General features: G+C 51.2%; 56 protein-coding genes, 1 pseudogene and 1 riboswitch (2 of these 58 cut by a window edge). Of the genes and pseudogenes, 43 read left to right on the forward strand and 14 right to left on the reverse strand.

Annotation, left to right across the window (positions count from 1 at the left end):
- On the forward strand, window positions 1–812 hold the 3' portion of the coding sequence (locus CF651_RS05795; RefSeq protein ID WP_094013910.1) for an AEC family transporter. It extends 112 nt beyond the left edge of the window; only the last 812 of its 924 coding nucleotides appear in the window; its start codon lies beyond the left edge, outside the window; its stop codon occupies window positions 810–812.
- On the opposite strand, the gene CF651_RS05800 is transcribed toward CF651_RS05795, so the two are convergent.
- On the reverse strand, window positions 802–1,185 hold the full coding sequence (locus CF651_RS05800) for a ribonuclease M5 (RefSeq protein WP_094013911.1): 384 nt from the start codon (window positions 1,183–1,185) through the stop codon (window positions 802–804). The two genes, CF651_RS05795 and CF651_RS05800, sit on opposite strands and share 11 nt — an antisense overlap.
- Window positions 1,186–1,407: 222 nt before the next feature.
- Here CF651_RS05800 and CF651_RS05805 point away from each other — a divergent pair, with 222 nt between their 5' ends.
- Window positions 1,408–2,193 (forward strand): pirin family protein, encoded by a 786-nt coding sequence (locus CF651_RS05805; RefSeq protein ID WP_094013912.1) that lies wholly within the window; start codon window positions 1,408–1,410, stop codon window positions 2,191–2,193.
- A gap of 141 nt (window positions 2,194–2,334) precedes the next feature.
- Here CF651_RS05805 and CF651_RS05810 read toward each other — a convergent pair whose 3' ends face one another.
- The gene (locus CF651_RS05810) at window positions 2,335–3,909 is read right to left on the reverse strand and encodes an S-layer homology domain-containing protein (RefSeq protein WP_094014104.1); all 1,575 of its coding nucleotides are present in this window, start codon (window positions 3,907–3,909) and stop codon (window positions 2,335–2,337) included.
- A gap of 479 nt (window positions 3,910–4,388) precedes the next feature.
- A complete protein-coding gene (locus CF651_RS05820) occupies window positions 4,389–4,490 on the reverse strand; it encodes a dihydroorotate dehydrogenase (RefSeq protein ID WP_094013914.1) in 102 nt (33 codons plus the stop codon).
- Window positions 4,491–4,563: 73 nt separating this feature from the next.
- Here CF651_RS05820 and CF651_RS33105 point away from each other — a divergent pair, with 73 nt between their 5' ends.
- The gene (locus tag CF651_RS33105; protein WP_281254446.1) at window positions 4,564–4,695 is read left to right on the forward strand and encodes a hypothetical protein; all 132 of its coding nucleotides are present in this window, start codon (window positions 4,564–4,566) and stop codon (window positions 4,693–4,695) included.
- A gap of 22 nt (window positions 4,696–4,717) precedes the next feature.
- Here the strand turns inward: CF651_RS33105 and CF651_RS05825 are convergent, their stop codons facing one another.
- The gene (locus CF651_RS05825) at window positions 4,718–5,926 is read right to left on the reverse strand and encodes an MFS transporter (RefSeq protein ID WP_094013915.1); all 1,209 of its coding nucleotides are present in this window, start codon (window positions 5,924–5,926) and stop codon (window positions 4,718–4,720) included.
- A 141-nt stretch (window positions 5,927–6,067) separates the two neighbouring features.
- Between CF651_RS05825 and CF651_RS32185 the strand changes: the two genes are divergently transcribed.
- The 14 genes from CF651_RS32185 to cysK all read left to right on the forward strand — a co-directional run bounded on the left by CF651_RS32185 (window position 6,068) and on the right by cysK (window position 21,629).
- Entirely contained in the window at window positions 6,068–6,220 is a 153-nt protein-coding gene (locus CF651_RS32185) for a hypothetical protein (protein WP_179232698.1), read from the forward strand.
- Window positions 6,221–6,339: 119 nt separating this feature from the next.
- Complete coding sequence (locus CF651_RS05830; protein WP_094013916.1) at window positions 6,340–6,762, forward strand: hypothetical protein; 423 nt, start codon at window positions 6,340–6,342, stop codon at window positions 6,760–6,762.
- Window positions 6,763–6,808: 46 nt separating this feature from the next.
- Complete coding sequence (locus CF651_RS05835; RefSeq protein WP_425436213.1) at window positions 6,809–7,966, forward strand: transglutaminase domain-containing protein; 1,158 nt, start codon at window positions 6,809–6,811, stop codon at window positions 7,964–7,966.
- Between the two features lie 158 nt (window positions 7,967–8,124).
- Window positions 8,125–8,874 (forward strand): HAD-IA family hydrolase, encoded by a 750-nt coding sequence (locus CF651_RS05840; protein ID WP_179232699.1) that lies wholly within the window; start codon window positions 8,125–8,127, stop codon window positions 8,872–8,874.
- Between the two features lie 37 nt (window positions 8,875–8,911).
- Complete coding sequence (locus CF651_RS05845) at window positions 8,912–10,966, forward strand: peptidoglycan D,D-transpeptidase FtsI family protein (protein WP_094013918.1); 2,055 nt, start codon at window positions 8,912–8,914, stop codon at window positions 10,964–10,966.
- Window positions 10,967–11,303: 337 nt separating this feature from the next.
- Complete coding sequence (locus tag CF651_RS05850) at window positions 11,304–12,254, forward strand: metal ABC transporter solute-binding protein, Zn/Mn family (protein ID WP_094013919.1); 951 nt, start codon at window positions 11,304–11,306, stop codon at window positions 12,252–12,254.
- 30 nt (window positions 12,255–12,284) lie between these two features.
- Window positions 12,285–13,046, forward strand: coding sequence for a metal ABC transporter ATP-binding protein (locus CF651_RS05855; RefSeq protein ID WP_094013920.1), 762 nt, complete (start codon window positions 12,285–12,287; stop codon window positions 13,044–13,046).
- 13 nt (window positions 13,047–13,059) lie between these two features.
- Window positions 13,060–14,031 carry a metal ABC transporter permease gene (locus tag CF651_RS05860; protein WP_094013921.1) on the forward strand — a complete coding sequence of 324 codons (972 nt, stop codon included), beginning with the start codon at window positions 13,060–13,062 and terminating at the stop codon, window positions 14,029–14,031.
- Window positions 14,028–14,918 (forward strand): metal ABC transporter permease, encoded by an 891-nt coding sequence (locus tag CF651_RS05865; RefSeq protein WP_094013922.1) that lies wholly within the window; start codon window positions 14,028–14,030, stop codon window positions 14,916–14,918. Before CF651_RS05860 ends, CF651_RS05865 begins: the two co-directional genes overlap by 4 nt.
- Before the next feature lie 539 nt (window positions 14,919–15,457).
- The gene (asnB, locus tag CF651_RS05870) at window positions 15,458–17,335 is read left to right on the forward strand and encodes an asparagine synthase (glutamine-hydrolyzing) (protein WP_094013923.1); all 1,878 of its coding nucleotides are present in this window, start codon (window positions 15,458–15,460) and stop codon (window positions 17,333–17,335) included.
- 126 nt (window positions 17,336–17,461) lie between these two features.
- A complete protein-coding gene (locus CF651_RS05875; RefSeq protein WP_094013924.1) occupies window positions 17,462–18,199 on the forward strand; it encodes a Cof-type HAD-IIB family hydrolase in 738 nt (245 codons plus the stop codon).
- Between the two features lie 27 nt (window positions 18,200–18,226).
- A complete protein-coding gene (locus CF651_RS05880) occupies window positions 18,227–18,712 on the forward strand; it encodes a DUF456 domain-containing protein (RefSeq protein ID WP_094014106.1) in 486 nt (161 codons plus the stop codon).
- A gap of 37 nt (window positions 18,713–18,749) precedes the next feature.
- A complete protein-coding gene (locus CF651_RS05885; protein ID WP_094013925.1) occupies window positions 18,750–20,414 on the forward strand; it encodes a putative polysaccharide biosynthesis protein in 1,665 nt (554 codons plus the stop codon).
- A gap of 279 nt (window positions 20,415–20,693) precedes the next feature.
- Entirely contained in the window at window positions 20,694–21,629 is a 936-nt protein-coding gene (cysK, locus tag CF651_RS05890; RefSeq protein ID WP_094013926.1) for a cysteine synthase A, read from the forward strand.
- Window positions 21,630–21,872: 243 nt separating this feature from the next.
- Here cysK and CF651_RS05895 read toward each other — a convergent pair whose 3' ends face one another.
- Window positions 21,873–23,195, reverse strand: a complete 1,323-nt coding sequence (locus CF651_RS05895) for a DUF2515 domain-containing protein (RefSeq protein WP_094013927.1) — start codon at window positions 23,193–23,195, stop codon at window positions 21,873–21,875.
- Between the two features lie 178 nt (window positions 23,196–23,373).
- Between CF651_RS05895 and CF651_RS05900 the strand changes: the two genes are divergently transcribed.
- On the forward strand, window positions 23,374–24,954 hold the full coding sequence (locus tag CF651_RS05900) for a copper amine oxidase N-terminal domain-containing protein (protein WP_094013928.1): 1,581 nt from the start codon (window positions 23,374–23,376) through the stop codon (window positions 24,952–24,954).
- 177 nt (window positions 24,955–25,131) lie between these two features.
- Here CF651_RS05900 and CF651_RS05905 read toward each other — a convergent pair whose 3' ends face one another.
- Complete coding sequence (locus tag CF651_RS05905) at window positions 25,132–25,326, reverse strand: type II toxin-antitoxin system antitoxin (RefSeq protein WP_094013929.1); 195 nt, start codon at window positions 25,324–25,326, stop codon at window positions 25,132–25,134.
- Window positions 25,327–25,351: 25 nt separating this feature from the next.
- Window positions 25,352–26,194, reverse strand: a complete 843-nt coding sequence (locus tag CF651_RS05910) for an SPFH domain-containing protein (RefSeq protein ID WP_094013930.1) — start codon at window positions 26,192–26,194, stop codon at window positions 25,352–25,354.
- Between the two features lie 231 nt (window positions 26,195–26,425).
- Here CF651_RS05910 and CF651_RS05915 point away from each other — a divergent pair, with 231 nt between their 5' ends.
- The 6 genes from CF651_RS05915 (at window position 26,426) to CF651_RS05940 (ending at window position 32,543) form a co-directional block, all read left to right on the forward strand.
- The gene (locus CF651_RS05915) at window positions 26,426–26,770 is read left to right on the forward strand and encodes a thioredoxin family protein (protein ID WP_094013931.1); all 345 of its coding nucleotides are present in this window, start codon (window positions 26,426–26,428) and stop codon (window positions 26,768–26,770) included.
- Between the two features lie 254 nt (window positions 26,771–27,024).
- Complete coding sequence (locus tag CF651_RS05920; protein ID WP_094013932.1) at window positions 27,025–27,963, forward strand: COX15/CtaA family protein; 939 nt, start codon at window positions 27,025–27,027, stop codon at window positions 27,961–27,963.
- A gap of 156 nt (window positions 27,964–28,119) precedes the next feature.
- Window positions 28,120–29,886, forward strand: coding sequence for a UbiD family decarboxylase (locus CF651_RS05925; RefSeq protein WP_094013933.1), 1,767 nt, complete (start codon window positions 28,120–28,122; stop codon window positions 29,884–29,886).
- A gap of 6 nt (window positions 29,887–29,892) precedes the next feature.
- Window positions 29,893–30,918: a DMT family transporter gene (locus tag CF651_RS05930; RefSeq protein ID WP_094013934.1), complete on the forward strand. Its 1,026-nt coding sequence runs from the start codon at window positions 29,893–29,895 to the stop codon at window positions 30,916–30,918.
- Window positions 30,919–30,921: 3 nt separating this feature from the next.
- Entirely contained in the window at window positions 30,922–31,650 is a 729-nt protein-coding gene (locus CF651_RS05935) for a Cthe_2314 family HEPN domain-containing protein (RefSeq protein WP_094013935.1), read from the forward strand.
- A gap of 89 nt (window positions 31,651–31,739) precedes the next feature.
- Window positions 31,740–32,543 (forward strand): SDR family oxidoreductase, encoded by an 804-nt coding sequence (locus CF651_RS05940; protein WP_094013936.1) that lies wholly within the window; start codon window positions 31,740–31,742, stop codon window positions 32,541–32,543.
- A gap of 101 nt (window positions 32,544–32,644) precedes the next feature.
- On the opposite strand, the gene CF651_RS05945 is transcribed toward CF651_RS05940, so the two are convergent.
- Window positions 32,645–32,890: a NifU family protein gene (locus CF651_RS05945; protein WP_094013937.1), complete on the reverse strand. Its 246-nt coding sequence runs from the start codon at window positions 32,888–32,890 to the stop codon at window positions 32,645–32,647.
- A gap of 77 nt (window positions 32,891–32,967) precedes the next feature.
- Between CF651_RS05945 and CF651_RS05950 the strand changes: the two genes are divergently transcribed.
- Entirely contained in the window at window positions 32,968–33,219 is a 252-nt protein-coding gene (locus tag CF651_RS05950; RefSeq protein WP_094013938.1) for a YuzB family protein, read from the forward strand.
- A gap of 3 nt (window positions 33,220–33,222) precedes the next feature.
- Here CF651_RS05950 and CF651_RS05955 read toward each other — a convergent pair whose 3' ends face one another.
- Window positions 33,223–34,296 carry an NAD(P)/FAD-dependent oxidoreductase gene (locus CF651_RS05955; protein WP_094014107.1) on the reverse strand — a complete coding sequence of 358 codons (1,074 nt, stop codon included), beginning with the start codon at window positions 34,294–34,296 and terminating at the stop codon, window positions 33,223–33,225.
- Window positions 34,297–34,344: 48 nt separating this feature from the next.
- Entirely contained in the window at window positions 34,345–35,445 is a 1,101-nt protein-coding gene (mqnE, locus tag CF651_RS05960; protein ID WP_094013939.1) for an aminofutalosine synthase MqnE, read from the reverse strand.
- A 624-nt stretch (window positions 35,446–36,069) separates the two neighbouring features.
- On the opposite strand from mqnE, the pseudogene erpA reads away from it, so the two are divergent.
- The 4 genes and pseudogenes from erpA to sda all read left to right on the forward strand — a co-directional run.
- A pseudogene (erpA, locus tag CF651_RS05965) lies at window positions 36,070–36,444 on the forward strand (iron-sulfur cluster insertion protein ErpA); the annotation flags it as partial.
- A gap of 1,258 nt (window positions 36,445–37,702) precedes the next feature.
- Window positions 37,703–38,206 carry a signal peptidase I gene (gene lepB, locus CF651_RS05975; protein WP_094013942.1) on the forward strand — a complete coding sequence of 168 codons (504 nt, stop codon included), beginning with the start codon at window positions 37,703–37,705 and terminating at the stop codon, window positions 38,204–38,206.
- Between the two features lie 71 nt (window positions 38,207–38,277).
- On the forward strand, window positions 38,278–40,455 hold the full coding sequence (locus tag CF651_RS05980; protein ID WP_144029022.1) for a WG repeat-containing protein: 2,178 nt from the start codon (window positions 38,278–38,280) through the stop codon (window positions 40,453–40,455).
- Between the two features lie 296 nt (window positions 40,456–40,751).
- Window positions 40,752–40,904 carry a sporulation histidine kinase inhibitor Sda gene (gene sda / locus CF651_RS05985; protein WP_094013944.1) on the forward strand — a complete coding sequence of 51 codons (153 nt, stop codon included), beginning with the start codon at window positions 40,752–40,754 and terminating at the stop codon, window positions 40,902–40,904.
- Window positions 40,905–40,996: 92 nt separating this feature from the next.
- Here sda and CF651_RS05990 read toward each other — a convergent pair whose 3' ends face one another.
- Window positions 40,997–41,986 carry an NAD(P)/FAD-dependent oxidoreductase gene (locus CF651_RS05990; protein WP_094013945.1) on the reverse strand — a complete coding sequence of 330 codons (990 nt, stop codon included), beginning with the start codon at window positions 41,984–41,986 and terminating at the stop codon, window positions 40,997–40,999.
- Window positions 41,987–42,404: 418 nt separating this feature from the next.
- Here CF651_RS05990 and CF651_RS05995 point away from each other — a divergent pair, with 418 nt between their 5' ends.
- The 6 genes from CF651_RS05995 (at window position 42,405) to CF651_RS32190 (ending at window position 46,120) form a co-directional block, all read left to right on the forward strand.
- Window positions 42,405–43,595, forward strand: coding sequence for an NAD(P)/FAD-dependent oxidoreductase (locus CF651_RS05995; protein ID WP_094014108.1), 1,191 nt, complete (start codon window positions 42,405–42,407; stop codon window positions 43,593–43,595).
- A gap of 1 nt (window position 43,596) precedes the next feature.
- Window positions 43,597–43,875, forward strand: coding sequence for a hypothetical protein (locus tag CF651_RS06000; protein WP_094013946.1), 279 nt, complete (start codon window positions 43,597–43,599; stop codon window positions 43,873–43,875).
- A 154-nt stretch (window positions 43,876–44,029) separates the two neighbouring features.
- Window positions 44,030–44,788 carry a hypothetical protein gene (locus CF651_RS06005; RefSeq protein WP_094013947.1) on the forward strand — a complete coding sequence of 253 codons (759 nt, stop codon included), beginning with the start codon at window positions 44,030–44,032 and terminating at the stop codon, window positions 44,786–44,788.
- Between the two features lie 3 nt (window positions 44,789–44,791).
- Entirely contained in the window at window positions 44,792–45,160 is a 369-nt protein-coding gene (locus CF651_RS06010) for a GntR family transcriptional regulator (RefSeq protein ID WP_094013948.1), read from the forward strand.
- A gap of 85 nt (window positions 45,161–45,245) precedes the next feature.
- Entirely contained in the window at window positions 45,246–45,965 is a 720-nt protein-coding gene (locus CF651_RS06015; protein WP_218827834.1) for an ATP-binding cassette domain-containing protein, read from the forward strand.
- Entirely contained in the window at window positions 45,962–46,120 is a 159-nt protein-coding gene (locus tag CF651_RS32190; RefSeq protein ID WP_179232700.1) for a hypothetical protein, read from the forward strand. Before CF651_RS06015 ends, CF651_RS32190 begins: the two co-directional genes overlap by 4 nt.
- A gap of 90 nt (window positions 46,121–46,210) precedes the next feature.
- Here the strand turns inward: CF651_RS32190 and hemQ are convergent, their stop codons facing one another.
- The gene (gene hemQ, locus CF651_RS06020; RefSeq protein WP_094013949.1) at window positions 46,211–46,957 is read right to left on the reverse strand and encodes a hydrogen peroxide-dependent heme synthase; all 747 of its coding nucleotides are present in this window, start codon (window positions 46,955–46,957) and stop codon (window positions 46,211–46,213) included.
- A gap of 275 nt (window positions 46,958–47,232) precedes the next feature.
- Between hemQ and CF651_RS06025 the strand changes: the two genes are divergently transcribed.
- From CF651_RS06025 to dnaI, 4 genes are all read left to right on the forward strand, one after another.
- A complete protein-coding gene (locus CF651_RS06025) occupies window positions 47,233–47,517 on the forward strand; it encodes a YuiB family protein (protein WP_179232701.1) in 285 nt (94 codons plus the stop codon).
- Between the two features lie 43 nt (window positions 47,518–47,560).
- Window positions 47,561–47,758, forward strand: a complete 198-nt coding sequence (locus tag CF651_RS06030) for a YwbE family protein (protein ID WP_094013951.1) — start codon at window positions 47,561–47,563, stop codon at window positions 47,756–47,758.
- A 162-nt stretch (window positions 47,759–47,920) separates the two neighbouring features.
- Window positions 47,921–49,426: a replication initiation and membrane attachment family protein gene (locus CF651_RS06035; RefSeq protein ID WP_094013952.1), complete on the forward strand. Its 1,506-nt coding sequence runs from the start codon at window positions 47,921–47,923 to the stop codon at window positions 49,424–49,426.
- A gap of 52 nt (window positions 49,427–49,478) precedes the next feature.
- The gene (gene dnaI, locus CF651_RS06040; RefSeq protein ID WP_094014110.1) at window positions 49,479–50,429 is read left to right on the forward strand and encodes a primosomal protein DnaI; all 951 of its coding nucleotides are present in this window, start codon (window positions 49,479–49,481) and stop codon (window positions 50,427–50,429) included.
- Between the two features lie 148 nt (window positions 50,430–50,577).
- On the opposite strand, the gene CF651_RS06045 is transcribed toward dnaI, so the two are convergent.
- Window positions 50,578–50,724 carry a YqzM family protein gene (locus CF651_RS06045; RefSeq protein WP_094013953.1) on the reverse strand — a complete coding sequence of 49 codons (147 nt, stop codon included), beginning with the start codon at window positions 50,722–50,724 and terminating at the stop codon, window positions 50,578–50,580.
- A gap of 259 nt (window positions 50,725–50,983) precedes the next feature.
- On the opposite strand from CF651_RS06045, the gene trxA reads away from it, so the two are divergent.
- Both trxA and uvrC read left to right on the forward strand, forming a co-directional pair.
- Window positions 50,984–51,301: a thioredoxin gene (gene trxA / locus CF651_RS06050; RefSeq protein ID WP_094013954.1), complete on the forward strand. Its 318-nt coding sequence runs from the start codon at window positions 50,984–50,986 to the stop codon at window positions 51,299–51,301.
- A 213-nt stretch (window positions 51,302–51,514) separates the two neighbouring features.
- On the forward strand, window positions 51,515–53,449 hold the full coding sequence (uvrC, locus tag CF651_RS06055) for an excinuclease ABC subunit UvrC (protein ID WP_245855754.1): 1,935 nt from the start codon (window positions 51,515–51,517) through the stop codon (window positions 53,447–53,449).
- 186 nt (window positions 53,450–53,635) lie between these two features.
- Here uvrC and CF651_RS06060 read toward each other — a convergent pair whose 3' ends face one another.
- On the reverse strand, window positions 53,636–55,285 hold the full coding sequence (locus tag CF651_RS06060) for a CPBP family intramembrane glutamic endopeptidase (protein WP_094013955.1): 1,650 nt from the start codon (window positions 55,283–55,285) through the stop codon (window positions 53,636–53,638).
- A gap of 237 nt (window positions 55,286–55,522) precedes the next feature.
- Window positions 55,523–55,670: riboswitch (cyclic di-AMP (ydaO/yuaA leader) on the forward strand.
- Window positions 55,671–55,735: 65 nt separating this feature from the next.
- Here CF651_RS06060 and CF651_RS06065 point away from each other — a divergent pair.
- Complete coding sequence (locus CF651_RS06065; protein ID WP_094013956.1) at window positions 55,736–57,088, forward strand: TrkH family potassium uptake protein; 1,353 nt, start codon at window positions 55,736–55,738, stop codon at window positions 57,086–57,088.
- A gap of 13 nt (window positions 57,089–57,101) precedes the next feature.
- Window positions 57,102–57,671 carry the 5' portion of a potassium channel family protein gene (locus tag CF651_RS06070; protein WP_094013957.1) on the forward strand. It continues 93 nt past the right edge of the window, so only the first 570 of its 663 coding nucleotides appear in the window; the start codon lies at window positions 57,102–57,104; the stop codon falls past the right edge of the window.

Genomic DNA, 57,671 nt, shown 5'->3' on the forward strand with positions numbered 1-57,671 from the left:
AGCTGAACTTTTATTTGTTTTCTCCGGCGCTCGTGTTCAAAATGCTGTATGAGTCCGAATTAACGATGTCATTGCTCGGACAGACGCTGATATTTTTTCTTATCTATTTTGCTGCCATGTACCTGCTGGTGGAGCTCGTGATGAAATGGCGCGGGTACCAAGGGGGCATGGTGACGGCGATGCGCAACAGCGTTATTTTCTACAATAGTGCCAATTATGCGATTCCGCTGAATCAGCTCGTTTTCGTAGGAGATGCGTTCACGCTATCGATCCAGATTATCATCATGATGATGCAAAGCCTGCTGCCGAATACATATGGCATCTATAGCGTCAATGCTCATAAGCAGGACCCGAAGCAATCGCTCAAAACCATTATGACGCTGCCGATTATCTATGTCATTCCGTTGGCTTTTCTGATGAGAGGGCTTCACATTCCGGTGCCAGAGCCGATTTATGCTCCGATTAATTATATTTCTAACGCATTTATTGCAACTGCACTTATCACTTTGGGGGTACAGCTGGGCAGTATGAAATGGCAGCTGAGATTTTCGGACGTCATGCTGTCCAATGTGCTTCGGCTCCTTATTGGTCCGGCTGTAGGCTTTGTCGTTGTTTGGTTGATGGGGATTCAAGGAGCTATGGCACAGGCACTGGTCCTATCGTGTGCCGTACCCACGTCGCTGAGCAGCGTGCTGATCGCCGTAGAGTACGACAATGAACCCGAGTTCTCGTCGCAGGTCGTGTTTTCTTCAACGATATTTAGTATTTTCACGGTGACTATCGTCATTTATTTAATGAAATTTATTTCGTAATCGAGGGCTTCGTCACCTGCATCGGTAGAGCCGGATCCTGCGGAGGGTAAATAATGTACTCTTCCAGGCCGGCTTTTTCTAATTGCTGGATGATATATTCATCAGGGGTTCCTTCGACACCGGCATAGCCTCTTCGGGTGTAAATTTGCTCCGAATCGGGAAATGTATCCCTGAGAATCCCTCTGATTTTTTTGCCGGACGCATCATTGTCGGTGAACAGGAACACTTCATCCTGGCCTGCTTTTTTCTTAAGCGATTCCAGCTTATCGGTGTTCAGGGAGCCGAATGTGCATACAATCGAAACCTCGCCCGTTAAAAGACGGCGGAGCCTGCTTTTATCATTCTTTCCTTCGACGATGATCGTGATAGCCAATGAAATTCACCTGCCTTGTCTGTGTTGGACTTTAAAGGCTTTGTAAGTAGTATATCCAGTTTTGACAAACGTTCCAAGCCTTTTCATCGCGTTCTTATTTCCTAGGAAATGCCGGTTACCGAAGCAGAAGACTTGACGACGATGCAGCGTTCCTTTAGTATGAGGTTATTAACTATATAAAAGTAAGCGAGAACTGGCAAAAGCCATAAGGAGAGAGCCGAGATGAAAATGACCGTCTACCCGCCTCAAAAGCAAGCGATCGGAGCCTTCGACGGGGGGAGCATTACAGAACAAAAACCGATTGGCTTTCCCGGCGAAGGCTCGGCCGTGAAGCGAATCGGACCGCTATTTTACTGGGCTTGGGCTCATGCGCCGGAGGAAGGCTTCATTCCGATGCATCCGCATCAGGCGTTTGAAATCATTACGTATATGGTACATGGGCAGGCGGAGCATGCCGATACTTTGGGAACGCGAAGTGTAGTGCATGCGGGCGGGGCACAGGTTATGCAGACAGGATCGGGCGTGTCGCACAGCGAGCGGTTCGTCGGACCGGATTCCGAAGGATTTCAAATTTGGTTTGAGCCTTTGATTCGGGAAGCACTGCAGCGGAAGCCGACTTACAATCAATACGAGCACGAGGCCTTCCCGACGCTCCAATCGGAGGGGATGACGGTCAAAACAATCATTGGGAAGGGTTCGCCCATTGATTTGGTGGCAGCCATGAACATGTGGGATGTGGAGCTGCTGCCCGGCTTTACATACCGGCATATGCTGCAGGCAGGCCAAAGCCTTGCTGCACTGGCTATCCGTGGTGACGGAGGAGCCTGGACGGTGTCGGAGCGGACCAAGAACACAGTAACCCCGGTCAGCTTCCATAACAAGGATTTCTCCGTGCTCGAAGCGGATGAGGAGGAGGCCGAGCTGCTGTTAACAGCGGATTCCAAGCTTCGCATCATCCTGATCGAAGTGCCGACAAACGTCGATTATCCGTTATACCAGAAACGATAAGCAGCAGGACTGTTTCCATGCAGAGCGATGCTGCTGGGATCGTTCATCTCGAATATTGAAAAAAACGGCCTGGCGCACGATGCCCAGGCCGTTCTTATTGGAGAGTGGTTGCTTGCTTAAGAGTGATACCTTACCTTGCGATTAGTTGATGAAATTTGCTTTCGTTAACAAGCGCTTCAGCATTGTAGCCGATTGGGCGCGTGTTGCTTGGCTTGCAGGTGCAATCGTGTTGTCCGTGATTCCATCTACAATGCCTGCTTCGATGGCTTCAGCCATTTCTTGCTGACCCCAGACGATTTGGTTAGCGTCTTTGAATTTGCCAAGAAGCTCAGCTTGACGATCCGAGGATACTTCCGGTTTCGCACCCGCATAATCCAGAGCGCGAACGACCATGGCAGCAAGCTCTTCACGCGTGATCGATTGATCCGGTCTGAAGGTGTTGTCTTCGTAACCATCAATGATCTTGGCTGTAACGGCAGCTCCAACCACGCCGGAGAACCAGTTGCTGGAGTCTACGTCTTTAAAGTAAGTGCCGCCTGTTACGGTGTTGAGTCCCAGCGCACGGACAACCAATGCTGCGAATTCCGCACGGGTGATGTTACGCTCCGGCTGGAAGGACGTATCCGTTACCCCATCGATAACAAGCTTGTTAGCCAGCAGCTCGATGTTGCTTTGAGCCCAGTGGCCTTGGCTGTCAGCAAAGCTTTTATCCAGCTCGATGACGGCATAAATGCTGTTGCTGTTCCGTTTAATCACGACTTCATTCGTGCTGTCTGTGTTGTTGAAGACGGACGGCACGAAGCTTAATTTTTTCGTTGCAGGATCGTATACGACTGCAGTTGCTTTGGAAGGATTAACGGATTTGGACAATGGCAGCGTACGGCTCAGGTAGTTGCTTCCCAGATCGATAGCTTGTGATTTGTTGTCCGGGCCGAGAGCTGCGAGGTTGAAATCAACTGCTTGGCTTGCTACGGTTCCGCCCAATGCGGAGGCAGCAGTTGTCAGGCCGTTGGCATCCTCATCGCTTGCAGCGCTGATGGATACTTTAATTGTTGTATTATCAACGTCTGTTCCAAGCTTGCCAGCCAAATCTTCCAGCTTCAATACATAAAGAGGTAACAAATAAGTGCCTTTGTCATTCGTGATTTTCAATGCTTTGTTTTTGTCGCTAACATAGTCAACCAATGCTTTGGCTGGAATCAATACGAGGTCTCCGCTGAGCTTCAGCTCTACGACGTCGTTGTTGGCCAAAGCATTTTTCAATGTATTGGCGTCAAGGCTTCCGTCGGAAGAAACACTGATGGTCGAACCGCTAGGAATAGCTCCGCCACCGCCGCCACCGCCACTGTGATTGTTGTTATTCGACGAGCTCGTATTGTATACCGTATGGTATACCGAGCCGGTTACTTGCTCCAGAAGCTTCAAGTAAGCATAACTGGACAATCCGGATAGCGAGAAATTATAAGTATAGACATCATTGTACACGCTGTAGGTAGCCGTAGACGCAGTGCCGATTTTATTGCCTGATGGATCATAAACATAAACTTGGGAATTTACACTATACGTATCGGAATATACGGAACCCGATACCGTGCCGTCTTTATAAACGACATTCGTAAAACCGGTGGCCGCAAAGGCAAGAACCGGCAGCAGCGCGGAGATGATCAGCATCATGATTGTTACCTGCGCCGTTTTTTTGAAGACAGCTGGCTTCATGTAAGGCTCACTCCTATCTTTTCTGTTCGAATGGTTTACTTTTTTAAGCCCCTCGTTCATTAATGGATTCACCTCCTTCATTTAGAATCTCATTCATAATGTTCGGACGACGTTCATTCCTTTACGTCCGTCATTTCCATACTTAAATTAAAAATAGGGAAATTTGTCAAAGGTGTGAACTCGCATCCTCATCCAACTAACCATTACCCGGGATTGAACCGGGCGAACCAGCTTGTCCCGAAAAACTGTAAAACAACACAAAAAGCCTCCCGGAAAGGAGGCTGCTGAAAAAGTTACGGCTGCTTGGACGGATCATTCTTCCGATCTCTGTTGTCCCCGGATTTTTTCAATTTCAGCCCGCTTATAGCGGTCAAAATCCAGGGACAAAGGCGAACGCTTACGCTTCTGCAAAACGATTCCGTCCACTCCGCCAGTTATTCAGCGGTATCCCGGAAAGGAGGCGGTATTCGCTGGGTGAACTAGATAAAACCACGGGAAACGATAACCAAAAGGATGAACAATACAAGAATGGTTCCTACGGAAGTCCAGGCACCGTGACCGACTTCATGACATGCTCCCATTGAATTCCTCTCCTTTCGCGTTGCAGTTGTTATCTGACAATATTTATAGTATGTGGAGAGGGCTCAAGGGTCTGTGCGTACACCCATCCGCGGGAAAATGGGTACATTTGTCACGGAGGGACATTGGGTCGGCATAAGCATCCGGCAAGGCCGTGCAGGCAGCACAATTCACGGGCTTGGGTCACCGGATTTTAACGCCGCATAAGCAGGAGTAGTCTGGGCCCTGGTTACGCGTGCACCTGCTTGAAGGCGCGCAGCGGGAGGATGGAAAGAGCCGACATCAGGCAGAGAAAAGCGATGAAATAAGGCGATGTATGGCTCCGCATATGCCCGGCAACAATGGGGCCTATAAAAGCGCCGACGGAAAAGGAGATGGACAGGATGGAGAATACGCGTCCATACCGGTTGGAGCTGGTGATGCTCGCAAGTAAAGTGGCGATAGAAGGGAAAATAACCCCTTTGGCCATGCCGATCAAAAAGAGCGAGACATGGATGGGCAGCGGCCATTCCACGGACATGCCGAAGAAGATGAAGGCCAAGGCCAGGCTTCCCATCGAGGTGCGGATGAAGGGGGATACCCGGTTCAGAAACAGCATGCTTAACGTAACAAGCGCGCCTAAGCTGACAAGCGAAAACAAAATGCCGGAGGTAAGAATGGAGCCGCTCGTTTCTTTCATCAGGGGAAGCTCGAAAAATAAGATGCCCTGCGAGCAAGAAATGGCCAGCGGAATACCGAAGAATAGCCATGGAATGCGCTGTGCGTGCGCATCCGCTGCGTCCTTGCTTTGATTCTCTTTTGACGTGCCGTGCTCGTGCGAGTGAAGCGATTGGTGATTGGCGGGCAAAGTCTCCTGCTCCTTCGGGAAAAGCTCGGCAGCAGCCTGAATCACCTGCCGTTCTTTGACACCGAATATGGCCAGTATTCCGGTCACAATGAGAATCCAGCCCAGAATCGTGAAGGACTGGACAAACCCGAGCTTGGCGACGAGGAAAGCACCTGCAGCAGGGCTTAGTACGGAGGCCATCGTATGAACGAAGCCGTTGCCTGCCATCAGCTTGCTCTGCTGTACGCTGTCTTTGGCCAATTTGGCGAGCAGCGACAGGCAGGCCGGTGACAAGAACGCCAACACAAAGCCGCTGATCGAGCGAATGATGAGCAGCTCCCACGGGTCGTCCACTTTTGATTGAACTAACAGCACGATACCTGCTACAATCAGGCTGAACACAATGAATCGCTTGCTGCCGTATCGGTCGACGCCGAAGCCGGCAATCAGGTTGCCCGGTAAATGGGTGATGGAGTACACGCCGAGTATGAGTCCGATGAACGAAGGGGCAGCACCTAACGAGATCGCGAACGGAGACAAGATCGGATACTGCGCATGCAGGTCGAAAAAGGCAACAAACATGAACAAGTAAAGCCAAATTGCAGTTTTCAATTCGATTTCACCTCGAGCCTTGTCTTATAATGAAAGCAGGGGCTTGCCTGAACAAAAGCCTTTATCTTTACTTTTACGTGACAAGCCCGGGGGTTAGTACCATTTTTTACAGTTGGCCAGGGGAGAGAGGCGGGGAAACATATGGAGCCGTTTGTCATAGCGGTGCTGGCGGTTATCGTCGTTAGCGTCCTGATGCGCATTCGCATGACGTACCGCAGGGCGAGAAAAGAGGACCGGACGGAGGAAATCCAGTCCAGATTGGCGGCGCTTCGCAAGAAAAGAGATGAAGAATAAGTGCCTGTTGTTGTATGATAGCAGAGAGATTGCGGGTGTATAAGCAGCGGGCTGTGATAGCGAGATAAGGCGCAGGCACCGCATGGATTCACCGGACTTTTAAAGGGGAGAGATGAGCGTTGGATTTCATCATGTCATTTTTGCAGGAACGATGGTTTGTGATTGTGGCGGCTATCGTGGTCTTATTTATCGTAATTAAAATTGTGAAAACCGTTGTGAAGTGGATTATCGTATTGGCGGTGCTGGCAGGGTTGTTCTTTTACGGGGCCAGCTACAAGGACCAGCTGATGGATATTGGAACGACCGTTACTGCGGAAGTGAAGAGCCAGGCGGTTAAAGTCGTTGCAGGCGAAATGAAAGAGGCGCAGTATAAGCAGAACGCAGACGGCTCCTTCACGGTGACGACGAAGAGCGTACGGCTGGATGGCAAGCCCGGCTCCAGTGAAGTGAAAGTTACGTTCATGAATCAGACGTTTACCATGAAGGTGGACGATGTATTGAACGGTTTGATCGAGCAGGCAAAGAAAAATACGAAAATGTAGAGGACAGCGATTTATGGCATGAAAAATGAGAAGAGGGGGTGAGGTTGTGTCGTCGCAGGTATGGAATACACTAACCGAATGGAACTGGGTAACGGTACTGTTGGCGGGAACGTTGATCTTGTCGATCCTTCAAGGCTTGCTGCGCGGTGCTTCCTCGTCCGCCACACATTTGATGCGGATGGTGGCCGAAGGGCTGGCCACCGTGCTGGGCCTGCTGTCCGCCTGGAAGCTGGCATCGTGGCTGTCCCCTCTGCTGCAGGCGTGGTTAATCCGGCAAAATCTGCAGATTCCCTCCGGGCAGCTAGTGTTTTGGCAGCAGTTTTATTATACCGCTGTAACAGGGGTGCGGGATTTCACCCTTCTGCGATACGGAATTTTATTTGTTGTCGGCTATGCGGTGATCAAGCAGCTGCTGTACCGGATTATCGATCCGTTGGTTGACGGTTTGATGGTTGGAGCGATCCGGCGCGGCGGCGAGTCCGGCGGGACGCCATCGGTGATCAGCAGCCTCGTCGGAGGCGTTATCGGCTCCTTGACGGGTGCGGGCAGAGCACTTATGCTGGTAGCGGCGCTTTTTATCGTAACCTCCTTGTTTCCTCAGACGGAAGCGGCACAGTACATCCAAGCTTCAAGCCTTTATCAAAAAGGGGCTACGGGCGTTATCCGCCCCGTTACCGGTGATTTCCTGGCAAATCAGCTGCCGGTATTTACAAGAGCGGTGGAAGAAGAATTTACGAATATTCTTCAGCGGAAATACGAGGTGCTGGACGCCAATATACCGAATGACATTGCAGCGGCGGCCAAGGAAGTGACGGCGAAAGGGAATACGGAAGAGGAAAAGGCGAAGCTGCTTTACTCATGGGTTGGAACCCGGGTGAAGTACGACTGGGATAAAGTGAACCTGTACGAGCAGCAGCGCATCTGGAAGGAACAAACGCCTGAAGATACGTTTGCTACCAAGAAGGGAGTCTGTATTGATTACTCCCGTTTGTATGCGGTCATGGCCCGTTCGGTAGGGCTGCAGGTCAAGGTGGTGACCGGACTCGGGTATGACGGACGGGGAGGGTACGGGCCCCATGCGTGGAACGAAGTGTATTTGACGGACAAAGGAGCCTGGGTGCCGCTCGATTCAACCTGGGTAGCCAGCGGGGGCAACTGGTTTAACCCGCCGAATTTTAATGAAACGCATATTCGGGAAGCGTAATAGCGCTTTACCAATGCCGGAAACAGGCAGAAAGGCCGAGATCTCGCAAGGCGCGGGATGCCGGCTTTTTTCTTTCGGTGGAAGTTATGGTAAACTACTACATGTGTGCAATTTTTCGCAACCTTTGAGCTTGGGAGAGGAAAAGGAGTAACCATTCCATGTACGAATCGATTCGGATACCAAAACCGCTTGATCAATATAAGGCCGTTTTTTTTGATGTTGGGGATACTTTAGTGACGATACCGGAATCGCGCATCATTATGCAGCAGGTGCTGGCTGCGCGTTCGCTGCACCGCGGAGAGGAGCGGGTCGGCGAGCTGTTTACGGAAGCGTTCCGATTGTTTTATTACGGCAAGCAGCTCGACCCGTTCGAGGCGTGTACGCCGGAATCGGACAGAGCTTTCTGGATGCAGCTGTACCGTTACATTCTGGACAAGCTGGGCGCCGGAGAGGAGCAGTGGACGGAGGATCAAATCCACGCATGCTGCCATGAGCTGTACGATGTATTTACCGGACCGGAGCATTACCAGCTGTTCAGCGACGTGGCGGCATGCCTGCCGCAGTTTCGGGAGAGAGGCCTTCGGCTGGGCATTATATCCAACTTTGCGCCGACCTTGTCCTCCATTCTTGAGCATAAAGGCATACTGCATTATTTTGATCCTGTCATCGTCTCCACGGAGGTAGGGCTCGAGAAGCCGGACCCGGCGATTTTCCGGCTAGCGCTGGAGCGTTCCGGTCTGTCCGCAGAAGAAGTGCTGTACGTTGGCGATCACGACCGCAATGATATCTGGGCTCCGAATCAGGCGGGCATCGATGCCGTCAAAATCAAGCGCTACGATTACCATTCCGGCGTCGGCATCCACTCGCTGCGGGAGCTGCTGGAAGAAGACAAGGGAGCCGGGAACTGATGGAATTTTGTAAAGGTTTAAAGGAGCTGTAATCATCATGAGAAAGTCACATTCGATGGATGACCCGCAGAAGCACGAGGCCAACAAGCGCCGTCACTATACTTGGCGCATTAATTTATTTTTCTTTTGCACTTTTTTTCTGTTCTCCGTGCTGATTGTACGGCTGGCCATTCTTCAATTTGTGGAAGGCAAGCAATTGAAGGCGGAGGAAGCTTTGACGACGAAGCGGGATACCCCGATTGCGCCGATTCGCGGCAACATTTTTGACCGGAACGGCTATCCGATTGCGTTCACCTCCTCGACCCAGTCGCTTTATTTCCGCATGGAAACCGATCAGAAAAAAGATGACGTCATTGCACTTGCTTATAAGCTGGAGTCTTTGTTCAAGCAGTATGGAGAATCAAATGCCAAAGCCCAGCTGACCGCGGCGGATATTATGAAGGAAATGGATGTCGGCTACGATCTTGAGAAGAAGACGACGACATCGCCCAGCTATTCGTTCGTGCCCCGGCGTCTGAAATCCGGCTTATCCAAGGGCGAAATTGCTTATATTTTGGAGAACCGGGATGAGCTGAAATGGCTTGAGATTATGGAGGAAAGCATCCGCAACTATGATACGAACAACGTTGCCGTTCAGCTAATCGGTTATATGCGTCCTTTCTCTCGCGCGCGAGAGCCTAAGAACGGGCTGGATTTCTACAAGAACAAGGACAACACCACCGGCTATTTGGATACGGAGGATGTCGGCTACGACGGGATCGAGCTGATGTACCAGGAAGAGCTCCGTGGAAAAAGCGGGATGAAGACGTACCCGGTCAACGCTTCCCAGAAAATTATCGGTAAAGTGACGATTGAACCGCCAAAGAAGGGGAACAATCTGTTCCTGACGATCAATAAGGATGTTCAGCAGGTAGCTGAGCAGGCCATTATGGACCAATTGGTCTATGCCAAGTCTTCTACGGCGAGAGCGACGCACTACGGCTATGCTCCGAATGCCAGAGCGGGCTATGCGGTCGCTATGGAAGTCGACACAGGGCGAGTCGTCGCCATGGCCAGCATGCCGGATTACGATCCGAATACGTGGAGCGGCGGGATTTCGACCGAGGATTACAACCGGATTCAGCCGTTTATTAACAACGGAACGATTACTACGGCGTATCCCGATTATCCGTCCGACGAGCTGAAGAACCATCCGACCTCCATTGTGTATGTCGGTTCGGTTATCAAACCGTTATCCGTTCTGATCGGTTTAAACGAAAATTTGTTTACCGTCAATACGACGTATAACGATACGGGAGAATTCAGTTACGGGAAGGACAACAACGCCAAGCTGACCAACTCCGACCGCGCCTCTTACGGGCTCATTAATGCTGCCGATGCGATATGGCATTCCTCGAACACGTTTATGTCGGCGATGATCGGCAACCCGCTCTACATGCGGAGCGGCTCCAAGGCGGTCGATATTTGGGAGTCTTACTTGAATAAATTCGGCCTAGGCGTTTTGACGAACAGCGGGCTGCCGAGGGAATTTGCCGGCATCAGCGAGTTCAAGACGAATACGAAGGAAACGCTGCAGTCCCGTATGGTTTATGCTTCGTGGGGGCAGAACGAGAAGTACACGACGATGCAGCTTGCGCAATATGCGACAACACTGGCGAACAAGGGCAAGAAGCTGAAGCCGCTGCTCGTCGATAAGATCGAGACGTATGACTTTAAGCCAGTGAAGCAGATGCAGCCCGAGGTGCTCGAGGAGACGACCTTCCCGCAATCCTACTGGGATACGGTGCAGCGCGGGATGCTGAAGGTTAACGTGCAGGGCTTCGACGGCTTCCCTTATACGGTAGCCCGAAAGACAGGTACGTCTACACAGTCGGTCGGCGGCAAAATGATCGATAACGCAGTCTTCATAGCCTATGCTCCGGCCGAGAAGCCGAAGCTTGCTATCGCAGTTGTCGTGCCGGAGGGCGGCTTCGGGGCTTGGAATGCAGCGCCGATTGCCCGCAAAATTTTCGATGCTTACGATCAGCAGTACGGCTTGGACGGAGTTCCGAAGGGGAATAAAGGCGAAGCCGCCGGAACACCGACTCCTTAACGTTCAGGCAGCGGCCGGGGCGACGATCGAACGTTCTGGAGCTATGCTCGAGCCTCACGTAGCCTTCGGGCGGGTGAGGGGAGCAAGAACCTTGTTGAAATTTACATGAATGGTCTGCTGCAAAAAGTACAGCCTCGCGCTGTTTTTTTGCGGCAGGCCATTTTTTTTACAATAAATGTTGCACTAAGGAAACAAATTTGTATAATATAAAAATATAGTCACAAGAGAAACAAAGGTTGCCTAGGACAAAAAAAGAGGACTAAGACAACTTTTCATCACCATAGGATAGTTCAACGACTTCAACACAAGAACAGCTTTGTAAGGAGTGGAGAGCGAAATGAAAGCAAAGCAGGTATCCTCATTCAAACGGTTTTGGCTGACGCTTATTTTTTTGACGGTGGCTGTTGTAACTGCCGCATGCGGTCAAAGCCAGCAGACTTCAGTGGCGGACGGAAAGCTGAAGGTGACGACGACGATCGGTATGATCTTCGATGTGGTGAAGCAGGTGGGAGGCGGGCATGTGGAGGTGACGGGGCTTATGAAATCCGGCGTGGACCCGCATTTGTACAAAGCCTCGCAGGGGGATGTGAAGAAGCTGGAGCAGGCGCAGATCATTTTCTACAACGGACTTCATCTGGAGGGCAAGATGGTAGAAATTTTCGAGAAAATGGCGGAGGAGAAGCCGACTGTTGCCGTGTCGAGAAACATCCCTGAAACCGAGCTTCGGGGCTGGGAGGGCGGTGAAGCTTCCCATGACCCTCACATTTGGTTCAATGTAAAGCATTGGATGTCTGCAGCGGAAGTCATCCGGGATGAGTTAAGCAAGGCCGATCCGGCTCACGCGGCCGATTACCGCAAAAATGCAGACGCCTACTTGAAGCAGCTGCAGGAGCTGGACGCTTATGCTGTGCAGCAAATCGCTTCCATCCCGGAAGCGCAGCGGGTGCTGGTCACCGCTCATGATGCATTCGGCTATTTCGGCGACCGGTACCATATCAAGGTTACGGGTCTGCAAGGGATCAGTACGGCATCGGAATACGGGTCGAAGGACGTGACGGACCTTAGGGAGTTTTTGGTCAATCAGAAAATTAAAGCGGTGTTCGTCGAGTCCAGCGTTCCGAAAAAATCAATCGAAGCGGTCATTCAGGGGGCCAAGAAGCAGGGGCACGAGGTGACGATCGGCGGGGAGCTGTTCTCCGATGCGATGGGCAAGGAAGGGACGCCGGAGGGCACTTATATCGGGATGGTCCGCCATAATGTGGATACGATCGTGAACGCATTGAAATAAATAAAATAAATATTCGGGAGGGGAACCCCAATGAGCAGGTCAACGATACCTTTGACGATTCGAAATTTAACAGTCGCCTATCAAAAAAAACCGGTGCTGCGAGACATCGGGTTTGAAATACCCGAAGGCAAGCTCATCGGCATTGTCGGTCCGAACGGCGCAGGCAAGTCGACACTGATTAAAGCAGCGCTCGGGCTCATTCCCCGTGTAACAGGGGAGGTCAGCATCTACGGCAAGCCGTATCAGGAGCAGCGCAAGCTGGTGGGGTATGTGCCGCAGCGGGAATCGGTCGATTGGGACTTCCCGACTAGCGCTCTGGATGTCGTCATGATGGGCCGCTACGGCCATCTGGGCTGGTTCAAGCGGCCTGGGGCGAAGGAGCGCAGCCTTGCGATGACCTGCCTCGACAAGGTCGGCATGGCCGACTTTGCAGGGCGCCAAATCAGCCAGCTGTCAGGCGGACAGCAGCAGCGAATATTTCTGGCGCGGGCGCTCGCGCAGGATGCGCAGCTGTACTTTATGGATGAACCGTTTGTCGGGGTGGACGCGGCAACGGAAAAGGCGATCGTGACGCTGCTTGGCGAGCTGAAACGGCAGGGCAAGACGGTACTGGTCGTGCATCACGACCTGTCGACGGTAAAGGAATATTTTGATTGGGTGATGCTGCTGAACGTCCAGCTGATGGGGATCGGACCAACGGATGAAATTTTTACAAAATCCAATTTACAGCAAACGTATGGCGGTCGATTGACGCTGCTCAGTCGTGACGACGATGCGATTATCGTGAGATAGAGAGGTGATGGAGATGGAAAGCATCAACTGGATGGAGCTGCTGATGGATCCGAACACGCAGTGGATTTTGCTGGGCAGTATATTGCTCGGACTAAGCAGCGGCGTGCTGGGCAGCTTCGCCTATTTGCGCAAGCAGAGCCTGATGGGCGATGCCTTGGCTCATGCCGCGCTGCCTGGAGTGTGTATCGCCTTTATGCTGACCGGCTCGAAATCGATCGGGTTCTTTTTGATCGGTGCTGCCGTGGCGGGGCTGATCGCAACGTTCGGCATCGGATTCGTTACGAGAAATACCCGTATCAAGCAGGACACGGCGCTGGGGATTGTCTTATCTGTCTTTTTCGGCTTAGGCATCGTCCTTCTCACACAAATTCAGCACGGTGACAGCGGCAATCAAAGCGGGCTCGATAAGTTTCTATTCGGCCAGGCCGCTTCGATGGTGCTTTCCGACGTCATGGTGATGGCCGCTGTTGCACTCGTGCTCGTGGCAGCCTGCACCGTATTGTTTAAAGAATTCAAGCTGCTCAGCTTTGACGCCGGCTTTGCCAAAGGGCTCGGGTATCCGGTAGCCTTTCTGGATCAGCTGCTCATGTTTCTGATCGTGGTTGCGGTTGTCGTCGGCATTCAGGCCGTAGGGGTCGTGCTCATGTCTGCACTGCTCATTACACCGGCCGTTTCCGCACGGTATTGGACGGAACGGCTCGGGGTGATGGTGATGCTGTCCGGACTGTTCGGGGCGATCAGCGGGTTGATCGGCACGGCAACCAGTACAGCGGCGAACAATTTGCCCACGGGTCCCTTAAGTGTATTGGCCGCCACATTGTTATTCGTGCTGTCGGTGCTGTTTGCCCCTCGCCGCGGAGTCGTAGCGAAGGTCCTGCTGCAATGGGCTGTGAAAAGATCGGTGCTGGAGGAGAAGCAGCAGGCAGGCGCCGTGCTGGGGACCTCAGCCGTGAAGGTGAAGCCGGGGAAGGAGGGGCAGGCATGAACGACTTTTGGATCTTGTTGACTGCAGCGCTGGTAGCTTGCTCCTGCAGCCTGCTCGGCTGCTTCCTGGTGCTCCGGCGGATGGCTATGATCGGCGATGCGATCAGTCATTCCGTGCTGCCGGGTATTGTGATCGCCTTTTTGCTAAGCGGCTCGCGGGACTCGTTCTTTATGATGCTGGGAGCCTCGGTAATCGGGCTCGTGACGGTTTTCTTGATTCAGCTGTTCCAGCAAAGCGGAGTGCAATCAGACGCTTCGATCGGCGTCGTCTTTACCGCCTTGTTTTCAGTCGGTGTTGTGCTTGTGAGCGTATTTACGCGGCAAGTGGATCTCGATTTGGACTGCGTGCTGTACGGGGAAATCATTCGCGTCCCCTGGGATACGATAACCTGGGCGGGAATAGACATCGGACCGAAGGCCGTCTGGTCGCTCGGACTCGTGCTTCTGTTAAGTCTTACCGTGCTGGGCTTGTTCTACAAGCAGTTTAAGCTGTGCTCGTTCGATCCTGCGATGGCGGCGGCTGTAGGCATTCCGGTTGCCTTGTTCCACTACCTGCTGATGGGGCTGGTCTCCGTCACCACGGTAGCCTCGTTCGAGAGCGTAGGGGCAATCCTGGTCGTAGGGATGCTGGTCGTTCCGGCGGCCACCGCCTATTTGCTGACAGAGCGGCTTGGGGTCATGATCGTCTACAGTATGGGGATCGGCGTGCTTAGCTCTACGGGAGGCTATTACATCTCGGTATGGCTGGATGCGTCCATCGCAGGCTGCATGATCACCGCCGCAGGCGTGCTGTTTGTCGTGGCTCTGCTGTTCTCTCCCACGCATGGCGTCGTGTGGCGCAAGCTGAAGCAGCGTCAGGACGTACTGGCGGCAGGCCAAGCGGGATAAAATAAAGAAGCGGCAACGATGCAGATGTTCTTAAGCATCGTTTCCGCTTCTTTTGGTAGATAAGTATATGTCTCACAACCTTCGTTCTACCTTGACAAACGCATGCCATCTGGAACGATAGCGAAGCCGTTTATCCTCGGGGATGGCTTCTCCGGAAGTCCGGTGAACAGGCGCCCGCTGCAAGGCCGGAGCATTCTACCTTGACCTGACGCTGATGCGGAAGGGGCTGCTCCGGCTTCACTAAAGATTACTTAGCTAAGCCGGAGTAGGAACCTGCTTATCCCGCCGTTTCCGGGCATTGAGCACCAGATTGATCAGTACAATAAGCAGAACAAGCAGCTGCGGCAGTGTAGTTTCCCAGTTCGGATATATAATATGTTTCAATAAAGGTTATTGTAGAAATAGCCGGCATAAGCTCTTCTTTTTTGAAAAAACGGATTTCTAGCGATCCATTTCCTGAACTTGCTGCGAATATGGTATACTAGACTATCGAATTATTTTTAACCGTTGCTGTTGAACGTTTGAGGAGGAGCCATTTCATGTGCGGCATTACTGGAGCAATGTATTTTGAAGATAGAGAGCCTTCCCAGGCTATGTTAAAGGCCATGACGGATGTCATCGTGCACCGCGGCCCTAACGATTTCGGATTCTGGGGGGAGAACCGCATCGGATTGGGCTTTCGCCGTCTGTCCGTTATCGATTTGAAGGAGGGTCACCAGCCGTTAGCCAACGAGGATGACACGGTATGGATCGTATTTAACGGCGAAGTATACAACTATAAATATTTGCGCCACACCTTGCAGGACAAGGGGCATCAGTTCAAAACCCATTCCGATACCGAGGTTATCGTCCATATGTACGAGGAATACGGGGAGGACTGTGTGAAGCATTTGCGCGGCATGTTCGGCTTCGTCATTTGGGACCGCCGCAAAAAGCTGCTGTTCGGCGCCAGAGATCATTTCGGGATCAAGCCGTTTTATTTCTATAAGGATGCGAAGCAGTTTTTGTTCGGCTCCGAGATCAAAAGCCTGCTGGCTGCCGAGGGGATGAGCCGGACGATTCACACGGAAAGCCTGCTGAATTATTTGACATTCCAATACGTGCCGGAGCCGAACACGATGTTCCGCGGCATACATAAGCTTCCGCCGGGCCATACGGTGAAAATTACGTTTGACGGCGAGATGACGATCCAGCGGTACTGGGATCCGATGTTTGAGCCGGAGGACCGTCCGATCGAGGAATATATCGAGCAAATCCGCGAAGGCCTGAAGGATTCGGTCGTTCACCACATGCAGAGCGATGTGGACCGCGGCTGCTTCTTGTCGAGCGGGATCGATTCTACCGCGATTGCAGCGCATATGCGCTCGATCGAGCCGATCCGGACATTCTCAGTCGGCTTCGAGGGGCCGAACAACGAGACCGAGATTGCACGCCAAACGGCGAATGCGCTCGATACGGAGCATTTTGCGAAGATTATTACGCAGCAGGACTTCTTCTCCACGCTGCCAAAGGCCGTCTGGCATCAGGATGAGCCGGTCGCGGACCCTTCGGCCATCGCGCTTTATCACGTCGCGCAGCTCGCTCGCGAGCAGGTGACGGTGGTGCTCTCCGGCGAAGGCGCGGATGAGCTGTTCGGCGGCTACCGCATTTACCGCGAGCCGCAATCGCTGCAGCCGATTGAACGGCTGCCGCAGTCGGTGAAGCAGCTGCTGCATGCGCTGGCCCGGCTGCTCCCTAACGGCGTGAAGGGCAAGAACTACCTGCTGCGCGGGACAACGCCGCTCGAGCAGCGCTTCCTCGGGAATGCCAAAATTTTCTCCGAGGAGATGAAGAGCGAGATCGTTCGCATCGACCAGGACATGCTGCGCAGCTACACCAATCCGCAGCAGATTGCGCAGCGTTTTTACGATAAGACGCGCCATCTGGATCCCGTCACGCGGATGCAATACATCGACATGAATCTATGGCTGCCGGGAGACATCCTGATGAAGGCGGATAAAATGACGATGGCTCATTCCCTTGAGCTGCGGGTGCCTTTCCTGGATGTGGAGCTGTATGAGGTCGCACGAAAAATACCGGCCAAGTACCGGATTGCCGAAGGCACGACGAAGTATATTTTCCGCAAGGCGATGGAAGGTCTGATTCCGGACTTTATCCTGAACCGTCCGAAGCTGGGCTTCCCTGTACCTTTACGGGATTGGCTCAAAGGGAACCAGGGGAAAGTCATACTGGAGCAGATCGAAGCCAGCGGTATTGAGGATTACATTAATACGCAGACCGTTCGTCAAATGATGACGAAGCATCAGAACGGCCAGGGCGACTACGCCCGCCGGATTTGGACGATCTATATGTTTGCACTGTGGCATGTTACTTATATGGAGGAGCTGCCGAAGCCCTCGCTCGCAACCGCACACTAGCTCATTAGGAACAATCGGGTGAATACGTAACGGAGGGCGGATCGCTTGCGTGAAGCAGGATCCACCCGCGCACCCATGGCAGTTATACAATGGGACGGGACGAACAGAAGGAAAAGAGGGATCCACATGGGGAATTATAAGCTGATCGCTTTGGATATGGACGGGACGTTCCTGACAGAGGACAAAGTCGTCTCCAGACAAAATCGCGAGGCTATTGAAGCGGCGGCCGCGGCAGGCGTGACGGTGATGTTTGCAACGGGCCGTGGGATTCAGAACGTGATGCCGTATGTCGAGGAGCTGGGCCTGCAATCTCCCATTGTTACGGTCAATGGCAGTGAAGTATGGTCTGCCCCGGGCAAGCTGCACGACCGTTCCATTATGGATCCGGCTCTTGTCAGCAAGCTGCATGCCATTGCCTTGGAGCATGATACCTGGTACTGGGCGTATGCGGTCGGTCAAATCTACAATAAAGAGACGTGGACGGGGCCTATCGAGGAAAAGGAATGGCTGAAATTCGGTTATTACTATGAAAATGCGGATGTGCTCCGGTTGATTCGCGAGAAGCTGGAGGGCTGGGATGCACTGGAGATTACCAATTCCCATCCTTTCAATATCGAGCTGAATCCGAAGGGGGTTCACAAGGCGAGCGGCATCCGTCAAGTATGCGGACTGCTCGGTATCGATATGTCCCAAGTCATCGCGATGGGCGACAGCCTGAACGACGTGTCCATGATCCGCGAGGCAGGACTTGGCGTAGCGATGGGCAATGCGCAGGAAGAGGTCAAGCAGCTCGCCGATGTGGTAACCGTGTCCAACGAGGAGCATGGCGTTGCCAAAATTATTGAGGCTTACGTTTTATCGTAAGTCCTTCCGGGGAGGCTTTCCATGACAATGCTGATCGCTGCATGGACCATCGTCATCGCCCTGTTTCTGGTCGGTATGGCGGGAGCGGTATACCCTGTACTGCCGGGGGCTATAGCGATATTCGCAGCCTATTTCGTCTACGGCTGGATGGTCAGCTTTGAGCCGTTCGGCGTTTGGTTCTGGCTGATTCAATCCACGATTCTGATCGTGCTTCTGGTAGCTGACTACCTGGTCAGTGCGCTTGGCGTGAAAAAGTTCGGGGGGACCCGGGCATCGGTCATCGGCAGTACGGTCGGTCTGCTGCTCGGTCCGTTCGTGATTCCGGTTGTAGGGCTGATCGCCGGCCCCTTCCTGGGTGCGGTCATTGGGGAATTGCTAGTAGGGACGGAGTTCAAACAATCGCTTAGAGCCGGTCTTGGGGCGCTTGTCGGCTTTTTCTCCGGACTTGTCGTGAAAGTTATTTTACAGCTGCTGATGATCATCCTTTTTGTCATATGGGTGCTCCGTTATTAGCTTATCGTCTATATTGGGCAGGGAGAAGGTTTAAGTTTTGGCTAAGGATTCATTGGTAAAAGGCACGTTAATCTTAACATTAGCGGCTCTCGTAGCGCGGGCTCTGGGCGTTGTGCAGCGGATTCCGCTTATTCTGCTGCTGGGCGAGCTGGGGATGGCCGCTTACGGGATTGCATTTAATCTGTACTCCATGCTTTTGGTTGTCGCCACAGCCGGGATTCCAAGCGCTCTCAGCAAAATGATATCCGAGCGGACGGCGCTCGGCCTCCATGCGGAAGCCAGCCGGGTATACCGTGCTGCGCTATGGTTTGCCGCGGCGGCGGGACTCGTCATGGCCATCTTTTTATATGCGGTGGCGCCTTATTATTCGGACCGGATTTTGAATCCGCAGGCTGTGCTGCCGATCCGGGCCTTGGCTCCGGCGCTGCTGCTTTTTCCGCTCATTGCCATCATGCGGGGCTATTTTCAGGGACGCCGGATGATGATGCCGAACGGGCTGTCGCAAATTATCGAGCAAATTTTTCGCGTCGTGACCTCTGTCGGCTTGGCTTATATGCTGCTCGGACATAGTATGGAGTGGGCTGTTGCCGGGGCGTCCTTCGGCGGGGTTATCGGCAGTATTGCCGCGGCGGCTGTCATGGTGTACTATGCAGCTCGTCTGCGCCGAAGCGATAAGGCAGAACTTCGGACGGGGGCCGGACCGGGTTCAACGAGCCGGCTGTCCTTCAAAACCATTTACGGGCAGCTGTTCAAGCTGTCTATTCCGATCGTCATTTTCTCACTGACCGTCACGCTGATTTATACGATCGATTCGTCCATCGTGACGCTGCTGCTGAAGGATCAGGTAGGGGAGACGAGCGCGAGGGAAATTCTCGGTATTCTCGTAGGGCGGGCCCAGTCGCTGGCCGGGATTCCGATTATTTTGGCCGTAGCGCTCAGCCAGTCGGTTGTGCCGATTATTTCTGCCGCTTACTCGCAAAAGGATATGAAGCAGGTATCCGAGCAGACCGGCAAGGTGCTTCAGCTTTCGATCTTGTCGGGTCTGCCTATGGTGCTGGTCATTTGTCTTGCTGCCGGTCCGATCAATGCCTTTATATTCGGCAATCCGACGGGCTCGGCAATCGTAGATACGTATTCGGCACCGATCATTATTGTGCTGACCCTAAGCGCCCTGTTCCAGATCGTCATGCAAACGTCGGGTGCCGTGCTGATGGGAATGGGAAAAATGCGTGCGCTCATGGTGCATGTGGCTGCGGGGATTGCAGTCAAGCTTGTCGGCAGCTACGCGCTTGCGCCGTTCATGGGGATTTACGGAATTATCGCGGCGACCTGTCTGTGCTTTGTCGTGATGACCGTGCTGAACCTGCAGGTGCTGCGTAAAGAAGTCGCATTCCGTGTGCTGGGAGCGCCCCGCTGGATCGGATTAACGGTGACGACGCTAATTATCGTCGTGGTCGGGATAGGACTCGACCTGTTCGTGCAACGCTTCGTTGTGCCGTTCGGAAGCTCTCGCTGGGATGCCGCACTGCAAACGGTGATCCTATGCGGAGTGACCGGTGCCGCTTATCCGGTCCTGCTGATGCTCACACGCACATTGAAAGGGTCGGATTTGCAGCAGATGCCGGGCCCGATTCAAAAGCTCATTCGTCGTGTCGCGCCGAAGCTGTTAAGCGGAGGCAGGGGAACAGGGAGCGGTGCTTAGTCAGCTCAGCGGTATCAAACCAAGGGATGAAGCAAGACTCAGACTTCAATTCGTTGAAGCCTTCTGGGTCTTTTTGCTTGCCAAGCCCGACTCTCACGCCCTTGGCCCTCACCGAACGTAAATGGCAGCTATAAGGAGGCTACTCGGCTTCGCAGGTTTTGTATAATTTCCCTGCGCTCATGTCACCCTATGGAATTGCAACGAATAGAAAATCATGATACGGTTAAATGACTGACTAAACCGATTGCTATAAAATGAATTGTATATGGAGGAAATCCCATGACCCAAATCGCCAAAAGCTTAACCGAGCTTATCGGAAACACGCCGCTGCTGGAGCTGTCTAATTATAATAAAAGTAACCAGCTCGACGCCCGGCTGATCGCCAAGCTCGAATTTTTCAATCCGACAGGAAGTGTAAAGGACCGGATCGGCTATGCGATGATTAAAGCCGCGGAAGAGCAAGGCCAGCTCCATGAAGGCTCTGTTATCATTGAGCCGACCAGCGGGAATACGGGTATTGGCCTGGCCTTTGCCGCCGCTTCGATGGGCTACCGTCTCATCATCACCTTGCCGGACACGTTCAGTATGGAGCGGCAAAAAATGATGAGAGCTCTGGGGGCCGAGCTCGTCTTAACCCCGGGCAAGGAAGGAATGGCAGGCGCCATTCGCAAGGCGGAGCAGCTTGCAGCGGAAATACCGAACTCGTTCGTTCCGCAGCAGTTCAGCAACCCGGCGAATCCGGACATTCACCGGAGAACGACAGCCGAGGAAATATGGCGGGATACGGATGGCCAGGTCGATCTATTCGTTGCAGGTGTCGGCAGCGGCGGCACGATTACTGGGGTAGGCGAGGTGCTGAAGGCGTACAACCCGTCTGTTCGCATTGTCGCTGTGGAGCCTCATGATTCCCCAGTCCTTTCCGGTGGCAGGCCGGGTGCCCATAAAATTCAGGGGATCGGGGCCGGTTTCGTCCCTGATATTTTTGACAAAGACGTCGTAGACGAGATTATGAAAGTGAAAAATGACGACGCGATTCAGACTGCACGCACCTTGGCGAGAAGCGAAGGGCTGCTGGTCGGCATCTCCTCGGGGGCGGCGGCGTATGCTGCGACGGAACTGGCCAAACGCCCGGAGAACAAGGGCAAAACAATTGTCGTGCTGCTGCCGGATACCGGCGAACGCTATTTATCGACAGGCTTGTTCCAGGAGGATTAACCTGAGCTTAAACCGGATCCGGCAAGGATTCGGACATAACGATAGCCTCTATCCGCCCGCTTTGCAGGAAGCCGGGGAGATAGAGGCTGTTTTTCGTTAGAGTGTATAGCCGAGCTGGAGCTTAACAGCTTATGCTCCCGCACCTTGGCCTATACCAGTGTATCTCATACTCACAGCTCTCCGGTCACTGCGGAACTGCTTGTCGCCTCACAGCCATGCACCTCCATAGCCGTTGACACCGGCTTACTCTATGAAATCCCCTGCAAGCACAGCGAGCTCGATTTTATTGAGCCCAAAGCAGTACTCATGCGTCATTTCGAAGGAAAAAGGAGGCTCCACGGTTGTGATCCAGCGGAGGCAATCCGCCGACCTGCACCAGTCGCCCGGCTCCGGGGCTTCAACGGGCCGATCCTTCCACGCGCCCTCCAAGCGCGGGCTGTACAATGGAGCGGCGCCGGGACGCAGGCTGCAGCCGTCCAGCCATTCCTTCAGCTGCCCCCGCGGAACCGGAGGGCCTTGGCGGACCGCTGCGAACAGGTGCGGCCAATAATCGGAACGGGAGCCGGAATGGCGGGTCCGGCCGGCGAATTGCAGCACGCCCTGCTGCACTGCCGGAATGCCGAACAGGAGGGCATACAGCTTTTTGCCGAATTCAATCCGTTCGTGCAATTGGGTGAAATCCTCCAGAATGAGCCCTGCCAGCCGCTGCTGGCCGTGGTCGTCGTCGTAAGGAAACACCACCTGGTTCAGCTGAAGCAGCGACTGGGCGTAGAAGAACAGAGTGTCCAAGACGGTTTTGCGGTACACGGGGTGCTGCACGATTCGCTCCTCAATATAGTTCTGCTCATTGACGATGAGGGCTATAGTCAGCAAAGCGCTGTCACGGCGTTCCCAGAACAGCTCCCATACCGGCTGCATAAATACCGAAATGTGCAGAGGTCTCAGCAGGTGGAACAACGGACGACGGGCCCGCAGACTTGCCTCGTACAATAGCAGCTGGGGATAAGCATCCTGGAAAATCAACGCGTTGGCCCGCTCAAGAAACGCAAACACATGCTCCTGCTGCCGGCTGTTCAGCAAGTAGGGGAGAAGCTCGCCCTTCAGATCCGTCATGCACCAGCCCCCGTTGCGCGATACCATGTGGGCGAGCAGCGCCCAGTGAAGCTCAGGCAGCCGCTGGAACAGCTCCCAATAGGCTTGGGTCCGGGTCACGTTATTCCGGTTCCGCTGCGCCGTTTCCTCGCGAATCTGCTGAACAAGCGGCCTCTCCCCCGCGGTGTAACCCGCTTTCATCTCCAGCGTTGTATCATACTCAGGTTTGTCGGTGATGCCCTGACCGCTGCCTAAGAGAGGCGGGGGGGTAAGCGCAAGAGCAGCCCTGAGTCTGGTATCCAGAAGGCTGAAATGCTCCTTGCGGATCCGGATTCCTGTCATGTGGTCCAGCTGTTGGCTTTCGTACCAAAGCGTACCGGCTTTCCCCTTCACCCATTGTCCGATCTCCTGCGGCACGTCAGTCAGTTTATGCAGTAAATCCCAAGCGTTCCAGCGCGTTTTTCCATGGGTCATCTGTCCGCCGCTCCTTTTCCGTGCAAGCTAAGTTCATCGAAAAAATTCCAAATAAAGGACTTTTGTTAAACCTTGTCGAATGAATTATATGTACAAAATGGAGACGTTTTTCCAATTTGTGCGTATATACTTAAGCGGGAATCTCTTGCGCAATTATTATGTATGGTGGAGGTAAGGCATGAAGAACAAGATGAACTACAAATGGCTTTCTATTTTTCTGGTCGTAATGCTGGTCGTTCTGGCGGGCTGTCAATCCGTAAGCGGATTGGATTTGAACAAAGTGATCCAAAACGGAGCAAGCATCAAGTCACTGCAGGGCTCCCAAACGCTGACATTGGAGGTAATTCGCAATACAGCGGTGACACCAAGTGCGGATGAGCAGCGCATGCTGGATCTGTTCTCCAATGTAAAAGTCAAGCTGACGGATATCAAGCAGCAGGATCTTACCCATCTTTCGGTTAAAGGCTCGTTTGAATATGCCAAAGGTCAAATTCCGTTTCAGGTTACGGTAAGCGATCAGGATTACACGTTCCAGATTGAAGGAGCGAAGAAACCGATTGTTTTACATAACAGCCCTGCGGGGATGGAGCAGCTGAAGGAAACGTTATCCAAGGAGCTGCAGGAAGAACTGAAGCAGCTGTATACCAAATCGGCTGAGCTGACGCCAGCTATGATTGCTTATTTGAGCGGCAACGCACCGAATCCCGCAAATATCAGCGTATCGGATGCCAAAGAATACATTCGCACCGAGGGCCTGAATATGAAAAAGGTTCATGTTGAGATCAACGGCAGCGAGCTTCTGGGCTTGTTTAAAAGCTTTGCAACCAACCTGGTGGCCGATGAAAAAGGAATGAAGGACATTCTTGGCCAGCTGTATGATGTTGTAGCGCCTCTTATGAAAGCAGCAATGAAGGAAAACAGCAAAAACGGTGACAATCCGATGGATGAAATGATCACACCTTATTTGAATAACAAGACGCTGGCGGTGGAGTTCGCTTTCACTTTCCTGAATTCGAACCTGAAAAAGATGCTGGCCGACTATGATTCCTATGTAGCTAAAGCTACTAGCAATGAAGAGCTGAAGAAGCTGCTAAGCGATCAGCAGGTGTTAAAGCTGGATATGTACGTGGATTCCAACCTGATGCCCCGCAAACAGAATATGGAACTGACGCTTACCGGTCTGGATGATAAGAGCGTGGTCCAAGGAATCAAATTGACGTCAACAAGTGAAACCTGGGATTTGAACCAGCCGGTGAAAGCCGATGTCATTGATACCAGCGCAGGTGTACTGGAGTTGGATTCGAAGTCGATGTTCAAGCCTGGCAAAATTTTGGCGGGCATCGATACGAAATCGCAATTATACCAATTAATAAAAAATGATCTTCAGTTGACCAAAAAAAATATCAGCATGATCGTAGATAATAACAGCAGCAGCTTCCAGACGTCCTCCAAGCCTTATAATTCGAATGGAACCATCATGGTTCCGGCCCGTTTTGTAGTGGAGCAGTTGGATGCAGATGTGGCCTGGGACCAAGCGACGCAGCAGGTGACGATTACCGACTGGGTAAGCGGAGCCGTTATTAAGCTGAACATCGGCAGCAAGCAGGCTTCCGTCAACGGCATGATCAAGCCGCTGGAAACCGAAGCGGAGCTCACGGACGGTTCGACCTTCGTTCCCGTTCGCTTCATTGCAGAGAGCATGGGAGCACGTGTGAGCTGGGACCAAGAGCAGCAAATGGTTACGATCACTAGAGATTAGCGTTTCCAGCTGTACCGCAGCTCATGCTCTGGTGCGACAAGAAAAAATACAAACGAAAAAAAGCCTGATTCCGCCGGATCAGGCTTTTTTCGTTTGGCTTCCGATTTAATGCGCCCCATCGCACGCCCCTTGCAGTTAATGCGATTTTAGGGAGCGAGCGTGCTTGCTTCGCAGCCCTCACGACTCCTCCTTTCCTTCTTCAGAAGAGGCAGGGGGACGGGGGCCGGGGAGTCGGCCGGAACGTAACGCCGCTTCCCGGAGCAAATATTCGATATGACCGTTCACGCTTCGGAATTCATCATTGGCCCATCGCTCCAGCAGCTCGTAAAGCTTGGGGTCGAGGCGCAGGGCAAAATTTTTCTTGGGTGCCATGCTTTAGGCGCTCTTTCGGTCCGGCCTAGTACAAACTGCCGGTGTTGATAACAGGATTAGCGGAACGATCCGATACGATGGCAACGAGCAAATTGTTGATCATGGCAGCCTTGCGCTCTTCGTCCAGCTCGACGACGCCTTCCTGCTGAAGCTGGGCGATAGCCAGCTGGACCATGCCCACCGCACCCTCGACGATCATGGAGCGCGCCGAAATAATAGCGGCGGCCTGCTGCCGCTGCAGCATGGCGCTGGCAATCTCGGTAGAGTAGGCCAGATGCGTCAGACGTGCCTCCAGCACCTCTACGCCTGCGACGGACAATCTCTCCTGCAGCTCGTTGCTCAGCTCGGTGGCGATTTCTTCCGAATTGCCGCGAAGCGAATAGCCTTTGTCTCCGAACACATCATATGGATATTTATTGGCTACATGCCGCAATGCGGTTTCGCTTTGAATTTCAACGAACTGCTCGTATTTATCGACATCGAACATGGCTTTGGCCGAATCGACGACACGGAACACGACCACGGCTGCAATTTCAATAGGATTCCCTTCGATATCGTTGACCTTCAACTTCACGCTGTTAAAGTTACGTACTTTCAGGGATACCTGCTTGCGGATCGAGAAGGGCACTGTAATCCACAGACCGCTTTCCCGCAGGGTACCGACGTAGCTTCCGAAGAAGGTGACGATCATCGCCTGATTCGGCTGTACCACGACAAGTCCGGATAACAGGATGACGGCTATGAGCAGGGCAGGCGCACCAAGAGCAAAAATTTCTTGAACCAGCATCGTAATTCCAAAGGCACCTAATGCCAGGACAACCAATAAACCGACGAAACCGTTCATGACCCATGCTTTTTGTTCTTTCATTTGCAACACTCCTCAGCTAGATGATGAATTAAATATTGATTTGATATTTTTATGATATCACTTTTTCTATTAATTGTAAAATGGGTTTTGTTGCCTTATGCAGCAGAAGTTATAAGACGGTTCGGAAAGCGGGCGTTCCTGACGTTGACATTCGCTTAACGAGCGTGCTATAAGTGGTTAAAGAGTATTTTGCAATTCCATTTATTTAGCCTAAAGGCGGTGCATATACGTATGGAACAAGTCAAAACAGAGCAAGTCTTTGAATCGCATATTGCTGATGCCAAGCCGACGATAGCCGTATTTAAAACGACCTGGTGCAAGGATTGCCATTTTATCGATCCGTTTATGCCGGAAGTGGTGGAGGCCTACAAGGATAGGCTGAACTTTATTCAGCTTGACCGGGACGAGGTGCCGGATCTGTGCGAGAAGCTTAACATCCTGGGTATCCCGAGCTTTATTGCATTCCAGAACGGGCAGGAGCTGGTCCGTTTCGTCAGCAAGCTGCGCAAAACAAGAGATGAAATCGAACAATTTCTGGATCGTGCCCTGGAAGTTTCCAGTGCCTTGAACAAGTAACACAAACGAACCGAATCGAAGTCCGTTTTGATCGGCAGCGTCCCTAAGGAATGGGAAAGCCGTCACAAAACGGGCTTTTTTCTTTCAATGGTTTGTAACAATTCCGCATGGATTTGGTTTGGGTTTATGGCTATAATGAAACAAGAACGACTCGGCTGACCGCAAGTATGCCGGAATCCCCGACACGACACGATGACAGGGAATCCGGTTGCCTGGATTCGGCTGATTCTTAGAAAAGTAGGTGATGGCATCTCATGAATCCGCAACGTTGGATGAAACGATTCTCGTTTGCCAGCATGTATGGCATGCTGCTTATTTTAGTGATGGGTGCTCTCGTTACCAAGACAGAATCGGGACGGGGCTGTGGAGACGACTGGCCGCTGTGCAACGGCAAATTTGTACCGGCTTATACGATTGAATCCATTATTGAATACAGCCATCGGTTCGTCGTCGGGGTTGTAGGGTTAATCCTGCTCGCCGCAACCATCCTGGTTTTTGTTTACAGTAAAAGAAAAGACGCCAAATGGTATGTTGGCGGGGCGATGCTCTTTACGATTTTGCAGGCAATCCTTGGAGCGATGGCGGTAGTTTGGCCTCAATCCTCAGCGGTATTGGCGCTGCACTTTGGATTTTCGTTGATGGCTTTTGCGTTTACATTGCTGCTAGCTTTAGTATTTACACGCTATGGCACCATGCTGGCCCGGGCAGGCGGCACTTTGTCGTCCGGTTTGCAAAAGGGCGTTTGGCTGATTACCATTTATTGCTATGCTGTCGTATACTTGGGCGCTTTTGTCCGCCATACGAATTCGTCTGGAGGCTGTGTAGGCTGGCCGTTATGTAACGGACAAGTTATTCCGGAGCTTACCGGGGCGACGGGAATCGTCTTCCTGCATCGGCTTGGAGCCATTGTTATGTTTATTTTGCTGCTGTGGCTGTATATTGCAATCCGGGCTCAGCGCGAGCCGAAGGACAATATGGTGCTGGCTGCCAAATGGTCGCTCATTTTCGTCATACTGCAAATATTCAGCGGGGCTTTCGTCACCTATTCGATGACATCCGATTGGTATCTGATAGCCAGTCTGCTGCATACCGTATTAATTTCTTGCTTATTCGGCATTTTGTGCTACTTGTGTGTGCTTTCCCTGCAATCCGGGAGAAGCGGAGATCATGGACAGGCTTACACGGCTGGTTAGCTGCGTAAGCCTTCTGTTCGTACAATAAAGGTATAAGCTTCTCCTGCATCGGGGCTGCTTTAACAAAAGGCATGCCGTCTTGATGGACGAAGAAGCCGGTTGTCCTTGTCATGTCAGGTGCTGCCATTTTACATAAAAAAGGGGTTAGGTGTTGAAATGATTTATCCGAATTTACGTACCTTTGTGGAAGCGCTGCGCAAAGAAAACCAGCTGGTGGAAATAACGGCTCCGGTTGATCCTAATTTGGAGCTTGCCGAAATTCACCGGCGCGCCATTGAGGAAGGCGGACCGGCACTGCTGTTCACCAATGTGAAAGGCAGCTCGTTTCCGGTAGTCACGAATTTGTTCGGGACCAGCCGCCGAGTGGACATGGCCTTTGGCCCGAGACCCGAGCTATTTATGAAACGGCTGATTCAGGCTACGGATACACTGATGCCTCCGACGCCGAAAGCGCTGTGGAACGAACGCGGGCTACTGCTGGATCTCATGAAGGTCGGCACGAAAAAAGTCCCCTCGGCCCAGGCTCCTGTCCTGCAGCAATGCCGAAAGGAAGCGCCGCTGGCAGGCCTTCCGGTATTGACGAGCTGGCAGGAGGACGGCGGGCCTTTCGTCACGCTGCCGCTAGTTTATACCGAGCATCCGGAGAACAAACATCACAACCTGGGCATGTACCGTATGCAGGTGTTTGATGACCAGACCACGGGAATGCACTGGCAAATTCATAAAGGGGGCGGCTTCCACCACTATGAGGCGGAGCAGCGCAACCAGGCACTGCCCGTCACAGTATTTTTGGGAGGACCGCCGGCGTTAATCGCTTCCGCGATCGCACCGGGACCGGAACACTTGCCGGAGCTGATGCTCACCTCGCTGATCCTCGGAGAGAAGCTGGCCGTTGCGGATAATCCGCACGGCGGTCACCGTCTCGTCGCTGAAGCCGAGTTCGCTATCTGCGGCTCGGTGCCGCCGCATGTGCGCCGCCCAGAAGGGCCGTTCGGCGACCATTACGGATACTATTCGCTCACGCACGACTTCCCGGTCTTCAACGTCGATCACGTATGGCATCGCAAGGATGCCATCTACCCGGCTACGATTGTAGGCAAGCCGCGTCAGGAAGACTATTACCTGGGCGAGTTTCTGCAGCGTCTGCTTTCCCCGGCATTCCCGATGGTGATGCCAGGTGTGAAGGAACTATGGACCTATGCCGAAACAGGCTTTCATGCGTTGGCGGCGGCTGTCGTACGCGAAAGCTACAGCCGAGAAGCATTGGGCACCGGCTTCAGCATCCTCGGTCAAGGCCAGCTGACCTTGACGAAGTTCCTGATCCTGACGGATCAAGCAGTGGAGCTGGAACGCTTCGATCAGCTGCTGGAAGCAGCGTTGGAGCGGTTTGACCCGCATCAGGATCTATTTATATTCAACAATACATCACATGACACGCTCGACTATACAGGCGACCGTTTGAATCATGGGAGCAAAGCGCTGATGCTTGGCGTAGGGGAGCCAATCCGCAGCTTGCCCGGCAGCTATGAAGGCGGCGAGCTTCCAGGCATCAGCAGCGCGGAAGTATTTTGCCGCGGCTGCCTTGTCGTCTCGGGAGCGGCTTACGAGGCGGACCCTCAGCTGGCGCAACGCCTGCTGGATCAAGCGGGGGACCGTCTGCAGCAATGGCCGCTCATTTTCCTGGTGGACGACGCGAGCATCGCGCGCAGTCACAGCTTGTTTCTGTGGACCGTGTTCACGCGCTTCAACCCGGCGGCAGATATGTATGCCCGCAGCCAGCTGAGAGGGCACCATATCTCTTATGAGCTGCCGCTCGTGATTGATGCTCGGATGAAGCCGGGCTATCCGGATGAGCTGCTGCCGCGTGAAGATATCGTCAAGCTGGTAGACAGCCGATGGAAGCAATACTTTACAGGAGCGTAATCGGACATGCTGACGGAATCAAAATCCTCCGGCGTGCTGCAGCGTGTGCTGCCGCACGCCGGCTTTGTTATTGTCTATATTTTGTGGGGCATCAATATATCCGTAATGAAGATCGGCGGTCAGCTGTGGGACCCTTTGGTATTTAATGGGCTCCGGTATTTGAGTATCATCCCGTTTCTCTGGGTGTATACTTACTTTTATTACCGTAGAAGCGGTCTGAAGCTGCAGATCGCTGGGCGCGATCTGGCTCTCATCTGCACCTTGGGGGCAGTTAGCGCAATAGGCATGGAAGCGCTGCTTCAGTATGCGCTGCAATTCTCGAACTCGGCTAACGGGGCAGTGCTCGGGAGAGGCTTTATGCCAGTCATCACGGCGGTCATCGCCGTTATTCTTAAGGATATTCGCTTAACCTGGCGGGTTATATTAGGAATTCCTATGGCTTTTCTTAGCATTATACTTATCGTAGCCGGAGGCGAGCATGGCTTTCATCTTGGAGCAGAAACGCTTCGCGGGGATGTGCTCCTATTGCTTCGAAGCTTCCTAGGGGCGTTTTATTTGATCGGGATGAATCGCCTTGTGAATAAATATCCATTGGCCCTTCTCGTCTCATTGGAGATGACTGCAGGGGCGCTTGCCCTGCTGCCCTTCCTGCTTTGGAAGGCGGATACGGCTTACTCGGCTTCAATAAGCGGGATCGGTTGGCTCTGCCTGGGCTATACCGCGCTGTTTGCAACACTTATCGGGTTCTCGATTCATAACTGGAGCTTGTCCCGATTAGGGCCTTTCAAATCATCCGTATACGGCTATTTGCTGCCTGCTACCGCGGCCGCTGCAGGGTATTGGCTGCTGCGGGAGCACTTGTCCCTGAATCAGTATATTGGAGGAGCAGGGGTGCTGGCCGCCATGTATCTGGTGCAAAAAGACCGGATGCAGCTGATGAAAGACCGTTCCTCCGCTTCCGCTAATCCGGGTACTGTGGGGAACGTGGGCGGTTCGGCCGAGGCAAAACATCAACTGAAGGGAGGGAGCTAGCCGATGCTGAGAAGCTTATTTCATGAGCCCCGTCGTGTGGATGAGGGGCATTTCCAAAAGGCGAACGCAGCCATTGACCGTTATGTGGACCTGCTTCGTTCGATTTCGTCGGAGCAGCGCAACCTGCAGGAGCGCAGATATATCATCTGGAGTGGGAGCTTTATCCGAGCATTGGACGAGCTGGAGCAAAGTCAATATGCAGCGAACCGCTACGGGAAGCTGGTATCCCACACCTATGTGGATGAACTGAATGAACAGGAACGGGACGATTATCATCGGCACCTTTATTTTTATAAAAATGCGATTATTCGTTTATTTGCGATTCTGGACAAGCTGGGTCACTTTATGAACGACCGGTTCCGGCTCAAAACCGAAGAAATCAAATCGCGCTTTTCGTACTTTACCGTGCTGCGCAACATGCACCAGCATCGTCTCTATGTTGAGTTGGAGGAGCAGCTGTTTGGGCTTAAGGGACGGTATAAGGAGCCTGTAGAACGGCTGCGGAATGAACGGAATATGGAAATTCATACGATTAACGCGGATCTGCTGGACGATTTATTGAGAACGGCGGAGGAGAGGCAGTCACATGAGGACCGCATGCGAATTGATGATATCGCGCAGCGGCTAAAGGACCTGGATCAGGCCTGCGATATGACCTATCAGGCTGCCGGATTTATTTTTCTGTACATTACGAAGCTGACGGAATCGTCCGGACGCTATGGGCACGAGTAACGAAGAAGACTGGACTTCCCGGGTTGAATCGCACCCTGGGTTCCTCTATACTGATATGTAATGGTTGAGGAAAATCAGGGGAGGCGGGCATGAACGAACAACGCAAAGTTGCACTCATTACCGGCAGCGCCAAAGGATTGGGCAAAATGACTGCGCTTCGGCTCGCCGAATCCGGTTGCGATGTCATCATTAATTATGTGAACAGCAGGCTGGAAGCCCATGAGCTCCAGCAGCGGATTCAGTCCATGGGTGTCCGTTGTCTTGCGGTTCAAGGCGATGTGGCCCGAAGGGAGGATCTGCGCAGGCTGGTAGAGCTTGCCGATCAGGAGCTGGGCGGCATCGATATATTAATTAATAACGCTGGCCCCTTCGTGAGAGAGCGCCGGTTGTTCAGCGATTACGAGCCTCAGGAGATCGACTATCTGATGCAGGGCAACCTGCTCGGTGTCATGCAGCTGGACCATATGGTAATTCCTATGATGCGCCGAAAGAGATGGGGGCGAATTATCCATTTCGGCTTCGGCCACGCTGCGGAGGCCCGCGGGTGGCCCCATCGTGCCGTCTACGCAGCAGCCAAGGTTGGTCTGGTGTCATTTACCAAGACACTCGCTGTAGAAGAGGCGCCTTACGGCATTACGGTCAATATGATTTGCCCCGGCGATATTCGCGGCGCCAATAAAGAGAGGCTGATTGCCGAAGTAGAGCATGAACAAGACGATGAGTCTCCGCGAGGGCGGCCCGGTACAGGAGAAGATGTCGCCCGAATGATTGGTTTCCTGTGCGAGGAGCGTTCCGATTTCATTACGGGCAACATTATGGATGTCTCCGGCGGCTTAGACCCGATTCGTGCGATGATCGGGGCCCGCCCTGCGCAGCAGACTGCACCGAAATAGAGCTTGATGAACCGAGGAAACTACCGACATATCGTGAAATGCAAAAAAAGACCCTTGCGGGATCATGAGCTAAGCGCTCCTTATTCCGCAGGGCCTTTTCATTAGAACACTTGAACAACCTCTTGAACGCCTTCTACTTCTTCAAGCAGAGCGCGCTCAATACCGGCTTTCAGTGTAATGGTTGAGCTCGGGCAGCTTCCGCATGCACCCATCAAACGCAATTTTACGATGCCTTCCTCGACATCGACCAGTTCAACGTCACCGCCATCGCGTTGGAGAAACGGACGAAGCTTATCCAAAACCTCCAGTACTTCATCGTACATGGTGCTTTGTGCATTTTCACTCATCGGTATCCACTCCTTTCTATATCTATTATATTACAACAAGCAGCAAATTAAAATGGTCAACAAGGTGGCTGATTAGGATGAGACCCATTATTGAATTTTGCTCCAGCAATATGCATCACGGAACGGATCAATTGATGAAACGGCTGGAAGCCAATCCGGACTACGATGTCATCGAATACGGGTGCCTCGGCAATTGCGGAGAGTGCTTTCTTCTGCCTTATGCATTAGTGAACGGCGAGATCGTTGCAGGCAGCAATGTCGAGGAACTCGAGCAGCGCATCGCCCAAAAAATAAAAGAGATCGAAGACATGCTCGACCTCTTTGAATAAGATTTAACCGAAATGATGCTTGGATTTCCAGAGCACGCCGCTTTTAACCAACCGCGGAACCATCCCCGTGATGGTACGTTTGCCCATCAGACCGAAGCCGGACTTTTTGCCGAGCGACCCCAGAACCCCTTTGAGCTTGATTTTTCCAAGCCGAGGGGTTTCGTTTTTCCATACCGCTCTCAGCACCTCTGCGACTTGCTTGCCTTGTCCCTGGGCAGCCTGGGCGCTTGGTGAGAACGGCAGGGAAGCACAGTCTCCTACCACATAGACCTCTGGGTAATCGGGCACCTGATGGTATTCATTAAGAATAACGCGGCCTTGGGTATCCTTCGGCAGCTGAAGGTTCCGTACAATCGGACTTGGCTGAATGCCGGCGGTCCAAATGGTCACATCCGTCTGGATGATTTCTTGCTGATTTTCCTGTTGATTGTACAATAGACCGCCTTCGAGACGGCATAGGCTGACGTACGATCTCATCTCAATATCGTGCTCGAGCATCCAGTCTCTTACGAACGATTGAACCGGTCCCGGGAAGGACGACAAGATGCTTGGCCCTCTGTCAATGATACGAATATTCATATCGGGCCGGCTTTCGCGAAGCTCTGCCGCCATTTCAACACCGCTCAGACCTCCGCCAATAATCGAAACTTGTCCATACGGATTAATGTCATTTACGGCTTGATACGTTTTCCGGGTTGCGGATAACGTCTGGATGCTTTGGGAATATTGCTCCGCGTTTGTAATTTGGTGGTACTTGTCCACACAGCCGAGAGAAATAACGAGCCAATCATAAGACAATGGCTCATCATTTTCGAAAAGGATCAGCTTTTGATCAAGATCGACAGCTGACACTTCACCGTATTTGAGGATCAGCCTTGGATCTACAGGGTATTGAACCCGGATATCAAGGTCCGATACCGTGCCTGAAGCTAGTGCGTAATACTCGGTCTTCAGTCCTTGATAAGGCATCCGGTCTATGAGCACAAGCACCGTATCCGACGGCAAATCTTTTTCAAGCAGTTGGTTAGCTACAGTCAATCCGCCGTAGCCCCCGCCTAAAATAACCATTTTCTTCATCATCGAAAAACCCTTTCTATATGACAGCCTAAACTCATTCTTTACATGCTAGTATACTTTGATCTCGTTGTAGAAGGTATCACGCTCAACAGGGATACGTCCTGCGCCTTTAACAAGCCATACAAGCTCGTCACGTGTCAGGCCTTCCGGTGAAAGCGCGCCTGCGGCGTGGCTTATTTTCTCCTGAACGATAGTACCGTGAACATCAGATGCACCGAAAGTCAGAGCTATCTGTGTCAGCTGCGTGCCGAGATTGATAAAGTAGGCTTTGATGTGAGGAATGTTATCAACCATCAAGCGGCTGATCGCGATGGTTTTGAGATCATCAAAGGCGGCTACACGGCGTTTGATCCCTGCGTTGACATTGGCAGGCTGTACCGCATTCGGAATAAATACCATAAATCCGTTCGTTTCATCCTGAAGCTCGCGCAGCAAAATCATATGCTGGATACGCTCTTCCAATGTTTCGATGGATCCGTACAGCATGGTTGCGTGTGTTTTCAGGCCAATGCTGTGGGCCACTTTTTGCACCTCAAGCCATTGGTCGGTCGTTGCCTTGCCGACGCCCATCTTTTGACGGTAACGCTCGGACAAAATTTCCGCGCCTCCGCCGGTTAATGTGCTGAGTCCCGCATCCACCAAAGCCTCGAGCACTTCTTTATAGCTTAACCCACTGATGCGAGAATAAAACTCAATTTCTGCGGCTGTATGCGCCTTGATCGTAACATCAGGGTAACGCTTCTTTAAAGCGCGGATCGAGTTTAAATAGTATTCGAAAGGAACATGAGGGTTATGCCCTTGGGCAATATGGAATTCACGCATTCCCGGATGATAGTGCTTGTCGATGTACTCGAACATTTCTTCAGGACTGAGCGTATAGGCGCCTTCTTCCCCTTCATCGCGGCGGAAATGGCAAAATGCGCAGTGCGCCTCACATACATTGGTGAAGTACAGGCTCATGTTATCGATAAAATAAACCTTTTTCCCATTCATCCGCAAATTGACTTCGTTCGCGAGCTGTCCGATTGTCAATAAATCATCGGATTGGTACAAAAATACGCCATCCTCAAGCGAGAGTCTTTCTCCGTTTTTTACTTTCTCAGCGATCTCGGCCATGCGTTGATCGGAATTACTAATCACGATGCTCATCCAAGCCACCTCCATAAATGATAAGTTTAATAGTGTAAAATTGCGACGGTGTACCTTTTGTGCAGTTAAATAGGATATATCAATATGAATTCAACCAAGGCTGCCAATCGTCTTTCGGGCTGAGGGCAAAAGCAAACAACGCGTAGCTGCATCTCACGGGTGTATCGTGAATACTCGCGCTGGGTGTAATTCTCGAGCTGTGAAAGCTTGCACATGGATGCCTAGAGCAAAGATGTTTTCAGATTAGTTCATATAAAGACCCCTTAGACACGAATGAACACACAATACTCCTTATTATAAACCTCCTGCTGGGGTGGAGCAATACACAGTTCGACAAAACGGTCTCGAGGCCTTGCAGAGGGCTGCTTTCTCACCGAATGCAAGCGCTCCTTCGTGCTCGCTGGTTCATGTTGGCTGGAGGTACGGATTGCTGATTTCAACGGCTCGTCACGTCGGCCAACCCGAACGGGATGATGTTACAACTTTATGAACCGGGGAAAATATAAGCGGCAGAGATAGAAGTCCTTGAGGAGTATGCTCTTTAGGAGTATACTGGGGAGAAAGAGGCAATATGTAAGCAGGGGCTTCTTTTTTTAATTTAAACCGCACCGCGAGGAGGTTAATACAATGATTCATATCAGCGAAACAGCCAGCGATAAAATAAAAGAATTGCTCGATAGCGAGGGAACACCGAATTTGTTTCTCCGTTTGGGTGTGAAAGCAGGAGGCTGCAGCGGGTTTTCCTATGGCATGGGCTTTGACGACCAGCAGCAGGACGAGGATAAAGAATTTGAAATCAACGGGTTAAAAATCGTTGTCGATGCCGACAGCTCCAAATACTTATACGGCGTCGAAATTGACTACAAAGAGTCCGGCATGGGCGGAGGCTTTACGATCAACAATCCGAACGCCATTGCATCGTGCGGCTGTGGCTCCTCCTTCAAGGTGAAGGACGAAGAGGGCGCCCCTGAGAAGTGCGACGATAAAGTCGAGGCTTAACAAGGGTTTTGGGTGTTTGCTAGTTGAGTGACTTGCCCGTTACGAGTGAGCGTAAAAAATGTGGATGGATTACGGATTGCAAGGGTAAAATCAACAATCCGCAATCATGAATGAAATTGAATGTACGCAACTTTAGAAACGGCAATTATGGGTTGCGTATTACATGCCTTCCAGGCTTGTGTGTTGATGCCAATACACATTACTTGGGAGGTTTTTTTGTGCTTAAAAAGAAAGAGCGAAGAGTACCGATTGGTGATAAGGACTCCAAAATTTATATGGAGATAAAATTACAATATATGAGCCCTATTCTGAGTTCATAGATAAAACTAATGCTACAACCATGATTACCTCAAACTCATATAAAAAACTAACGAATCAAAAAAAATATATTTTATTCCTGAAAAAGCATAAAGATGGAGGTTATATGCCGCTGGGAGTCCAACAAGGGAAAATCAATTTAGACGAGCCTGATTCAAATAATGAAAAACCTGGAAAGTCCGTAAAAGAAAAATATAATAAATAATCTTGCATGTAAAATATCACTGAACCCCTTCTACCTTAACGGCCTGCCGAATAGGATTATATGTAGGAGGTGTTGCCAATGGTGGTATACCGGTATCATGAAGTGCCGACAGAATTGTTGCAGGATCATTCCTATACACTGCGGGAAATCAGGTTGTTTTTGAGCATAAATAAAGGCTCAATTTTCCTCCATAAAGATCTGAATTACCTGGACGGAGAATCCAGACAAAGAGTCACGGTAGTATCGAAGGATGAATATTTCCTTCACCAGCAAGGGGAGCGCTCGTACCTTCCCCCGCTTGAGAAGACGTTTGTTTATTTCTTGAGTTCTGAGTAATTGAAGTAAGCGGCGGCATGATAAAATAAGCTTACACGGTATATGGGACATGGCATAAGAGCTGTGTCCTTTTTTTGATGTGTAAATATCCCTTACTTCGTCTGACTTGACAAACGCATGCCGCCTTGAAGGAAGGCGAAGCGTTAATGCTTGTGTCACATAGCTCGCGAGCACATGCTCTGCCACGATGACTAGTAAAAAACCTGATGCAAGATGTATAATCAAGCTAGCTATCCCGAAGAACACATCGGAAGCCGTGTCCGGTAATTCGATTAAAATGAGCAAGGTCCAATTTGATGCCATTGAAAATGGCATGTCTAACGATGAAGTCAATCCAATTTCGGGCAGACCGAATGTAAACGCTTCCTATTATAATGTACTTTGGGATGAGGTGAGATTATGGAGTATTTATTTGCACTGCTTCTTGCTTTCTCCGGTATGTATCTTGATCATAATAAGCCTTTTGTTGTCGAGGGACCTTCGATGGAGCCGACAATGCATCCCAAGGACCGCCTGTCCGTAGACACGACCTACTACACGAATCATGCCATCGAGAGAGGGGACCTGATCGTGTTCCGTGCGACGAAGGATAAGATTTTTGTGAAACGAGTGATCGGGCTGCCTGGAGAAAAGGTTAAGGTCGAGGGCGATTACGTGTATATCAATAACAAAAAGCTGAGCGAGCCGTATCTGCAACCCGCACTGGAAGAAGCGGCCCGCAAGGGCGTCCCTTATAACGTTAGAAATTACTCGGAGCATGCCGTACCGGAGGGCTCGGTATTTGTGCTGGGAGATAACCGTTCCAACAGCATGGACAGCCGGGATATCGGATTTATTAGGCAGGAGCAAATTATCGGAAGAGTGAAGCAGCCTGTAATGCAGGCAGCCGGTACGGGACTGTAACTTTCTATGTCTCTGGAGCGTTAAATAAATACAGAAGACAAAATTGCTTGAAGAAAGCGAGGTTCGAATACATGCTGTCAAAAAGCTCAGGCATCCGCCTGCTGCTATGTGCTGCGTTAGGCTGTCTCGCTGTTTTACCGGCTCCTGTATACACTGCCGAGGCTGCTCTCTCTGCTGCAACGAAGAATCCGACCTTTCAGGTCACTGTATTGGAGCCGACCGAGCTGTTCGAGGATTATCGTCATCCCGATGCATCGGTAGGGACGGTTTCCGCCCTACAAACGTTAACCGTCAAAGGGACAGACTCGGGCAGCGCAGAGCAGAAGCCATCCTGGTACCTGGTAGAAACATGGCTTGGCGATAGGTGGATTCATAGTGATGATCGGGTCGTCAAGGGAGCTTATGAGCGCAAGGAGCAGACGATTACGACAATGACGGAGCTGCCGTTCTACAGCAGCTTGAATAGCCCACCCGAAGGGCTTATTGCGAAGCAGCAGGTCAAATCAACAGCGCATATCCAATATTGCGGGGTGAGCCGCGCGGCAACGGACGACCCGGCACAATGCAGCAGCGATTTGTATCTTATCGAGACGTGGGCAGGACCAAAGTGGCTGGTTAACCCGCCGATCGTGGAGAAGATACCGGAGGAGGCGTATTCCGCTGAATTCACAATCCTGGAGCAGCTGCCTTACTTCGATAAACCGGCATCGGCTGATTATAACCTGCCGTTTACGTTGGATTACGTGCAGCCTTCGAAGGTACAGGTCACGGCGCGCAAAGTGCTGGGCGAGCATAGGATATGGTATAAAATCCATCTCCCGCAGGGCGACAAATGGATCATACCCATGGGTAGAACGCTGGATAACGTAAAGCAGATTCAGCAAACGATAGAGCTTATGACAGAGGCGGGGCTGTGCGACAACCCGAACATGGAGTGTTTTTTCTCCAATGAAAAAGTACCCGCCGGTTCATACCCCGCTGTGGCGCAATGGAACGATTGGTATTACATTCAAACGGACGACCGCGGCATGAAGTGGGTGAACCCGGCCGAGTCGCTTAGAGAAAAGCCATTAGGGACGGAGCCGACATCTGAAAAGGTACAGCTGTTATCCACGACAACAACCTATCGGACTCCCGACACGGCAGGAATCGCCGGCCATCTGGCAGGATTTTTTGCACCGCAGTATGTGGATGCCTTCGAACGGTGGACCTCATCATCAGGAGAGCTGTGGTACCGGGTACATACCTCGGAAACGCAGGAATGGGTGAGAGAGCAGGATGTGCAGGTTCCATTGTATCCCGTTGTAAAAGACGGAAAATACGGATATATGGACCAGAAGGGCAAGCTTCGCATCCCTATGCAGTACAGCTCGGCATTGGACTTTAAGGAAGGGCTGGCGCTCGTATGGAATCCTGTCGTCAACGGTTGGAGTTACATTGATATGAAGGGCAACGAAGTGATTCCAGCCCGATTCAACGATGCGGAACCATTTTCGGAAGGCAGGGCCGCGGTAAAAATAACCTCAGGGCCTAAGGATACACGGCAAGGGTATATTGACAGGGATGGAAAGCTGATCGACATGCCCGATATTTTATACGGTTCTTCCTTTTCGGAAGGTATGGCCGCCGTCGCTGTCGAAGGAATGAATTCCCAAGGATCAGCTTACCTATACGGGTATATGAATAAACAAGGGCAGATGGTCATCAAGCCGCAGTTTGATTTTGCCTATCCGTTCTCCTGGCATATGGCACGTGTAGAGTACAACGGGAAGGCTGGCTTTATTCAGCAGGATGGGTCCATCGCTATCCCGATCGAGTTCGATGATGCCCGCGACTTCTATCAAGGGACGGCTGCGGTCAAGGTTGGGGATCGGTGGGGATACCTGTGGTCGGCAGGCAGCTGGCACATTCAGCCTCAGTATGAGGAGGCGGGTGACTTTTCCGAGGATCTCGCTGCGGTTCGGAAGGACGGGAAGTGGGGGTATATCAATCCGGAGGGTACGATGGTTATCCCGGCCATCTTCGATGCTGCCGAAGCGTTCAGCGAAGGCTTGGCCGCTGTAAGAGTAGGCGATTGGCAGTGGGGATACATTGATACGAAGGGCACGGTGGTCATTCCTCCGACGTACTACGACGCAGACAAGTTCCATGCCGGAGTGGCTAACGTTCGAGCCGGTTATACTGGAGAAGGCCCCGATTCCGGCTATATCGACCGAACTGGCAAGGAAATATGGAAGCCGTCACGCTAACGTTTTAAGAGGGAACCAGGCAGTCTTCTCCGAAAGGGAGGCTGCTTTTTTACGTATTTTGAACCAGCGGCAGGCATAAAAACAGAAAAAATAAAAAAAATTTTTGTTTAAAATAAGGGTGCGCTCATCTGTGTATAACCTTGTCCACACTATACCCTGCATAAACACCCATATTTTTACACTTGCTAACAGTATACACACAGCTTATACACATTTCCCTGTGGATAGCGGAACGCTTGTTCTATTTTTCGCGGCATGTTAATATGATTTTACATTAAGGAAGTAAGGTGATCCTAGTGAGACTAATGAGTAATGAAATTTTGATCGAATCTTATTTCAAAGCGCTGCATTTGGAGTTGGAGCAGGAGTTCCTTGATTTGCTGCTGGAAGAAATTAAACGTCGTCAATTGAATTTGGATTATTATCATGATGGGGCGCAGGTCAGTTGACCTGCCCTCTTTTTTGTGTATAGGACTAAAGCTCCATACGGCATGAACCGAACGGAGCTTTGTGCGTAAGCTGGCTTCCGAACGATGTTACATTACAATTTCATGCTGCTGCTGCTGTGCCCAGGAGACAGCTTGGCTGTTGGGTCAATATACACCTTTGCGTTGTTGATGGCTGTCGGCGCTTCACCGAAGCCTACCGCGATCAGCTTCAGCTTGCCTGGATACGTCGTAATATCACCGGCGGCAAAAATGCCCGGAATGCTTGTTTCCATTCGGGAATCCACCACGATCGATCCGTTATCGATGGCAAACCCCCATTCCGCGATAGGTCCGAGAGAGGAAGTGAAACCGAAATTTACAATAACCGCGTCCACGTCGAGGTCTAACGCATCTCCCGTTTTGCAGTCGGCAAGCGTAGCCTTTGTGATTTGGCCGTTCCCGTGCAGGGCGGTAATTTCTTTGGGGGTCAGCACTTGCACCTTCGAGTTCCGCAGGCTTTCCACACTGTGCTCGTGCGCGCGGAACTTATCCCGGCGATGGATCAGCGTTACCTGCTCGGCTATCGGCTCCAGCATTAAAGCCCAGTCGACTGCCGAGTCGCCGCCACCGCTGATCAGTACCTTTTGTCCTTTGAACTGATGCAGGTCGCTTACGAAGTAAAACAAGTTCTTCTTCTCGTACTGAGCCGCTTCCGGCAGCTCCAATCGTCTGGGCTGAAAGGCGCCTAAGCCACCAGTAATAATAACGGCTTTGGACTGGTGAATGCCCTTATCCGTCGTCACCTCGAACAGCCGATCGTCCTTCTTCTCCACTTGCAGCACCTTTTCCTCCAAACGGATGTCCAAGGGAAACTGCCTCATCTGCCGATCCAAATTGTTAACCAGCTCTTGTGCGGTCACCTTCGGGAAACCGGCAACGTCATAGATGTACTTCTCCGGATATAACGCTGTAAGCTGTCCGCCAAGCTGAGGCATGCTTTCGATCATTTTTACCGAAGCTTGACGCATGCCGCCATAGAAAGCTGCGAACATACCGGCGGGTCCCCCGCCCACAATAATAATATCTACAATTTCATTGTGCACTTCCAGCACCTCCGATTCAGATGAATAATGGATTCTTATTCTATACACTATGCCAGCAAAATGAAAAATAAATTAATTTAAAAAAGTAAGGGGTTACATAGCTAGCGAAGACAAGCTTTTACAAATTGGAAAAAGAACAGGAATCGTAAGAAAATGGCTACATACCTTACGTAGTCTTGACTTTTCCCTTGTATTCCAGCCAAAATAAAACTTGCTATTTATCTTTTAAAATTATATTATGTCATGAGAACTGGTTAAAAACTGATGTGTCACAGTGTTTTATCACAATTATAAATTCAACTCATGCAGTTTCAACGAATGTGGAAATTGCTTCTTGTCGTACTTTGTGTAAAAATTCACAATCGGTTTACATTGACCTTATAATACAGAAAACAACGGGATGGAAGGGATCGAAACCATGAGTCGAATACCAAGAATAGTCATTTTGGGAGCAGGATACGGTGGCATCGTAACGGCTATTCGTTTGCAAAAGGAATTGAACTATAACGAAGCCGACGTTACGCTTGTCAACAAGCATGACTACCACTATATTACAACACACCTGCATATGCCGGCTGCAGGAACGGATAATCCGGAGAATGCCCGGGTGAATATTCTTAAGCTCATTGATGAATTCAAAATCGACTTTGTGAAATCTACAGTGGTTCAGATTCGTCCGCAGGAGAAGAAGGTTATCTTGGAGGAAGGAACGCTGTCCTACGATTATTTGGTTGTCGGATTGGGCGGAGAGCCTGAAACGTTCGGCATTCCCGGGATGAAGGAATATGCGCTGAGCATCCGCAGCATTAACAGTGTTCGCTTTATCCGTGAACATATCGAATATCAGTTTGCTAGATTCAAACGCGAGCCTAACCGCACCGATTACTTGACTTTTGTCGTAGGCGGAGCGGGCTTTACCGGCATCGAGTTCGTGGGTGAGCTGGCAGACCGCATACCTCAGCTGTGCAAAGAATTCGACGTAGACCTGTCCTTGGTCAAAATCTATAACGTCGAGGCGGCTCCAACCGCACTGCCGGGCTTTGATCCGGAATTGGTAGAGTACGCGATGAACGTACTGCAAAATAAAGGCGTAACGTTCAAAATTGCAACAGCCATTAAAGAGTGCACGCCGGATGGCGTCATTCTTGCAACGGGCGAGGAGATCAAATCCGCTACGGTCGTGTGGACGGGCGGCGTACGCGGTAACCATATGCTGGATGAAGCAGGCTTTGAAACGATGCGCGGCCGCATCAAGGTCGACGACTATTTGCGCGCACCGGGCCATGAAAATATATATATTCTGGGTGACTGCTCTATCGTGATGAATCCCGAGGGTCGTCCTTACCCGCCGACAGCGCAAATCTCCATTCAGCAAGCAGATGTATGTGCGCATAACCTGGTGGCTTCCATTCGTGGCGAGCAGCCGAAGGCTTTCAAATACGAGAGCAAGGGGACAGTAGCCTCTCTCGGGCGCGGTGAAGCCATCGGTATTGTCGGCTCCCGCAAAATTAAAGGCGGCTTGGCCGCTGTAATGAAAAAGATTATTGACGTTCGTTACCTTTATGTCATCGGCGGAATTCCGCTGGTGCTGAAGAAAGGCCGTTTCTAGTATGCGCCACTGCAGCGTACAGGTACGCGGACTGTTGACGAGGGAAGAGCTGGACCGGTATAACGCTCTGATGGAAGTGGGACATTTTCTTGAAACCCAGAACCGTTATGATCTGGTCTACCCGGTTCAAAAAGAAATCGATATCTTGATTTTGCCCGCTATCGAACGCTTGAAGGAGAAATCCCGTCAGCGCGACCGTGATACGGAAGCCTATTTGGCCCAAAAGGCCGAAGGCAGCCGTGACGACCGCTTTGAGTTCGATGACGAGGAAGATGAGTAAATGAAATACCCTGCGGTTCAACTGGATTACCGGTTGAACCGCAGGGTATTTTTATGGGGAATAAAGAAAATTTTGACAATTGAACCTCACTAGTGTACTATTCTAATAGTACACTAGTGAGGTTGTTGAAATTATGCGAAAAGAGGGAAAGCGATTGAAAGCATGGTGGAATTTATTTAAAAAGGAATTGGCTTTTGGATCGAAGTGGTCAGGACCTCTATGGATTTATTTGCTTATCGTATTGCTCATGGGGGGACTTTCCATTTATTTCTCATATCGCTTTCATTCCGGGGCAATGAGCGGCATATGGCTTGCTATCATTTATCTTCATTTTATGGGTCCCACAGTTTATATGCTCATTAGCTTAAAAAAGGAACGCGATTATGCGCCTTTGTGGCTGCAATTGCCTTTGTCGGGATGGAAGCTCCTTACAGCAAAGTATGCGGCCGCGATGTGTGAGTTTGGAGCGGGATTATTGGTTTCTACCGGATTTTTCCTATGGATGTTCACCATAGAGAGTTCAGGGGCCACTTGGTCAAGCGATAATCAGATGAAGCTGTCTGCTGAATTTGAGAAATTCTCGGGATTTTTTCACGGGTCCCATCTTGAAACGGTTTTTGAATTTATGTCCATGGCATTGGCACTGGCCATTTCATGCGTGCTGCTGTATTTGATGGCTTCTGCGATGACCAACCGCTTCGGACCATGGAGATGGCCTTTAGCTATTTTGATATTAGGCACGATTACAGCTCTGGAGAACGTATTTGAACACACTTGGGTATACCGCTTTCTATTTCATTGGGGTACAGCAGGGGACACGCTTTATGCAGGGGAATATGTTTGGATCTGCATAAATATGGTCATTTGCTTATATGCATCCGTTTGGCTGCTGGATCGCAAAGAGGAGGTGTAAGGGGTGGCTGAACAATTTTCGAACACACAACCGATCTATTTACAGCTAGTGCAGCGAATATGCAGGCAAATTGTTCGGCGCGAAGTACAGCCAGGTGAAAAATTACCTTCTGTCCGCGATCTGGCAGTGAAATTTGGAGTGAATCCGAATACCATGCAAAGGGTGAATATGGAGTTGGAGCGTATGGGGATTGTAGAGAGCCGGAGAGGCCAGGGGATATATGTAACGGATGACAGCTCTCGGTTGGCATACATGAGAGAGCAGTTAAAGGAAGAGCATATTACCCGCTTTGCAGGGGAGATGAAAGAATTAGGTTATACGGAAGAAGAAATTGTAGCGGGCGTGAAGGCCTTCTTGCAAGAGAAAGAATAGATGTGAAAACGGAAGCTCGGGAGATAATAATCGTTCAATCAAAGCAGAATGACTATTAAGTGAAAGCTTTAAGGAGGAAACGAAAGTGGAGACACAAGCTATCGATGTGAAGCCCATCGTTGTGTTTGACGAGGTCGAAAAAAATTTTTACGGCAAACCAGCGTTAAGAAAAGTTAGTTTTACGATCCCAAAGGGGCAAATTATAGGTATTATCGGTACAAATGGCAGCGGGAAATCAACCATTCTGAAGCTAATGGCGGGTTTGCAAAGACCGAGCCGGGGGCGCGTTCTTCTCGACGGGGAGGAAGCAAAGCGGCTTAGCTCCCGGCAGGTTGCCTTTTTACCTGAGAGGGATGTGTATTATCCAGGGCAAACGGTTCAGCAAGCGCTGAATTTTTACAATGCAATGTTCGGGGATTTTGACCTGGATAAGGCATTGGATATGGTTCGAATCTTCGATTTAGAACTAGGACAGAAGGTGGCTCACTTGTCGAAAGGAAATCGCGCCCGGTTGAAAATGGTGTTGGCCCTGGCCCGCCAGGTACCATTAATTGTGATGGATGAACCTCTTTCCGGTCTGGACCCTTTAGTTCGGGAATCTATTGTTCGCAGTGTCATTGCCTCTGTTGATCCGGTGAATCAGACGTTGGTGATGACAACTCATGAGGTAGATGAGGTTGAGCCATTGCTGGATAGAGCCATGGTAATTAAGGAAGGCGCATTGATAGGATATGAGCAGGTAGAACGAATTCACAGTGATTTTGGTGTAGGTTTGACTGGGTGGATGAGGGGATTGATGAAGTGAATTCCATCTGCATTTTTGCGGCGATGGCATTGGTTGTGGAAGGTGTCACTGGGGAAAAGAGCGGCGGTTTCATTGGGGGCGTGAATGCAGGCACCTTTATTACCCAGCTGAAGCAGACCCGCAAGGATGAAGAGGTGCACAGGGAGTTGAGTTGAGCCAAGCTTGGCCTTAGAATCCGGCTGGCAAATAAAAGAGCCTTGACCGCAAAAGAAGCGGAAAAGGCTCTTTCGTATAGGTTGTTGCACCTATAGCTTCAGCATCGCTGCCATTTTCTCTTGATTCAGCAAATTGCCGACGTAGAAATCGCCGAATTCGCCGAAGCGTGCGCTTGTTTCGTCAAAACGCATTTCATAGACGATTTTTTTGAACTGCAGCGCATCCTCGGAGAAGAGCGTGACACCCCATTCCCAGTCGTCCAGGCCGACGGAGCCGGTAATGATTTGCTTGATCTTGCCCGCGTAATTGCGGCCGATCATGCCGTGGGCGCGCATATAGTTGCGGCGCTCATCGGTGGAAAGCATGTACCAGTTATCATTGCCTTCGCGGCGCTTGTTCATCGGATAGAAGCAAACGTGCTTCGCTTTTGGAAGCGTCGGCTTCAAACGTGCCAGAATTTCTGGATCCTGCATCGGATCGGAGCCCGGCTTGGCCATGTAGCTGCTCAGCTCAACAATGGATACGTACGAATAGGTAGGAATCGTCACTTGGGCAAAAATCGTTTTGTTAAAAGCGGTTTCAAGCTCGTTCAGCTCCTCCAGCGTTTCACGCAGATGCATGAACATGAAGTCGGCTTTTTGCCCGACGATCGAATAAAAGGCGGTGCTGCCCTGCTTGCTGTCCTCTACGCTCTGGTATTGGGCCAATAAGCCATTCAGCTCATCCTCCGCACGGTTTCTTTCCTGCTGGGACAGGCTTTTCCAAGCATTCCAATCGATAGCGCGAAAATCGTGCAGCGCATACCAGCCTTCCAATGTTTGAACCGGTTCGCTCATGGGTAACACTCCTTAGTATATGTAGTCATGGGGACAAACGCGAGCCGTCCGAAGAGGGACGGCGCAGCTGCTTATCCTTGTGAAGTTGATCTCATTGTATCGAAATCATGCTCAAAGGGCAAATGGACGCGGGCGTTTATGACGAGAAAAAAGATGGGGAGGCTTGCTTATGTTCATGAAGCGTTCACTTTACCCGGAGGCAAATTTTATATAAAATAAACATAATTATATACTATTGCTGCTTAGGTGAGGATAAGAAAAAGGAGTTGGCGGTTTTGCTGCAGTTGATGATTGTAACCGTGCTGCTGTTCGTATTGTTCTTCGGTCTCGGTTTTATACTAAACATGCTGATGAAGACAACTTGGTTTCCGATTTACGGATATATTGCTTTAGTCATAGGCTTGGTCGTTTACTGGGGCTGGGAGACGGGCTCGCTCGCGTCGAATATATCGGAGTATGCCGTCGCAGACTATATTCCCGCCATCGGCGGCTTGATCGGTGCGGTATTAAGCGGCTACACCATCAAAGCCTTGCGTGAGAAGGGATATAAAATGTTTTAGAAGCACGACTCAACAGGCTCTGTCAGGAGAAAGGAAGGGTACCATGAACGGTCAACAACGCAAAGACATCGTGCCCGGCAGACGTGTTCATATTGTCCAGAAGCAGGACCAGCGGTCAGGGAAACTGACAGAAGGGACCGTGAAGGATATTTTGACGAATTCCCCTACACATCCGCATGGAATTAAGGTTCGGTTGACGGACGGAATTGTCGGCAGGGTGAAGCAGGTTTTCCCGGATTAAAGCAAATGCACGAGCAATAGAAATAGAGGCATCTACCAAATCATGGGATTCCCGGACGAAGCGGGAGACCATGATTTTTTCATTCTTTTTCATAGCCGCAGGTGTCGATTTATGTGGTAAAATGAAGGGTAAGACGCTAGACCATAGATGGGATTTGAGTACATGCGAATAACGAATATGCTGCATTTTTCCGAGTATCACCGGTTTGTTGTGACGCGTGATTTTTCGTTAAGCAGTTTGGATATGAAGATGTTGTCCACGATCTATCAACCGATGATTGGGGCTTATGCGGTCAGTTTGTTCCATACGTTGTTTCTTCAGCTGCCTGCCGATAAGGTAGGTACCTCGCTTATGGAGCAGCAGCGGAAGCTGTTTTTGGCCCTGGAGCTCGAAACGAGCGAGTCCGGGCGTAAGTTTTTTATCGAGCAGACCTCCAAGCTGGAAGCGATTGGCCTGCTGCGGACGACGAGAAGGTTCGTGGAGGCTTCCGACGACTACGTTTATGAGTACACGCTGTTTGCGCCGTTATCCCCGAATGAGTTTTTCAAGAACCAGCACTTAACGCTGCTGCTCCGGGATAAAGTCGGCAAATATATGGTGTTTGCCCTTAGGGACGAGCTGCTGCTGCCGGAGCCGGACGGACTCAAAGAGGCGAATTCGGAGAATTTGTCCGTGCCCTTCTACGAGCTGTTCCGTCTGAACTCACAGGTGGTGGACCTGGAGCTGGAGCAGGCTTTGTTCGAATCCGCAGCGTCCAAGCCGTCTGAAGGCAGACCGGAGGTAGCGATCAAAGGGTTCCAGTATTCGGATATTATCATGCATTTTCCGAGGGAGTCCTATAACCGTTCTTTCGTTGAGCGTCTCAAGTACGAGCCCGAGCAAATGGCGCAAATTAATTTTGTGGCCAAAAAATACAGCCTTTACCTGACGGATATGTGCCGGCTGCTGGATGAAGAAGGCGTATTCGCCCCTGACGGTGCGCTCGTCCTGGAACTGCTTCAGCATAAGGCAAATCTCGTCTTCCGCCAAGATAAGAAGCGCGGAGAGGAAAGGATGCGGTACCGTTCCAAGGTGGAACAGGTGTATGCAGCCGATTCGGGAGACGGAGGGGCGCCCGCAGCCGTAGAGAAGTCCGTGGAGATGGAATATTACCTTGAGGTGCCTGATATTTTTCAAGGGGAATGCAGTCAGCATCAATATAATTACATTTTACGCAATGAGCCGTATACGTATTTGCTGGAAAAGATTTTTTCCAAAGGGACGGTTCCGGATGGCTTGCTCGATACGCTGGCCAAGGTGGACCTCAACTATGGATTGAGTGAAGAGGTGATTAACGTCCTCATCCATTATTTGTATGTGAACAAGCGCTCTTGGTCCAAGGCCTCCATTGAGTTCAGCGTAACAGATATGCTGGCCAAGCAGGTCGGGACGTATGAGCAGGCAGTCGATTATATTCGCGAGCAAACGAAATATAAGGAAGCCAAGTCGACCAAGAATGGGCGTACACCGGCTGGTGCGGGGAGTGCCCGCAGCGGTGCCGGACGAGGCAAGCAGCAGAAGCCTGTACTGCCGATGGTAGACGATCAGTCTGCCGCTGTCGCTGTAAGGACGGCCGAGGAACGTGAGGCGATGCGGCGCAGAGCCCAGATGCTGGACGGGAAAATGTAGAAGCCGGCAAGGGAACGTGCTCTAGGGGAAGGAGTGGAAGCAGAGGATGGGGATGGAGTCACTGGGTGACGTGTTAAAATCACTTCCGAACGAGAAATACCGGCAAAGAGCAGAGGATCGGGTCAAGGAAATACTGGCTGATCCTCAGGTGCAGAAGCTGCGCACCAAGTATCCGATGCTGGACGAATATACAATGAAAATCAATATGAACCGGCTTTATCAATACGTAACCGAGTATCGCAATTGCTCGAATTGCCCTGGCTTGGACCGCTGTCCGAACGATTTTGCAGGACATTACACGATGATTACCGTGGAGACGGAGAACGGTAGAACGAATCTTTATGACCAGAAGGTATCCTGTAAAAAGTTTATCGCCCAGCAAACCCAGGACGCGGTACGCAGCCGCATTCGCAGCTTTTATGTGGATGAGCGGGCGCTTTCTCAAGGTTATTCGTCCATGGAGATCTTCGACAAGGATCCGGCCCGCGAAGAAGCGGTAGACCGTGTGATACAATATATTTTGACGACCAAACAGGAAGGGCTCCAGAAAACGGGGCTTTATTTGGCGGGAAGCTTCGGGACAGGCAAAACGTTTCTCATGTGCTACTTGCTGCACGAGCTGGCCAAGAGCGGATATACGGGAGCGATCGTGTATATGCCCGATTTTGCCGAGGATTTGAAGGCGATGTTCCAGGATCCGATGAAGTTGAAGGAAACGATTGACGCGCTGAAGGACACGGATTTGCTTATATTCGATGATATTGGGGCGGAAAATTTGAACCCTTGGCTGCGGGATCATGTAATGGGGTCGATCCTGAATTACCGGATGAACCGGAAGCCGACCTTTTTTACGTCGAATCATGATTTAAACGCCTTGGAGCGTCATTTCAGCTTTACGAGCAAGGACGGGGATGAGGAGTTTAAAGGGAAGCGGATTATGGACCGGATCCGGCCCTTCGTTGAGGTTGTTTTGGTGAACGGATTTAACAAGCGCGGCGGCTAAGGGCGCGAATGTCCTGCTGCCTTATAACGGGGTACCCGGGTTCTGCACAGCCAAATCGTGCGGGGTCCGGGTTTATTTTTCGCTGAGAGCAAAAAAAAAGCCTGCCCCGCATATGCTGCGGAACAGGCCTTAGCAAGCTTACCAATGCTTAGCGAGTCATCACTTGGATCACCGTTGCGATGATGCCAATGAGAAACAATACACCAAAAAATACGCCAAACCCCAGTGATACGTCCATAAAGTCATTCGTCGGCTCTTCCATCACGTGAAGCTCCGGATGTTTCGGATCGTTCATGATAATACCCTCCTTGAGCAAATCGACATCGTTTGCAAAGTTCTAGTTATGCCTAGTATACCCAACTTTCAAGATAAATGTAAAGCTGTTGAAAGTGACAATTGTGCGACGTTTTGGGTAAACCTGTTGACTTGCTGCGGCAGTTATCCTTGGAAGAGGAGGAAACGATTCGCTAGTGCGGCTCCGGTTGAAAATAGGGTGCTTTGTGGTATACTTTACATGTTGACAACATATTTCGGGGTGGAAGGAGAAAGAATATATGGCAATCGTAAATGTATCTGACCAATCTTTCAAAAGTGATGTTGAAGGATCCGGTACCGTCCTGGTTGATTTTTGGGCGCCGTGGTGCGGACCTTGCAAAATGATCGCTCCTGTACTTGAAGAGCTGGATAAAGAGTTGGGGGACAGCGTAAAAATTGCAAAAGTGAATGTGGATGATAATCCGGAGTCCGCTGCTCGCTTCGGTGTTATGAGTATTCCTACGCTGATCGTGTTCAAGGACGGCCAACCGGTAGATAAAGTGGTGGGCTTCCAATCGAAGGATGCTTTGAAAGGCGTTATTACCCGCCACCAATAATGGTAATTGTGATAAGAGGATGAGAAAAAGCTCTTTTTCTGCTATGCTGAGAAAGAGCTTTTTTTATATATATTTTGGGGGTTCCCCCGAGTGTATTGTTTAGGGAAAGGGGAGAATCAGGTGCCGATTCAAGGGGAAGAAGAACGCAAACGGACAGCGGAGGCGATCCGGAACAAGCTGGCGCTATTACCGGAGCAGCCGGGCTGTTACCTGATGAAGAATAAAGAAGGTACCATTATTTATGTGGGTAAGGCCAAGGTGCTGCGCAACCGGGTACGCTCTTATTTTACGGGCAGTCATAATGCCAAAACGCAAGCGCTGGTACAGGAAATCGCCGATTTTGAATATATTGTTACCGCAAGCAATGTGGAAGCACTCATATTGGAATGCAATCTGATTAAAAAATATCATCCACGCTATAACGTTCTGCTGAAGGACGATAAGACCTTTCCATATATCAAAATCACGCATGAGGCGCACCCGCGGCTGGAAGTGACACGGAAGGTGTACAAGGATAAAGGCAAGTATTTCGGGCCGTATCCGAATTCGTTCGCGGCTCAGCAGACCAAGAAGCTGCTGGACCGGCTGTACCCGATGCGCAAATGCCGTACGCTGCCTGACCGCGTCTGCTTGTACTATCATCTTGGGCAATGCGTGGCGCCCTGCGAGTACGAGGTGGAGCAGGAAACGTACGATAAGATGGTATCGGAAATTTCCCGCTTTCTGAACGGCGGACATCATGAGATCAAGCAGGATTTGACGAGGAAGATGCAGGAAGCTGCGGAGGAGCTTAATTTTGAACGGGCCAAGGAGCTGCGCGATCAAATCATCCATATTGATGCGGTGATGGAGAAGCAGAAAATTACGACGACCGAGGCGGTCGACCGCGATATTTTCGGCTACGCCGTGGATAAGGGATGGATGTGCGTGCAAATTTTGTATATGCGCCAAGGGAAGCTGATCGAGCGCCATGCGTCGATGTTTCCTTACTACGGTGAGGAATACGAGGACTTTATTTCGTTCGTCACTCAATATTACAGCGATAACCCGGCGCTGCCTAAAGAAGTGTTCCTGCCAGTTGAAACAATGGATTCAGCCGCTGCGGAAGGCAACCCTCCAGTGCCCCGTGTCATCACGAAGGAAGTCATTACGGCGCTTGACGAAGCAACGGCTGCAGAAGCGAATGATGCAGGCGAAAGCGACGGTGCAGCTCTGGCGGAGCTGGATGCAGCCAAAAGAGATGTGAAGGAAGCGCTGGAGGGCTGGCTGAAGGTGAAGGTGCACATTCCGCGCCGCGGGCTGAAGAAGAACATGGTCGATATGGCATCGGACAATGCACGCGTCGGTCTGGAGGAAAAGTTCCGCCTGATCGAACGGGATGAGCAGCGCTCGGTGAAGGCGATCGAAAATTTAGGCGAATGGCTCGGTATGGGTGTCATCCGCCGGATTGAGGCGTTCGATAATTCGAACATTCAGGGCTCAGACCCGGTATCCGCCATGGTAGTGTTCACGGACGGCAAGCCGGACCGCAAAGAATACCGCAAATTCAAGATTCGCACCGTACAGGGACCGGACGATTACGAGACGATGCGTGAGGTCGTGCGACGGCGGTACGAGCGAGTGCTGAAAGAAAACTTGCCGTTGCCGGACCTGGTGGTCATCGACGGAGGCAAAGGGCAAATCTCTGCGGCTGTCGATGTGCTGGAGAACGAGCTGGGGCTCTATATCCCCGTCTGCGGGCTTGTGAAGGATGCCAAGCATAAAACGGCCCAGCTGATGATGGGAGACCCTGCTGAGGTCGTCCCGCTGCCCAGAGACAGCCAGGAATTTTACTTGCTGCAGCGTATCCAGGATGAGGTGCACCGATTCGCCATTACGTTCCACCGGGAGACGCGTGCCAAGTCGATGATCGTGTCCCAGCTGGATGCGATTCCCGGGATTGGGGAGAAGCGGCGCAAAGCGCTGCTCAAGCATTTCGGCTCATTGAAAAAAATAAAAGAGGCCGGCCTTGAGGATTTCCGGCCCCTGGGCATCGGGGAAAAGCTGGCTTCGCAAATTATTCAATCGTTAAACGGAGACTCTGCGGACCAAGCTGATGCAAGTCAGGCGCAGCCGGAGAATCAGCCGAGCGGAGAACAGGAGCTTTAGCGGCAGGAACTGGGGTTCGACCGACCGCTAGGCAGAGTGACAACAAGCGTCTTCTGGGATTCGCTATAGCGCGATAAAAAGCAAAGACGAGGGCATAGCAGATGCAGGCCCTCGTCTTTTTTCTGTACCCATATGAAGATTGCAAGGAATGTCGGGCTTGGAGGCGTGTTGTGCCAAATGTGTATGCTAGCCCGTCAAGCCGTGAGGCGTTTTTCTTGTGTTATCACGCACCCAGGCAATCAACCAGCCGAGCAAGGCAGGGAATACGATGTAAAACCCGCCAATTAGATTGTGAGGGACATCTCCCATATCCATGAGGGACAGCCCCATGAGAATGCTGTCCATGGAAGCGTGAGCGAACAGGACGGTCAGGAAGCCGTATTTCAGGAAAGCATACCCGAAGATAAGGCCGATAATCGTGACCTCCACAAATCGGGTGTACACCGGATAGATCGGATACTGCGTATGGCTGAGCGCCCAGATCATGCTTGGTATCAGTACGGCGAGAAACCGGTTGCGGATCATCTTCATGAAGAAAGGGATGCCGAACAGCCGGTATACGCTTTCCTCGGAGATGGCGGCGGCCCAAGCCATGAGCGGGAATAAAGCCGGATAAACCATATTCAGTACGGAATCGGATGGGTCGTTTACCGCCCATACGTCAAACCACTGCTCGGCTCCGAAGAACAGCGTCTGCTGCACACCGAGAATGAACAAGCACAGCAGGTAGCCCTGAATGACGGACGTTCGCAGCCTTCGTGAAAATCCGGGTTCATGCCACAGGGGCCAAGGGCTCCAGCCCTTGCGCAGCCACATTTGCCTGCCTGCAAGAAAGGCAAAATAAACACTCACAGCCATGATTGCAATAATAATGTTCATGAACCACAGGTTGAACATCGTCTCCCATTGGGAAGGGCCGGCGGAATGCGACGTTCGCAGGGCAGGCACCATATTGAAATTGTTGGCGATGTAAATCACGAGAAAGAGAGCTGTGAGCATGAGTCCCGTTAGGAATGTGATTTCCCTTCGGTACCGGAACACAATGTAGAAGGAGGCTAAGGCCATACCCAACGAGAACAGCAGGCTGATGCGGGTCATCGTCGATGCGTTGTCGTTTTGTTCGTCCTGCCATGACCGGAAGGAAGCGGGAATATCGAACACAGCATGGAAGGCTGTTGCTTTACTATGCTGCACCGTCACCTTTAGCTGGAGCTTCGCTTTTCCGATCGCCTGCTCCTTGCTCTGGTATACGAACAGTGTACCCGCTGCAGCGCTGCTGTTGTCCGGGGGGTGCTCCTCGGGAGCGGGCTCGATCCGTTCGAACTGCCGCACTTGATAGCCTCGCGATTGCAACGTCTGTTCCGCGACCCGCTGCGCGTCTCCTGTTTCAGGTGCCGCCACCGGCTGCTTGGCTTCCTTGGGAGTGTAGCTTTCCCAGCCGAGAATTTGCAGATTCGTAAAGTTGACATCGATATAGTAGGTGGCTTGTGTCGTGTCATCATTAATTTCCACTTCATAGTAATCGATCGGATAGTCTTTAAACCGCTCAGCGTAGGTGCCGACAAGGTCTTCCTTTTGCAAATAACCGCTTCGTTCGGCATGGGACTGGTACAAGGTGCTGACCCGATGATTCGGGGATAGCTGAAAGGTTTGCTGTGTGAATTTTACGGCAGCTTCCCCCGCCTGTTGTTTGGTGACGGTCGGAAGATCGGGGAGCGTTTCCTGATGCGGGCTATCCTCTTCCAAATAAGAAGAGCTGAAAAGAACAGCCAAGTACAGAACAATACCTATTACTGCCAACAATGGGAGGGAAAATTCTAATCGACGTTTTGCCATAGTATACTCCTTCTACTGGATGGACATGGGTTGAATATTACAATGTATTCTGTAAACTTAGCACACATGCATGATGAAAATCCAATGAATTCGTGAGCATGCGGGGGCAAAACGATGAAAAGCAGAGCGGTACCTTTCCCAGCTTCGCAACAAGTCCTGTAATAATCCGAATATCAGCCGATTTCGATGTACATCGACTTTGTACTTCCTGGTAAAGACGATTATAATTCATATCAATTGAATAAAAAGCCGAATTTCTTTTTGAAAACGGGGGAACCATTTGTAACAAAGGGGTGAATTCAATTCCATCTTCGCGATGGAGTTGATAGGGTACCTGTGAATCCGAATCCGTCAGCTAACCTCGTAGGCTTTATGCAGGAACCTATCATACGGCATTGGGTTTCCAGTGTCTTTTTTTTGTTGTTTTGAAAATGATGTTTGAGGTGAAACATGAAATCGTCGTTAAAAAGAATCGAGCTGACGCCGCCGCAAATTTTAGTGCTTGGCTTTGCCGCCATTATTTTGTGTGGCGCGGTGCTGCTGTCACTCCCGATCGCCTCAGCAACAGGTAAATCGCTCTCGTTCCTGGATGCCTTGTTTACCGCAACCTCTGCCACCTGCGTAACGGGGCTGGTTGTTGTGGATACCGGCACAAGCTTTACGATGTTCGGGCAAATTGTCATCGTCCTCCTCATCCAAATCGGGGGCCTGGGCTTTATGACAATGTCGACCTTGTTTGCCTTTGCACTCAAGAAAAGGATTTCCCTGAAGGAACGGCTTATTCTCCAAGAGGCCATGAATCAGGGGAGTATGGAAGGCATCGTGAGGCTGATTCGGAAGGTGATTCGTTACTCGCTAACGATCGAGCTCGTCGCAGCGGTTATTTTTGCCATCCGTTGGTCGTTTGATCTCGGTCCGGCCAAAGGCATTTATTACGGAATCTGGCATGCTATTTCATTTTTTAACAATGCGGGCTTCGATTTGTTCGGCCCGATTACGGGGCAATTCAGCAGCTTGACGTCCTACGCGGATGATCCGATTATCAATATCGTTTCGATGGGGCTGATCATATCCGGCGGTCTCGGTTTTGTCGTGATCTCGGACCTGCTGGAATACAAGAAGCTGAAGAGGCTCTCGCTTCATACCAAAGTCGTTCTTAGCGCCACAGGTATTCTTATCGTTGTGGGAGCCTTGGTCATTTATATATTTGAGTTCACGAATGCCAAAACATTGGGCAGCATGAACTGGCATGGGAAAATATGGGCCGCCTTGTTTCAATCGGTCACACCGAGAACGGCGGGAGCCAATACCATCGATCTGGGAAGTATGCGGCAAGCCTCGCAATTTTTTATGATCGTGCTGATGTTTATCGGGGCTTCACCGGGCTCCACGGGCGGCGGGATCAAAACAACGACCTTTACCACACTGATCGGGGCTATGGTCGCGATGATCCGGGGGAAAGAGGACATTGTGCTGTTTCACTATCGGTTGGGTAAGGATCGTATTATGAAGGCGATCACCCTTACAATGATCGCCTTGTTCCTTGTCATTTTCGTTGCGATGGTGCTATCGACAACAGAGGATCACCCATTCCTGATGATTTTGTTTGAAGTCACCTCAGCCTTTGGTACGGTAGGGCTGACGATGGGATTGACAACGGACTTGACCGTATTCGGCAAGATCATGATTGCTTTGATGATGTTTGCGGGCCGGCTGGGACCTTTGACGCTCGCTTACGCCTTGGGACCGAAAACGGAGAAAGAGCTATACAGATACCCGGAAGGGAAAATTACAATCGGATAGGGGAACATTCGAGATGAAGCGTGGGCAGTATGCGGTAATTGGTTTGGGGAGATTCGGTTCGAGCCTGGCAAAGGAATTAGTCAAGCTTGGCTACGAGGTACTGGGTATTGATAAGGATGAAGAAATGGTAGATGAAATGAGCGAGGTGCTGACGCATGTGGTCGTGGCTGATGCGACGGATGAAGAGGTGCTCCGCTCTCTCGGGATCCGGAATTTCGACTGCGCTATTGTAGCGATCGGAGATGACATTCAATCCAGTATCATGACCGCCATTTTGTTGAAGGATATCGGTGTGAAGACCGTCGTCACCAAAGCGTTGTCCGAGCTGCATGGCAAGGTGCTGCAAAAGATCGGCGTCGACCGGGTTATTTTCCCGGAACGGGATATGGGGGTTCGTGTGGCGCATCAATTGGTATCGCCTAACCTGCTTGACTATATCGAGCTTTCCAAGGATTACACGATTGTCGAGCTATCCGTGCCGAAGCGTTTATCCGGCCGCACCTTAAGGGAGCTGGATCCACGGGCCAAGTACGGCTGCAGCGTGGTAGCTATTAATAAGAAGAAAGGCGTTATTATCGCCCCG

Origin of the sequence: Paenibacillus rigui (assembly GCF_002234615.1) — a bacterium.
Lineage (GTDB): Bacteria > Bacillota > Bacilli > Paenibacillales > NBRC-103111 > Paenibacillus_S > Paenibacillus_S rigui.

What these genes read in the sequence shown, in the direction of transcription:
- CF651_RS05805 (WP_094013912.1), top strand. Translation starts at nt 1,408, where the DNA reads ATGAAAATGACCGTCTACCCGCCTCAAAAGCAAGCGATCGGAGCCTTC.
- CF651_RS05810 (WP_094014104.1), bottom strand. Translation starts at nt 3,909, where the DNA reads ATGAAGCCAGCTGTCTTCAAAAAAACGGCGCAGGTAACAATCATGATG.
- CF651_RS05820 (WP_094013914.1), bottom strand. Translation starts at nt 4,490, where the DNA reads ATGGGAGCATGTCATGAAGTCGGTCACGGTGCCTGGACTTCCGTAGGA.
- CF651_RS32185 (WP_179232698.1), top strand. Translation starts at nt 6,068, where the DNA reads ATGGAGCCGTTTGTCATAGCGGTGCTGGCGGTTATCGTCGTTAGCGTC.
- CF651_RS05840 (WP_179232699.1), top strand. Translation starts at nt 8,125, where the DNA reads ATGTACGAATCGATTCGGATACCAAAACCGCTTGATCAATATAAGGCC.
- CF651_RS05845 (WP_094013918.1), top strand. Translation starts at nt 8,912, where the DNA reads ATGAGAAAGTCACATTCGATGGATGACCCGCAGAAGCACGAGGCCAAC.
- CF651_RS05850 (WP_094013919.1), top strand. Translation starts at nt 11,304, where the DNA reads ATGAAAGCAAAGCAGGTATCCTCATTCAAACGGTTTTGGCTGACGCTT.
- CF651_RS05855 (WP_094013920.1), top strand. Translation starts at nt 12,285, where the DNA reads ATGAGCAGGTCAACGATACCTTTGACGATTCGAAATTTAACAGTCGCC.
- CF651_RS05860 (WP_094013921.1), top strand. Translation starts at nt 13,060, where the DNA reads ATGGAAAGCATCAACTGGATGGAGCTGCTGATGGATCCGAACACGCAG.
- CF651_RS05865 (WP_094013922.1), top strand. Translation starts at nt 14,028, where the DNA reads ATGAACGACTTTTGGATCTTGTTGACTGCAGCGCTGGTAGCTTGCTCC.
- asnB (WP_094013923.1), top strand. Translation starts at nt 15,458, where the DNA reads ATGTGCGGCATTACTGGAGCAATGTATTTTGAAGATAGAGAGCCTTCC.
- CF651_RS05875 (WP_094013924.1), top strand. Translation starts at nt 17,462, where the DNA reads ATGGGGAATTATAAGCTGATCGCTTTGGATATGGACGGGACGTTCCTG.
- CF651_RS05880 (WP_094014106.1), top strand. Translation starts at nt 18,227, where the DNA reads ATGCTGATCGCTGCATGGACCATCGTCATCGCCCTGTTTCTGGTCGGT.
- cysK (WP_094013926.1), top strand. Translation starts at nt 20,694, where the DNA reads ATGACCCAAATCGCCAAAAGCTTAACCGAGCTTATCGGAAACACGCCG.
- CF651_RS05895 (WP_094013927.1), bottom strand. Translation starts at nt 23,195, where the DNA reads ATGACCCATGGAAAAACGCGCTGGAACGCTTGGGATTTACTGCATAAA.
- CF651_RS05900 (WP_094013928.1), top strand. Translation starts at nt 23,374, where the DNA reads ATGAAGAACAAGATGAACTACAAATGGCTTTCTATTTTTCTGGTCGTA.
- CF651_RS05905 (WP_094013929.1), bottom strand. Translation starts at nt 25,326, where the DNA reads ATGGCACCCAAGAAAAATTTTGCCCTGCGCCTCGACCCCAAGCTTTAC.
- CF651_RS05910 (WP_094013930.1), bottom strand. Translation starts at nt 26,194, where the DNA reads ATGAAAGAACAAAAAGCATGGGTCATGAACGGTTTCGTCGGTTTATTG.
- CF651_RS05915 (WP_094013931.1), top strand. Translation starts at nt 26,426, where the DNA reads ATGGAACAAGTCAAAACAGAGCAAGTCTTTGAATCGCATATTGCTGAT.
- CF651_RS05920 (WP_094013932.1), top strand. Translation starts at nt 27,025, where the DNA reads ATGAATCCGCAACGTTGGATGAAACGATTCTCGTTTGCCAGCATGTAT.
- CF651_RS05925 (WP_094013933.1), top strand. Translation starts at nt 28,120, where the DNA reads ATGATTTATCCGAATTTACGTACCTTTGTGGAAGCGCTGCGCAAAGAA.
- CF651_RS05930 (WP_094013934.1), top strand. Translation starts at nt 29,893, where the DNA reads ATGCTGACGGAATCAAAATCCTCCGGCGTGCTGCAGCGTGTGCTGCCG.
- CF651_RS05935 (WP_094013935.1), top strand. Translation starts at nt 30,922, where the DNA reads ATGCTGAGAAGCTTATTTCATGAGCCCCGTCGTGTGGATGAGGGGCAT.
- CF651_RS05940 (WP_094013936.1), top strand. Translation starts at nt 31,740, where the DNA reads ATGAACGAACAACGCAAAGTTGCACTCATTACCGGCAGCGCCAAAGGA.
- CF651_RS05945 (WP_094013937.1), bottom strand. Translation starts at nt 32,890, where the DNA reads ATGAGTGAAAATGCACAAAGCACCATGTACGATGAAGTACTGGAGGTT.
- CF651_RS05950 (WP_094013938.1), top strand. Translation starts at nt 32,968, where the DNA reads ATGAGACCCATTATTGAATTTTGCTCCAGCAATATGCATCACGGAACG.
- CF651_RS05955 (WP_094014107.1), bottom strand. Translation starts at nt 34,296, where the DNA reads ATGAAGAAAATGGTTATTTTAGGCGGGGGCTACGGCGGATTGACTGTA.
- mqnE (WP_094013939.1), bottom strand. Translation starts at nt 35,445, where the DNA reads ATGAGCATCGTGATTAGTAATTCCGATCAACGCATGGCCGAGATCGCT.
- lepB (WP_094013942.1), top strand. Translation starts at nt 37,703, where the DNA reads ATGGAGTATTTATTTGCACTGCTTCTTGCTTTCTCCGGTATGTATCTT.
- CF651_RS05980 (WP_144029022.1), top strand. Translation starts at nt 38,278, where the DNA reads ATGCTGTCAAAAAGCTCAGGCATCCGCCTGCTGCTATGTGCTGCGTTA.
- CF651_RS05995 (WP_094014108.1), top strand. Translation starts at nt 42,405, where the DNA reads ATGAGTCGAATACCAAGAATAGTCATTTTGGGAGCAGGATACGGTGGC.
- CF651_RS06000 (WP_094013946.1), top strand. Translation starts at nt 43,597, where the DNA reads ATGCGCCACTGCAGCGTACAGGTACGCGGACTGTTGACGAGGGAAGAG.
- hemQ (WP_094013949.1), bottom strand. Translation starts at nt 46,957, where the DNA reads ATGAGCGAACCGGTTCAAACATTGGAAGGCTGGTATGCGCTGCACGAT.
- CF651_RS06030 (WP_094013951.1), top strand. Translation starts at nt 47,561, where the DNA reads ATGAACGGTCAACAACGCAAAGACATCGTGCCCGGCAGACGTGTTCAT.
- CF651_RS06035 (WP_094013952.1), top strand. Translation starts at nt 47,921, where the DNA reads ATGCGAATAACGAATATGCTGCATTTTTCCGAGTATCACCGGTTTGTT.
- dnaI (WP_094014110.1), top strand. Translation starts at nt 49,479, where the DNA reads ATGGAGTCACTGGGTGACGTGTTAAAATCACTTCCGAACGAGAAATAC.
- CF651_RS06045 (WP_094013953.1), bottom strand. Translation starts at nt 50,724, where the DNA reads ATGAACGATCCGAAACATCCGGAGCTTCACGTGATGGAAGAGCCGACG.
- trxA (WP_094013954.1), top strand. Translation starts at nt 50,984, where the DNA reads ATGGCAATCGTAAATGTATCTGACCAATCTTTCAAAAGTGATGTTGAA.
- uvrC (WP_245855754.1), top strand. Translation starts at nt 51,515, where the DNA reads ATGAAGAATAAAGAAGGTACCATTATTTATGTGGGTAAGGCCAAGGTG.
- CF651_RS06060 (WP_094013955.1), bottom strand. Translation starts at nt 55,285, where the DNA reads ATGGCAAAACGTCGATTAGAATTTTCCCTCCCATTGTTGGCAGTAATA.
- CF651_RS06065 (WP_094013956.1), top strand. Translation starts at nt 55,736, where the DNA reads ATGAAATCGTCGTTAAAAAGAATCGAGCTGACGCCGCCGCAAATTTTA.